The organism is Arthrobacter sp. KBS0703 (assembly GCF_002008315.2).
In the GTDB taxonomy this organism is placed as follows: Bacteria; Actinomycetota; Actinomycetes; order Actinomycetales; family Micrococcaceae; genus Arthrobacter.
Genome location: NZ_MVDG02000001.1, coordinates 3,529,714 through 3,585,938, shown reverse-complemented (window position 1 = coordinate 3,585,938; position 56,225 = coordinate 3,529,714). Strand labels below are relative to the sequence as shown.

General features: G+C 66.8%; 50 protein-coding genes and 3 pseudogenes (1 of these 53 running past the window's edge). 29 read left to right on the top strand and 24 right to left on the bottom strand.

Annotated features, from left to right (window positions below; translation table 11 throughout):
• Positions 1-51: 51 nt before the first annotated feature.
• Together B1A87_RS16680 and malQ are read left to right on the top strand one after the other, a co-directional pair.
• On the top strand, positions 52-390 hold the full coding sequence (locus B1A87_RS16680; protein ID WP_078027346.1) for a hypothetical protein: 339 nt from the start codon (positions 52-54) through the stop codon (positions 388-390).
• 229 nt (positions 391-619) lie between these two features.
• Complete coding sequence (gene malQ / locus B1A87_RS16675; RefSeq protein WP_078027345.1) at positions 620-2,872, top strand: 4-alpha-glucanotransferase; 2,253 nt, start codon at positions 620-622, stop codon at positions 2,870-2,872.
• Positions 2,873-2,885: 13 nt separating this feature from the next.
• Here malQ and B1A87_RS16670 read toward each other — a convergent pair whose 3' ends face one another.
• Both B1A87_RS16670 and B1A87_RS16665 read right to left on the bottom strand, forming a co-directional pair.
• The gene (locus B1A87_RS16670; RefSeq protein ID WP_078027344.1) at positions 2,886-5,705 is read right to left on the bottom strand and encodes an alpha-amylase family glycosyl hydrolase; all 2,820 of its coding nucleotides are present in this window, start codon (positions 5,703-5,705) and stop codon (positions 2,886-2,888) included.
• 163 nt (positions 5,706-5,868) lie between these two features.
• Entirely contained in the window at positions 5,869-6,903 is a 1,035-nt protein-coding gene (locus tag B1A87_RS16665) for a beta-propeller fold lactonase family protein (protein WP_185982350.1), read from the bottom strand.
• A 205-nt stretch (positions 6,904-7,108) separates the two neighbouring features.
• Between B1A87_RS16665 and B1A87_RS16660 the strand changes: the two genes are divergently transcribed.
• Positions 7,109-8,011: a putative protein N(5)-glutamine methyltransferase gene (locus B1A87_RS16660; protein ID WP_078027510.1), complete on the top strand. Its 903-nt coding sequence runs from the start codon at positions 7,109-7,111 to the stop codon at positions 8,009-8,011.
• Positions 8,012-8,151: 140 nt separating this feature from the next.
• Here B1A87_RS16660 and B1A87_RS16655 read toward each other — a convergent pair whose 3' ends face one another.
• From B1A87_RS16655 to B1A87_RS16640, 4 genes are all read right to left on the bottom strand, one after another.
• Positions 8,152-9,561: a DUF222 domain-containing protein gene (locus tag B1A87_RS16655; RefSeq protein WP_313902492.1), complete on the bottom strand. Its 1,410-nt coding sequence runs from the start codon at positions 9,559-9,561 to the stop codon at positions 8,152-8,154.
• Positions 9,562-10,344: 783 nt separating this feature from the next.
• Positions 10,345-10,827 carry a hypothetical protein gene (locus B1A87_RS16650; RefSeq protein ID WP_078029057.1) on the bottom strand — a complete coding sequence of 161 codons (483 nt, stop codon included), beginning with the start codon at positions 10,825-10,827 and terminating at the stop codon, positions 10,345-10,347.
• A gap of 118 nt (positions 10,828-10,945) precedes the next feature.
• Positions 10,946-11,209: a GlsB/YeaQ/YmgE family stress response membrane protein gene (locus B1A87_RS16645; protein WP_078029058.1), complete on the bottom strand. Its 264-nt coding sequence runs from the start codon at positions 11,207-11,209 to the stop codon at positions 10,946-10,948.
• 144 nt (positions 11,210-11,353) lie between these two features.
• Positions 11,354-12,184, bottom strand: a complete 831-nt coding sequence (locus B1A87_RS16640) for an aldo/keto reductase (RefSeq protein WP_078029059.1) — start codon at positions 12,182-12,184, stop codon at positions 11,354-11,356.
• 145 nt (positions 12,185-12,329) lie between these two features.
• Here B1A87_RS16640 and B1A87_RS16635 point away from each other — a divergent pair, with 145 nt between their 5' ends.
• Positions 12,330-13,028 (top strand): CDP-alcohol phosphatidyltransferase family protein, encoded by a 699-nt coding sequence (locus tag B1A87_RS16635; protein ID WP_260680902.1) that lies wholly within the window; start codon positions 12,330-12,332, stop codon positions 13,026-13,028.
• Positions 13,029-13,177: 149 nt separating this feature from the next.
• Complete coding sequence (locus B1A87_RS16630) at positions 13,178-13,402, top strand: hypothetical protein (protein ID WP_078029060.1); 225 nt, start codon at positions 13,178-13,180, stop codon at positions 13,400-13,402.
• A gap of 101 nt (positions 13,403-13,503) precedes the next feature.
• Here the strand turns inward: B1A87_RS16630 and B1A87_RS16625 are convergent, their stop codons facing one another.
• Both B1A87_RS16625 and B1A87_RS16620 read right to left on the bottom strand, forming a co-directional pair.
• On the bottom strand, positions 13,504-14,475 hold the full coding sequence (locus B1A87_RS16625; RefSeq protein WP_078029061.1) for an aldo/keto reductase: 972 nt from the start codon (positions 14,473-14,475) through the stop codon (positions 13,504-13,506).
• A 35-nt stretch (positions 14,476-14,510) separates the two neighbouring features.
• On the bottom strand, positions 14,511-15,356 hold the full coding sequence (locus B1A87_RS16620; RefSeq protein ID WP_078029062.1) for an aldo/keto reductase: 846 nt from the start codon (positions 15,354-15,356) through the stop codon (positions 14,511-14,513).
• Between the two features lie 158 nt (positions 15,357-15,514).
• On the opposite strand from B1A87_RS16620, the gene B1A87_RS16615 reads away from it, so the two are divergent.
• Positions 15,515-16,459 (top strand): helix-turn-helix transcriptional regulator, encoded by a 945-nt coding sequence (locus B1A87_RS16615; protein WP_078029063.1) that lies wholly within the window; start codon positions 15,515-15,517, stop codon positions 16,457-16,459.
• Positions 16,460-16,588: 129 nt separating this feature from the next.
• Positions 16,589-16,780 (top strand): hypothetical protein, encoded by a 192-nt coding sequence (locus tag B1A87_RS16610; RefSeq protein WP_078029064.1) that lies wholly within the window; start codon positions 16,589-16,591, stop codon positions 16,778-16,780.
• Positions 16,781-17,065: 285 nt separating this feature from the next.
• Here the strand turns inward: B1A87_RS16610 and B1A87_RS16600 are convergent, their stop codons facing one another.
• Together B1A87_RS16600 and B1A87_RS16595 are read right to left on the bottom strand one after the other, a co-directional pair.
• Positions 17,066-17,275, bottom strand: coding sequence for a dodecin (locus B1A87_RS16600; protein ID WP_078029066.1), 210 nt, complete (start codon positions 17,273-17,275; stop codon positions 17,066-17,068).
• A gap of 75 nt (positions 17,276-17,350) precedes the next feature.
• The gene (locus tag B1A87_RS16595) at positions 17,351-18,052 is read right to left on the bottom strand and encodes a FadR/GntR family transcriptional regulator (RefSeq protein ID WP_078029067.1); all 702 of its coding nucleotides are present in this window, start codon (positions 18,050-18,052) and stop codon (positions 17,351-17,353) included.
• 148 nt (positions 18,053-18,200) lie between these two features.
• Between B1A87_RS16595 and B1A87_RS16590 the strand changes: the two genes are divergently transcribed.
• The 5 genes from B1A87_RS16590 to B1A87_RS16570 all read left to right on the top strand — a co-directional run bounded on the left by B1A87_RS16590 (position 18,201) and on the right by B1A87_RS16570 (position 23,397).
• Positions 18,201-19,682 (top strand): four-carbon acid sugar kinase family protein, encoded by a 1,482-nt coding sequence (locus tag B1A87_RS16590; RefSeq protein ID WP_078029068.1) that lies wholly within the window; start codon positions 18,201-18,203, stop codon positions 19,680-19,682.
• 131 nt (positions 19,683-19,813) lie between these two features.
• A complete protein-coding gene (locus B1A87_RS16585) occupies positions 19,814-20,722 on the top strand; it encodes an NAD(P)-dependent oxidoreductase (RefSeq protein ID WP_078029069.1) in 909 nt (302 codons plus the stop codon).
• Positions 20,722-21,594 carry a class II fructose-bisphosphate aldolase gene (locus B1A87_RS16580; RefSeq protein ID WP_078029070.1) on the top strand — a complete coding sequence of 291 codons (873 nt, stop codon included), beginning with the start codon at positions 20,722-20,724 and terminating at the stop codon, positions 21,592-21,594. The genes B1A87_RS16585 and B1A87_RS16580 overlap by 1 nt, the downstream gene beginning before the upstream one ends.
• Positions 21,595-21,742: 148 nt before the next feature.
• On the top strand, positions 21,743-23,047 hold the full coding sequence (locus B1A87_RS16575; RefSeq protein WP_260681063.1) for an acyltransferase: 1,305 nt from the start codon (positions 21,743-21,745) through the stop codon (positions 23,045-23,047).
• Positions 23,044-23,397, top strand: coding sequence for a GNAT family N-acetyltransferase (locus tag B1A87_RS16570; protein ID WP_056631607.1), 354 nt, complete (start codon positions 23,044-23,046; stop codon positions 23,395-23,397). Before B1A87_RS16575 ends, B1A87_RS16570 begins: the two co-directional genes overlap by 4 nt.
• A 58-nt stretch (positions 23,398-23,455) precedes the next feature.
• On the opposite strand, the gene B1A87_RS16565 is transcribed toward B1A87_RS16570, so the two are convergent.
• Positions 23,456-23,659: a hypothetical protein gene (locus B1A87_RS16565; protein ID WP_078029072.1), complete on the bottom strand. Its 204-nt coding sequence runs from the start codon at positions 23,657-23,659 to the stop codon at positions 23,456-23,458.
• Between the two features lie 130 nt (positions 23,660-23,789).
• Here B1A87_RS16565 and B1A87_RS16560 point away from each other — a divergent pair, with 130 nt between their 5' ends.
• Entirely contained in the window at positions 23,790-24,554 is a 765-nt protein-coding gene (locus tag B1A87_RS16560; protein ID WP_139362874.1) for a hypothetical protein, read from the top strand.
• 67 nt (positions 24,555-24,621) lie between these two features.
• Here the strand turns inward: B1A87_RS16560 and B1A87_RS16555 are convergent, their stop codons facing one another.
• Entirely contained in the window at positions 24,622-25,116 is a 495-nt protein-coding gene (locus tag B1A87_RS16555) for a hypothetical protein (protein ID WP_078029074.1), read from the bottom strand.
• Positions 25,117-25,437: 321 nt separating this feature from the next.
• Between B1A87_RS16555 and B1A87_RS16550 the strand changes: the two genes are divergently transcribed.
• The 5 genes from B1A87_RS16550 to B1A87_RS16530 all read left to right on the top strand — a co-directional run bounded on the left by B1A87_RS16550 (position 25,438) and on the right by B1A87_RS16530 (position 31,957).
• The gene (locus B1A87_RS16550; protein WP_078029075.1) at positions 25,438-27,111 is read left to right on the top strand and encodes an aspartate aminotransferase family protein; all 1,674 of its coding nucleotides are present in this window, start codon (positions 25,438-25,440) and stop codon (positions 27,109-27,111) included.
• Positions 27,108-28,502 (top strand): lysine N(6)-hydroxylase/L-ornithine N(5)-oxygenase family protein, encoded by a 1,395-nt coding sequence (locus tag B1A87_RS16545; RefSeq protein ID WP_078029076.1) that lies wholly within the window; start codon positions 27,108-27,110, stop codon positions 28,500-28,502. Before B1A87_RS16550 ends, B1A87_RS16545 begins: the two co-directional genes overlap by 4 nt.
• On the top strand, positions 28,499-29,164 hold the full coding sequence (locus B1A87_RS16540) for a GNAT family N-acetyltransferase (protein WP_078029077.1): 666 nt from the start codon (positions 28,499-28,501) through the stop codon (positions 29,162-29,164). Before B1A87_RS16545 ends, B1A87_RS16540 begins: the two co-directional genes overlap by 4 nt.
• A complete protein-coding gene (locus B1A87_RS16535) occupies positions 29,161-31,056 on the top strand; it encodes an IucA/IucC family siderophore biosynthesis protein (protein ID WP_078029078.1) in 1,896 nt (631 codons plus the stop codon). Before B1A87_RS16540 ends, B1A87_RS16535 begins: the two co-directional genes overlap by 4 nt.
• 103 nt (positions 31,057-31,159) lie before the next feature.
• The gene (locus tag B1A87_RS16530) at positions 31,160-31,957 is read left to right on the top strand and encodes an SDR family oxidoreductase (RefSeq protein WP_078029079.1); all 798 of its coding nucleotides are present in this window, start codon (positions 31,160-31,162) and stop codon (positions 31,955-31,957) included.
• Here B1A87_RS16530 and B1A87_RS16525 read toward each other — a convergent pair.
• Positions 31,902-33,008, bottom strand: a complete 1,107-nt coding sequence (locus tag B1A87_RS16525; protein WP_260680901.1) for an FUSC family protein — start codon at positions 33,006-33,008, stop codon at positions 31,902-31,904. The genes B1A87_RS16530 and B1A87_RS16525 overlap by 56 nt on opposite strands.
• 105 nt (positions 33,009-33,113) lie before the next feature.
• Complete coding sequence (locus B1A87_RS16520; protein ID WP_078029080.1) at positions 33,114-34,691, bottom strand: MFS transporter; 1,578 nt, start codon at positions 34,689-34,691, stop codon at positions 33,114-33,116.
• Between the two features lie 395 nt (positions 34,692-35,086).
• On the opposite strand from B1A87_RS16520, the gene B1A87_RS16515 reads away from it, so the two are divergent.
• Entirely contained in the window at positions 35,087-35,626 is a 540-nt protein-coding gene (locus B1A87_RS16515) for a DUF2231 domain-containing protein (protein ID WP_260680900.1), read from the top strand.
• A gap of 334 nt (positions 35,627-35,960) precedes the next feature.
• On the top strand, positions 35,961-36,221 hold the full coding sequence (locus B1A87_RS16510) for a hypothetical protein (protein WP_078029081.1): 261 nt from the start codon (positions 35,961-35,963) through the stop codon (positions 36,219-36,221).
• Positions 36,222-36,337: 116 nt separating this feature from the next.
• Here the strand turns inward: B1A87_RS16510 and B1A87_RS24125 are convergent.
• A pseudogene (locus B1A87_RS24125) lies at positions 36,338-39,155 on the bottom strand (ATP-dependent DNA ligase).
• Between the two features lie 40 nt (positions 39,156-39,195).
• Here B1A87_RS24125 and B1A87_RS16495 point away from each other — a divergent pair.
• The gene (locus B1A87_RS16495; RefSeq protein ID WP_078029082.1) at positions 39,196-40,266 is read left to right on the top strand and encodes a Ku protein; all 1,071 of its coding nucleotides are present in this window, start codon (positions 39,196-39,198) and stop codon (positions 40,264-40,266) included.
• A gap of 40 nt (positions 40,267-40,306) precedes the next feature.
• On the opposite strand, the gene B1A87_RS16490 is transcribed toward B1A87_RS16495, so the two are convergent.
• The 7 genes from B1A87_RS16490 to B1A87_RS16460 form a co-directional block, all read right to left on the bottom strand.
• Entirely contained in the window at positions 40,307-40,573 is a 267-nt protein-coding gene (locus B1A87_RS16490; RefSeq protein WP_078029083.1) for a Rho termination factor N-terminal domain-containing protein, read from the bottom strand.
• 22 nt (positions 40,574-40,595) lie between these two features.
• Positions 40,596-41,075 (bottom strand): SRPBCC family protein, encoded by a 480-nt coding sequence (locus B1A87_RS16485; protein ID WP_078029084.1) that lies wholly within the window; start codon positions 41,073-41,075, stop codon positions 40,596-40,598.
• A gap of 203 nt (positions 41,076-41,278) precedes the next feature.
• The gene (locus B1A87_RS16480; protein WP_056631563.1) at positions 41,279-41,557 is read right to left on the bottom strand and encodes an HPr family phosphocarrier protein; all 279 of its coding nucleotides are present in this window, start codon (positions 41,555-41,557) and stop codon (positions 41,279-41,281) included.
• Positions 41,558-41,613: 56 nt separating this feature from the next.
• The gene (locus B1A87_RS16475) at positions 41,614-43,644 is read right to left on the bottom strand and encodes a fructose-specific PTS transporter subunit EIIC (RefSeq protein WP_078029085.1); all 2,031 of its coding nucleotides are present in this window, start codon (positions 43,642-43,644) and stop codon (positions 41,614-41,616) included.
• Positions 43,645-43,646: 2 nt separating this feature from the next.
• Positions 43,647-44,645: a 1-phosphofructokinase family hexose kinase gene (locus B1A87_RS16470; protein ID WP_144275852.1), complete on the bottom strand. Its 999-nt coding sequence runs from the start codon at positions 44,643-44,645 to the stop codon at positions 43,647-43,649.
• The gene (locus B1A87_RS16465; protein WP_078029086.1) at positions 44,642-45,451 is read right to left on the bottom strand and encodes a DeoR/GlpR family DNA-binding transcription regulator; all 810 of its coding nucleotides are present in this window, start codon (positions 45,449-45,451) and stop codon (positions 44,642-44,644) included. Before B1A87_RS16465 ends, B1A87_RS16470 begins: the two co-directional genes overlap by 4 nt.
• A 313-nt stretch (positions 45,452-45,764) precedes the next feature.
• Positions 45,765-46,022 carry a DUF6458 family protein gene (locus B1A87_RS16460; RefSeq protein ID WP_078029087.1) on the bottom strand — a complete coding sequence of 86 codons (258 nt, stop codon included), beginning with the start codon at positions 46,020-46,022 and terminating at the stop codon, positions 45,765-45,767.
• Between the two features lie 171 nt (positions 46,023-46,193).
• Between B1A87_RS16460 and B1A87_RS16455 the strand changes: the two genes are divergently transcribed.
• The 3 genes and pseudogenes from B1A87_RS16455 to B1A87_RS16445 all read left to right on the top strand — a co-directional run bounded on the left by B1A87_RS16455 (position 46,194) and on the right by B1A87_RS16445 (position 50,457).
• Positions 46,194-46,811 (top strand): alpha/beta hydrolase, encoded by a 618-nt coding sequence (locus B1A87_RS16455; RefSeq protein ID WP_078029088.1) that lies wholly within the window; start codon positions 46,194-46,196, stop codon positions 46,809-46,811.
• Positions 46,812-47,207: 396 nt separating this feature from the next.
• Complete coding sequence (locus B1A87_RS16450) at positions 47,208-47,954, top strand: HAD family phosphatase (protein WP_078029089.1); 747 nt, start codon at positions 47,208-47,210, stop codon at positions 47,952-47,954.
• Positions 47,955-48,040: 86 nt separating this feature from the next.
• Positions 48,041-50,457, top strand: a pseudogene (locus B1A87_RS16445) (glycoside hydrolase family 65 protein).
• A gap of 78 nt (positions 50,458-50,535) precedes the next feature.
• Here the strand turns inward: B1A87_RS16445 and B1A87_RS16440 are convergent.
• Entirely contained in the window at positions 50,536-51,870 is a 1,335-nt protein-coding gene (locus B1A87_RS16440) for an MFS transporter (protein ID WP_078029091.1), read from the bottom strand.
• 61 nt (positions 51,871-51,931) lie between these two features.
• Here B1A87_RS16440 and B1A87_RS16435 point away from each other — a divergent pair, with 61 nt between their 5' ends.
• The 5 genes and pseudogenes from B1A87_RS16435 (at position 51,932) to B1A87_RS16415 (ending at position 55,715) form a co-directional block, all read left to right on the top strand.
• Positions 51,932-52,522 (top strand): hypothetical protein, encoded by a 591-nt coding sequence (locus B1A87_RS16435; protein WP_078029092.1) that lies wholly within the window; start codon positions 51,932-51,934, stop codon positions 52,520-52,522.
• Positions 52,523-52,643: 121 nt separating this feature from the next.
• Positions 52,644-53,480 (top strand): hypothetical protein, encoded by an 837-nt coding sequence (locus tag B1A87_RS16430; RefSeq protein ID WP_078029093.1) that lies wholly within the window; start codon positions 52,644-52,646, stop codon positions 53,478-53,480.
• Positions 53,464-54,213, top strand: a complete 750-nt coding sequence (locus tag B1A87_RS16425; protein WP_078029094.1) for a LamB/YcsF family protein — start codon at positions 53,464-53,466, stop codon at positions 54,211-54,213. The genes B1A87_RS16430 and B1A87_RS16425 overlap by 17 nt, the downstream gene beginning before the upstream one ends.
• Positions 54,125-54,801 (top strand): annotated as a pseudogene (locus B1A87_RS16420) (allophanate hydrolase subunit 1). Before B1A87_RS16425 ends, B1A87_RS16420 begins: the two are co-directional and overlap by 89 nt.
• Entirely contained in the window at positions 54,801-55,715 is a 915-nt protein-coding gene (locus B1A87_RS16415) for a biotin-dependent carboxyltransferase family protein (protein ID WP_078029095.1), read from the top strand. The pseudogene B1A87_RS16420 and the gene B1A87_RS16415 overlap by 1 nt, the downstream one beginning before the upstream one ends.
• Here the strand turns inward: B1A87_RS16415 and B1A87_RS23115 are convergent.
• On the bottom strand, positions 55,702-56,225 hold the 3' end of the coding sequence (locus B1A87_RS23115) for a M1 family metallopeptidase (protein ID WP_185982349.1). Its footprint extends 1,699 nt past the window's final position; the window shows 524 of its 2,223 coding nt (coding positions 1,700-2,223); the start codon falls outside the window, past its right edge — the gene reads right to left on this strand; its stop codon occupies positions 55,702-55,704. The genes B1A87_RS16415 and B1A87_RS23115 overlap by 14 nt on opposite strands.

Genomic DNA, 56,225 nt, shown 5'->3' with positions numbered 1-56,225 from the left:
TCCGGCGTTGGCCTGCACCGGCTGCCATCAGCCGGTTGTTAGGCTGGCAGCATGAAACGTTCCTTCCTCGCACTGTCCATGCTCCCCGCGCTGGTATTTCTGGCGGGCTGCGGCCAGGCCCAGGGAGCGGTTCAGAACGCGGCCAGCTCGGCGGCGTCCGGAGTTGCCAACGCCGCGGCCGAGCAGGTGAAGGGCCAGATCTGCGCTCTGCTGGAGGACGGACTGGTCAGCGCGTCGGACAAGGCTGCACTGACAGGACTCGTGGCCGGCGCCGAAACCGCCGGAGTTCCGTCCGAGATCACGGCCCCCCTCAGGGAGATTGCCCAGGCCGGAGACCAGGTTCCCAGCGACTCTGTCGCCCGGCTCCAGAAGGCCTGTACCGCATCCTGAGCTACGTGTTCCCGAATGCGGGCAGGACCCCTGCGGCCCGCCTCACCCAGCGCCTAGCCCTTTGCCCCGAAGCCTTGGGCAACACGCGTCATGGCCCGTAGCGCTGGACCCGGCCCGGCGTCGCCCTGCAATAATCGGAACCAGCAGTTGCGCCCATGCTGAAAAGCGGCCGGCCGCAACGGGCAGCACTGTAATTTCGGGCCGATCACAGCAGACGAGGCGGACATAAATGAAGGCTCCCAGCCAGCACGAGGCATCGTCCGGAACACCGGCCGATCCGGACGCCAACCAGACGGCTGCGGGCACCGCACGGGAGCAAGCTGATTCCCAGCATAACGAGCCGGGGCTCGCCGGTTCCGTCAGCCCCGAGCTCTTGCATTGGCTCGCAGAGGTCCACGGTGTGGAGACGTCGTATCAGGGCTGGGACGGGCTGCCGCATGAGGTTGCGCCGGCCACACTCGTCCGCGTCCTGGCCGCCCTGGGTGTGCAGGCCAGCACGGACCAGCTCATCGAGGCGGCACTGGCCGACGCGGAGCTGGCGCCCTGGCGGCGGATGCTGCCTCCCGCCGTCGTGGCCCAGGAAGGCGCCCCGGCGCTGGTCCCGGTTCATGTCCGGCACGGCGCCGCGGTCCGCCTGACTGTCTCAACGGAGGACGGACGGGAGCTCGTCGCCCCGCAGCAGGACATCTGGGTGGAGCCGCGCGTCGTAGACGGTGTGAGCATCGGCCGGGCCACCTTCGACGTGCCGGACAATACCGGCCTGGGCTGGCACACGCTGCGGGCTGAGTCCGATGGCAAGGTTGCGGAGGCCGCGCTGGTGGTGGTTCCCGCCCGGCTGTCCACGGCCGCCGCGCTGGAGGAGCGCCGCGGCTGGGGCCTTGCCACACAGTTGTACTCCGTACGTTCCAAGCGGTCCTGGGGCATCGGCGACTTCGCCGACCTTGCGGAACTGGCCGCGCTCGCGGGTGCCCACGGCGCCGACTATGTGCTGGTGAACCCGCTGCATGCTGCGGAGCCCGTGCCGCCGATGGAGCCCTCCCCGTATTCGCCGTCCACGCGGCGTTTCTTCAACCCGCTCTACCTGAGGATCGAGGCGATCCCCGAGCTGGCCTATCTGAAACCGAAAACGCAGGCAGTCATTCACAGCCTCAGGAAACAGGCGCAGAAGCTGAACAAGGACACCACCCGGCTGGACCGGGACACCGTGTACGCCGCGAAGCTGGCCGCGCTGGAACTGCTGCACCAAGCCCGCCGTTCGCCCTCCCGGCAGCAGGCGTTTGAGGACTTTTGCCGCGCGGCAGGTGCCGGCCTGGACGATTTCGCGCTCTGGTGCGCCGTGCGGGAGGACCTTGACGCCGATGACCCGTTTTGGACCGATCCCGCGGCGGCGCTCGGGTCGCCGCTGCTCGAGAGGCTGAGGACTGAACTCTCGGAACGGATCGACTTCCACCGCTGGCTGCAGTGGCTCTGCGACGAACAGCTCGAATCCGCCCAGCGCACCGCCAGGCGTGCCGGGATGCGTCTCGGCGTCGTCCATGACCTGGCCGTCGGGGCGGACCTCCAAAGCTCCGACGCCTGGACGCTGCGCGGCGTCCTCGCCCCCGGCGTCAGCGTGGGGGCGCCGCCGGACATGTACAACCAGCTGGGCCAGGACTGGCACCAGCCGCCCTGGCATCCCACCCGCCTCGCCGAAGCGGGCTACCAGCCGTTCCGGGAGATGCTGGCAACCGTGCTGCAGCATTCCGGCGGGATCCGGGTGGACCACATTCTCGGGTTTTTCCGGCTCTGGTGGGTGCCCGCGGGCAACTCGCCGGCGGACGGCGCCTACGTCCGCCTGGACCACGACGCCATGATCGGGATCCTCGCGCTGGAGGCCCAGCGCGCCGGCGCCGTAGTGATTGGGGAAGATCTGGGCACATTCGAGCCCTGGGTGCGGGATTACCTTGCCGCACGCGGGATTCTGGGCACCTCCATTCTGTGGTTTGAGAACGACGGCGACGCCCCGCTTCCGCCGGAACGGTACCGTGTGCAGGCGCTCTCCAGCGTGAACACGCACGACCTCCCGCCGACCGCGGGTTACCTCGCCGGAGACCACGTGACCCTCCGAAACGGGCTCGGCCTGCTGGAACGGTCCGCGGAGGAAGAACGGCTGGAGCACAACGCCAAGCTGGACAAAATGATGGGCCTGCTCCGGCAGCGCGGTCTCCTGCCCCCCGACGAGCCCGGCACCGAGCAGGAGCGGATCGAGGCACTGCACCGCCTGCTCGCGCAGTCCCCGTCGGTCCTGCTCGGTGTGGCGCTCGTGGATGCCGTGGGCGAACGCCGGGTGCAGAACCAGCCAGGGACAACGTCGGCTCAGTACCCCAACTGGCAGGTCCCGCTCGCTGATTCCGACGGCGAATCCGTCCTGCTCGACAGCCTGGCCGGCAACGAGCGGTTCAACTCGCTGCTGGCCGCGGTGGAGGAGTCGTTGCGCGGCTAGGAGCCCAATTCGTTCATCCGGCAGTAATCACGTGCGTGCTGTGGTCGTACCGGAAGGTGACCGGACCGCCGTCGTGATTCAACTGGACGTTGGACCCGTTCGGGGCGCCGTCCTGGCCGTAGTTCTCGTCCCAGGAACCGTTGATGGCGGCCTTGAATTCATACTGGCCGGCGGGAAGGTCCGCGGTCAGTTTCCAGATGCGGCTGGCCGGGTCCAGCGTCATGAACGCCGACTCGCACGCGGGCTGCCAGTCGTCAGGGCAGCCCATTTCGCTGTTGAGGCTGCCCGCCACGGTGACGCTTTCAGGCTGCGGTGCGGCTCCGACCAGCACGGTCCGCACGCCGCTCACCACGTTGAAACCTGAACCGGCCATCGTTGCCCGGTAGCGCACCTCGGTGCCGTCTGCCAGGTTCAGCGCGGCCAGATCGTCGGTCGCGGTGTAGGCGGGCGAGGATGAATCGGCCTCGCCGACCGCCCTCCACGGACCGCCGGCCACGCTCCGCTCAAAGCCCACCACGTGGCTGGCCTTTTCCGGATCCGCCGTGGCAACCACTTCCACGTTCCCCTGGACCGTGCTGCCTTCCGCCGGCTGCTGGATGGTCAGTGCGGGCGCGGGAACCGTTACGGCCCGCGCGCTGCTGACGGACGTGTGGCCCGCGTTGTCCAGTGCCACGGCACGGTACTCCACCCTGGCACCTGGGTTGAGCCCGGCGACGTCGTGGAACACGCGGTACGGGGCCGTGTCATCCGTGCCGATGGGCTCCCACCGTCCGCCGGGCCTCCTCGCCTGGAAGGTGACCTCGTAGAACGAAGTACCGCCGACGTCGGCCGTCACCTGCATCCTGCCGTTATCACCCTGGGAGGCGCCGGTGGGCGCCGCGGGGGTGGGGGCCCGAAGCGAGACAGCCGGTGCCGCTTTGGCTTTCGGAATCCGGCCGGATGACTCATAGACGACCGCGGACAGCGGCGGAACCGTGACGGTCAGCTTTCCGTCCGCGGACGTCTTGGCGTCGGCGGCCGCCGCCCCGTAGATGAGGCTGTAGTTGCGCTTCGCGATGTACGTGGGGACGGCCGCCGTCTGGGGCTGCTCGCTGTTGTTCAGTGCCACCACGTACTCGCGCTGGTCCTTGGAGTCGGTGCGGGAAAACGCGTAGATGCCGGGGCCGTCCGCCGCGTAACGGTGCTGGTGGGCGCCGTCGCGAAGGGCGGGATGGTCCTTGGCCAGCTTCGCCAGTTTACTGATCTTGCCGTACAGCGGATGCCCGGTGTTGAAGTTGTCGGTCGCATGCGTCACGTCGGTGCCGAGCAGGTCGTCGTCGAGGTATTCAGGCACCTTGCTGGCGAACAGTGTCTGGCGGGCGTCCTGGTCACCGCCGGAGCCGGTGAACCCCTGCTCGTCGCCGTAGTAAACCACCGGGTTGCCGCGGGAGAAGTACATCAGCTCGTGGGCCAGTTCGTCGCGGGCCACGCGTTCGGCATCGCTCGCGTCCGGGTTGTCCGAGCTGATGAAGCTGCCGATCCGGCCCATGTCGTGGTTGCCCAGGAAGGTGGGCAGTTGGTACACGTTGGAGTCGGCATCGGTGTAGCAGTCGTCCCCGTTGAAGAAGGTTGCCAGCTGCCTGGCATCCTGGCTCCGGGACGCGAAATTGCGGGCGGCGTCCTGGAACGGAAAGTCCAGCACGGCCTGCATGCTGTTGCGCGTGGTGAACTGCGATGTGAAGCTCTTGGACGTGTCGAAGACTTCGCCGAACATGAAGAACTCGTTCTTGCCCTGCTCCTTCGCGTAGCTGAGAACGTCGGGGCCGAAATCTTGCCAGAACTCGTCGTTGACGTGCTTCATCGTGTCGATCCGGAAGCCGTCCACGCCAAAATCCCTGATCCAGGTCTTGTAGATGTCCTTCATGCCGTCGACCACCTTGGGGTGCTCCGTGAAGAGGTCATCCAGGCCGAAGAAGTCTCCGTAGAAGGAGTTCTCCCCGGTAAAGGTGGTGTCCCCGCGGTTGTGGTACAGCGTGGGATCGTTGAGCCAGGCGGGAACCTTGAGGTTCTTCTCGGCGGGGTCAAGCACCGGCGTGTAGGGGAAGGACTTTTCTGCGTCGAGCTGTGGGAAGTCGGACTTGCCGGCGTAGTCGCGGTCATCGAAGACCGCCCCGGAGGCTGTGCGGTAGGGCGCCTTGTCCTTGGACACGTAGCCGGAGCGGGCGCCTTCCTTGTACCCGATGACGTCCGCCGTGTGGTTGGTGATGATGTCGAAGTACACCTTCATTCCGCGCGAATGGGCCTGGTCAATGAGCGCCTTCAGCTCCGCGTTGGTGCCCAGATGGGGGTCGATCTGCGTAAAGTCCGTGACCCAGTACCCGTGGTAACCGGCGGAGTTGTCCTCCGGCTGAACGGCCTTGTTCTTGAAGCTGGGCGTCAGCCAGATGGACGTGGTCCCCAGGCCTTGGATGTAATCGATCTTGTCCAGCAGCCCGTTCAGGTCGCCGCCGTTGTAGAAACCTTTGCGTTGGGGATCGAAGCCGGACACCATCGGATCCGGGCCGAGGCCGCCGTCGTCGTTGGCCGCGTTTCCGTTGCTGAACCTGTCCGCCATGACGAAGTAGAAGTTCTCGTCAGTTACCGGCGCCCGCAGGGAATGAGCGCCCGACGGCGGCCGGTCACCTGATGGCGAGCCCGGCCCCGATGTGCCGGGTGCCGTTGTGGCCGGTGCCGTTGTGGCCGGTGCCGTTGTGCCGGGTGCCGCTTGGGCGGGAAGAGCGGCCACTGCCACAAGGAGGAGGGCGGACGCCGCGGCCGCGGCACGGGAGAAAACGTGGACAGAGCTGGTGAACATGGCTGAAACCTTCCGCGAAGCGACTCTGCTTGTCCCGGTCCGTCCGGATGACCTGCCGGGCGACCTGCCCGACCCAAAAGTCATCGTTACAACGACGTAAGTGTCGCTGTAGGTCTTGGTAATAGGAATGACGAATCCTGTATTGGGCTTGTCGATTTGTGGCTTAGCTTGCCACAACCAGGGCCGTAGGGGAACCCGTAACGAGCCGGTGGTGCACGCCTCCGGGCAGGCCGGTTTCGGGGTCAAGGCGGAAAGTCGTCACGTCGTGGGAACGCTCGTGGGCCACGTGAAGCCAGCCATCGCGGACCAGGTGGTGCCGCGGCCAATCGCCTCCGCTGAGAAAGTCCATGACGGGGCGAAGTTGCCCGGTCGTGCTGACCTCCAGCACGCAGATCCGGTTGGAACCCCGGACTCCCACATACACATGTTTACCGGCGGGGGAGAGCGCAATCTCCGCTGCCGAATCGCCTTCCAGGGCTCGGCCGGCCGTTGCCGGACCTTCGCCGACGAGTTCGAATGGTCCCGCACCGGACGCAGCCCGCACGGCAAAAACCTCGATGGAGTACTCGGAGACCACGAACACGGTTCCGTCGGCATGCTGCACCAGATGGCGGGGTCCGCTGTCCTTAGGAAGCAGCACCTCGTGATCGAGTGACAGGCCAGCCTCGGGCAGGTAGTGCCAGATGCGCAGCAGGTCATGGCCTAGGTCAGTTGTCATGATCCTGCCGTCGGCCAGCATCAGGCTCGCGTGGGCGCGGCTTGCCCGGCCGCCGTCGTAAGGATCCGCGGAAGGCGCCGCTGCGAAGCGGGCGGTCATGCCGCCGTCGGCATCCAGCCCGTAGAGCAGCACCTGGCCGTCGCCCCAGCAGGCAACTATCAGGAACCTGCCCCCGGGGTCGACGGCGACGTGGCACGCAGCCTCGCCGGCGGCCCACGGTTCACCAGCCGCTTCGAGCCCAAATTCCCCCCTCCGGCGGTAGGCCTGGACGGTTTTGGCCGTCTCGCCGACGGCGTAGACCATGGGCAGAGACGGGTGAACCGCAATGAAGGACGGCGAATCCGCCTTCGCAGCGGTGCCGCGCCACGTGAGGGTTCCGTCCGGGGCCACCGAGATGGCTCCGATTCCCGCGCCGTGTCCGCCGCTGTCCGAGGTGTAGGAGCCGGTCCAGATGAGCGGCTGGTTTTCGCTGGGCGTCATGGCTCCATCTTGCCAAGAGCTGCCCGGTTCCGGGTCAGATAACATGAAGATTCGCAGGCGCCGAAGTGCGCGCCGCTTTGGAGAGCCGGGGGAGGTGGGAACCATTACTGCAATGCCAGCCTGGGTTCTCCCTGCCGGCTGCCGTCCGGACCAACGGAGCTAGCCGATGCGCGGAGTGCCCATCTTTCAACCGAAGGACGCTCCCATGCCGTTTGCTCATCCATCTCTTTCCCGTTCTGCCGTCATCGCCCAGCTTCGCGCCGCAGGTTGTGTCTTCGCCGAGGACGAAGCCGAACTCCTTCTTGCCGCCCCGTTCTCCCCAAGTGAGTTGGCCGCCGCGGTCGAACGGCGGGTTGGCGGGTTTCCACTCGAACATATCCTTGGCTGGGCCGAGTTCTGCGGCCTGCGGATCGCGGTGGAACCCGGGGTCTTCGTACCACGCCGGCGCACCGAACTCATTGTCCGTGAGGCCGCCGTGCTGCTTGGGGCACCAGCCTCCGGTCCGGATGCTTATGACTCACGACCAGCGGTCGCACCGGCCGGCGCCGGAGGCACGGCGCTGGCAGCGAGGGCCACTGCGGTGATGGAACCATTCGCGACGCGGCCGGAGCGGATTGTCGTGGACCTTTGCTGTGGCTCAGGTGCGGTGGCCACCGCGTTGGCCGCGGCAGTCACAGGCATCGAGTTGCATGCCGCCGACGTCGATCCCACCGCAGTGCGCTGCGCCCGCGGGAACGTTGTCCCGGCAGGCGGCGACGTTCATGAAGGCGACCTTTATGCGGCCCTGCCCGCCCGACTGCGAGGGCGCGTTGACATTCTGGCGGTCAACGCGCCCTACGTGCCCACTGCTTCCATCAGCAGCATGCCCCACGAAGCCCGGGATCACGAGCCGCGGGTCTCCCTTGATGGAGGGCCGGACGGGCTCGACGTCCAGCGAAGGGTAATCGCGGAAGCCCCTGCATGGCTCCAGGCAGGAGGGCACCTGCTCATTGAAACGAGCCGCCGTCAGGCCCACCAGACCGCGCTGGCCATGACCCAAGGAGGCCTGACGCCCCGCATTGCCTATTCGGAGGAACTGGACGCGACGGTGGTCATCGGACGGCGGTAGTTGGCCCCGGCAGCTTGCGGCTTGAAGATCAGCCGTGCACGTGTCCGTCCGCCGTCTGCGTTCTGCTTCGGCCGCTTTCTGCTTCGGCTCGTGGCGCGCCCGTTGCCGATTGCCCCAGCGCTCTTACCACTGGCCCTCAACTACCTGTGACCAGGCGCCCTGTGCGTGCGCCCGCCACCCTCGTGGCTTGCGCGCTGTTGCGTCGGCTGGCTTGCGTTCCCGGGGGTGGGTTTAGTTGTGGTGTTGGTGGTTGCGGCGGGGTGTTTGTTTGGGGTCGATGTGGGGTGGGGGGGGATGAACCAGGGGATGCCGGTTTGCATGTGGATGGTCCATTGTTCTTTGTGGATGAGGTGGTGGTGGTGGGTGCAGAGGAGTGTGCCGTTGTCGGTGTTGGTGGGTCCGCCGTGTGACCAGTAGGTGGTGTGGTGGGCTTCGCACCAGGGGGCGGGGATGGTGCAGTTGGGGAAGGTGCAGCCTTGGTCGCGGGCGGTGATGGCTTTGCGGATGTGGGGCGGGAAGATGCGGGTGGTGCGGCCGATGTCGAGGATGCGGCCTTCGCTGCCGAGGAGGATGGGGATGATGTCGGCGTCGCAGGCGATTTTGCGGATGGTGGCGGGGGTGACGGGGCCGGTGTAGGTGAAAGTGCCGGTGCCGGTCGCGGTGCCGGGTAGCCCGTCGGCGGGGGATCCGGGCTGGTTGCCGCCGGTGGACCGGGGACGGCGATTCGCGGTGGTGTTGTAGCGGGCTCCGTTGGTGGCGGTGGTTTCGAGGCGGTTGAGGAGGTCCTGGTAGCTGATGGTGACCATGACTTGGGGTCGGAGGCCGCCGGTGGCGGGCAGGGTTGCGGTGGCGAGGGCGGTTTTGCAGGCGCCGATGAGGCCGTCGAGGAGTTGTTGGGGCCGGGTGCGGCGTTCCAGGTGGGCGGTGTCGGCGGCGGCCTCGGCTGCGGCGCCGAATCCCGGCCCGGTGTGAGGTCCCGCAGCGGTGCCTTCGTTCGTGTCCGTGGTGGTGCCGTTCTCGCCGTCTGCGTCGCTGTTTCCGGGGCCGGTGGTGAGTGGGGTGCGGGGGTTGGTGGCGGTGTTCATGACGGTGAGGAGGTGTTCGTATTGGTCGGGGGTGGCGAAGATTTCGAGGTGGTGGAGTCCGCGGCGGGGGCGGCGGAGGAAGGTGCCTTGGCGGTGGCGGAGGTCTTCTTCGCTGGGTTCGGTGCCGTCCTGGTCGATGGCGTCGGTCCAGCGCTGGGTGATGCGGGTGAGGAAGTCCTGGTCGTTGGTGGTCGCGGTGCGGGTCAGGACGTGTTCCATCCGGGCGAGGTCCTCGGGTGCGGCGATGTGGCGGACGAGGCCCAGGGCGGTGGTGATGATGGTGCCGGCGCGGGAGGCGATGGTGCCGGTGGCGAGGGCGGCGGCGGTTTCTTCGCAGGCCGGGGGCAGGGGCTGGCCGGTGATGCCGGTGCGGGGGGGACGGCGGAGGCCAGGGCGAGACGGCGGCGGGCTTCCCCGGTGCCGATCCGTAGCCGGACCCTGAGGAACTCGGCGGTGTTCCGGCACCCGTCATCAGCCAGCGACACCGCCGAAACCCGGCCGTTGCTGGCGGCGGCGCCGAAGGGTGAAGTGGGAACGGCAACAGAGTCTGGAGAAGCGGCCGCGGCCGAGCCAGAGGCACCAGCGGCAGCGGTGCCGTCGTCATCCGCGGCTTCGGTGTCGTGGCCCCAGCCGGTGGTCCAGCCGGCGGCTTTGCTTGCGGGTCCGGCGGCGTTGATCGCTTCGGTGCGGGTCCGGCGGCGTTGATCGCTTCGGTGCGGGTCCGGTCCACGGCCACCGCACTGGGGAGTTGCAGGTGCTCGGCCCGGCGGGCGATCTCTTCGGCGAGCCCGGCGAAATCCGCGGCGGCCGGGAAACCGGCCAGGGCCAGCTCACCGGGTGCGGATTCGACGGCGGCTTCCAGCAGCACCAGGCACAGTTGCAGGCGGTCGCTCGCCCCGCCAAAACCGGCGGCACCAAAGCCGGCGGCAGCCCCGCCGTCGGACGCAGAAGTGTCCGCCACGGCGGGTGCGCCGGCCAGGGAGGCCAGGGAGGCAGGGGTAAACGCCCCTGGACCAGGAATGCCGCGCAGCTGCGAAATACGGCGGCCCGGAAGTGTTGCCCGGACCGCCGTGCCGCTTGCGCTTTCCCCTATGGCTTCCATACGAGAACTCTGCCAGAGGGGTCTGACAATAATGCTGAGGACAAATCAGGGCCCTGGGTGTACTTGGCCAGGACCCGAGATTGCACCGGGACCCGACGCGGAGCGCGTCCGCGATCGGATCCCGCAATCAGGGGACTACACCTTAATTACTGCCTCTTGGGGTCCACGTTGGTTGCGGCTCCTGCCGGAGTGGCGCCGCCCTCATCGGACCAGTCCTGGCCCGACGAATCGTTCAGGGCAGGATCGGATTCGACGTCGGACGTGCCGAGGTTGACCGTCTCCGGGTGCGTGCTGTGCGCGGGAACGTGCTCACTGTCTGAGTCGCCACCTGACGCGGCGGCCCCTGCTGACGGGGACGCAGCGCCGCCGCCGGCCGTTGAAGCGTCGCGGTGCATGGCGGAACTGAGCACTGTGCCGGCCCGCCGCGCTGCCTCAGAGAGCTGGTCGCCCACTTCGGGTGCCCTTTCCTTGACGGCCTCAGTGGCGGCGGCAACCTTGTCCTGAACTGGTTTGCTGTCCCAGATGCTGGCGGCGCGGGCTTTGAGTTTGTCGTACGCTGCCCGGCCGGACCTGGATCCGAGCACGTAACCGGCGGCAATTCCTACGCCTAAGAGAAGTTTGGATTTCATGGCGAACTCCTGCTCTTGTGGGGGGCTCAGTACGGTGTGAAGCTTCATCCTGCTAGGCGCTCTAGCTAAGAAGCCGGCCCCGGGAAATGACCCGGGGCCGGCTTCGGCCGCGCTATGTCTAGCGGGCGGTGCGCCTGGTGATCATGCCGTACACCAGCAGCACGATGATCGCGCCGCCGATTGCCAGCAGCCACGTGGACAGCGAGAAGAACTCGTTGATGCCGACGCCGAAGAGTGCGCTGCCAATAAACCCACCCAGGATTGCTCCGACGACGCCGAGCAGCAGCGTGATGAAGATGCCGCCGCCCTGCCGGCCTGGGAGGATGGCCTTAGCAATAGCGCCGGCGATGAGGCCCAGAATCAGAAATGCGAAAAAACCCATTTTATCGTTCCTTCTTCTTTCATTGAGGAGGCACCCGGTGTGCCGGGTACGCTTCGTCCTTCTGCTCAATACTAAACATGCTTACTATTTTTCTGCCAGTCGGTGTTTGCGGAAAACTCGCGGGAGAACGCCTTTTGCCACCCTTCAGTGACCTTGGACGTCCGAGTTCACGCCAGCCTCCGGCCCTTCATCCAGTGTGTTAATGGCCGCCAGGTCCTCGTCGTCCAGGACGAACTCAAAGACGTCGATATTTTCTTTCATTCGCTGTGGATCGGCGGACTTTGGGATGGTGACGAGCCCCTGTTGAACATGCCAGCGCAGCACCACTTGGCTTTCGGTTTTGCCGTGTTTGATGGCAATGCGCTGCAACACCGGCGCGGAGAGCAAGCCCGAACCTGACCCGAGCGGGCTGTACGATTCGGTGACGATTCCGTGGTGCTGGTGGTAGGCGCAGTCGGCCGATCGCGTGACGGAAGGGTTCAGCTGGATCTGGTTGACGGCGGGCACCACGTCACTCGCCCACATGAGCTGTTCCAAGTGGGATGGCTTGAAATTCGACACCCCGATCGAGCGGGCCTTACCTTGACCCTGAAGCCGTTCGAAGGTCTTCCAGGTAGAGATGAACTCCCCGCGCCGGGGCAGTGGCCAGTGGATCAGGAGCAAGTCGACGTAGTCCATATTCAGCCGCTTCAGGGATCCTTCGAGGCCGGCCAGGGCCTTGTCCCCGCCCTGGAATTCTCCGTCGAGTTTGGTGGTGACGAACAACTCCTCACGGTTCAGGCCGGTTGCCCGGATCCCTTCGCCCACACCGGCTTCGTTTCCGTATCTAACGGCAGTATCGATATGCCGGTACCCGGCTTCCACTGCATTTACGACGGCGGTGGCCACCTCGCGGCCGTTCAGTGGCCACGTGCCGAGTCCGATCTGCGGGATCCGGTGGCCGTCGTTTAGGGCGACGAGCGGTGATAGAGCCATGCGAAAAGTCTTTCCTATGGACCGCTGTTTGCACAGGGCCAATCGCAAGTGCCCGTCAGCGTGACCGGAAGTTGCTACGATGAGCGCGAGGTGGCATATGGAGAGCTCGGCGGGACGTAGTGCCCTGACGGATGCGGCTGCTGCGATGGCTGGATTTCTCGCGGTTGGCAGCTGGATTGTGGCAGTCCCGCTTCGGGAGTTCGCGGTTCCGTATTTGGCGCTGGCGGCCGGAGTCGCGGTGGTGGCAAGCGCCGATGCTTCGATCCTCCGCCGCAAGCCCCGTCGCAGCACCCCCGCCGATCGCGTGACGCTTGTCCGCGCCGTTCTCGTGGCATGTTGCGCAACCATGGCCGTTCCCGTCCTGCTGGGTGGGGGCCCGCCGGGCGCCTTTTTTGTTGTGCTGGGCGGCCTGGCGTTCGTGCTCGATGCCGTGGATGGAGCTGTGGCGCGCAGGACAGGCAGTTCGTCGCCGGCGGGGGCGCGCCTGGATGTTCAAACCGACGCGGCCCTGGTGCTGGTCTTGTCGTGTGCCGCGGCGCCCGGCATGGGCCCTTGGGTCCTTGCCATCGGGCTGATGTGGTACGCGTTCGTGGCCGCTGGGCAGCTCCGACCCTCCTTGCGGGGTGTGCTCAGGCCGAACAGGCTGCGGAAGATTATCGGCGCTTACCAGCCGTTTGCCTTCCTGCTGGCGCTCACTCCTGGTGTGCCGGAAGGCCTCGGCGCCGTAGCCGTGGTTTTGGCCTTGCTGACGCTGGTGGGGTCCTTCGGACGGGACGTCATCGAGTTGGAGCGGAGCCACCGGAAGCCGGTTGGATTCGAGGCCGGGACCGAACTGGTCAACTGACGGAATGGCCTGTGCGCCCTGACGGGGCTATGGACTAACCGGGACTGCGCTGATATGGCTTGGGGGTAGTCGGTGCACGAGCGAGATCGGCCGGGAGTCCACCTCGGCCGTACCTGATGCCAGGCACTCCCAACCAGCAAAGGAGCCTGATGATGAGCGAAGAACCCGACGATTCCACCACCAACCCGTCCGGTAAATTTCCCTTCGACCCGGCGGAAAACCCGCCTGCGGAGGACCCCGCGATCCCCCCGCAGTCTCCGCCGGCCTCGCCCGACAAGGCCTCGCCCGAAGGGCAGTCCGGCGAACCCGAGGACCCGGCCTTGGAAGACCCCCAGCATCCGCCCGGACCCAGCGGCTCATCAGTCCAGCCGTAGCCGGCGCCAGCCTGCCGCTACCGACTTGGTGCTATCAATAGACTGCAGCCGCCGTCGCGCCGTTCACGGCCCGACGGCGGCTGCCGTTCTGCCCGGGGCAGTCACCAGGCGTAGTCCTCCGGGGCCGTACGGTGTCCCGGGAAGATGGCATCCAACCGCTTGAGCGCGTCGTCGTTCAGCGAGACGTCCAACGCGCGGACGGCGGCGTCGAGCTGTTCCTGGGTCCGGGGCCCGACGATCGGCGCCGTCACCGCAGGCTGGTGGAGGAGCCAGGCGAGGGCGATGTCGCCGGGCTCGTGGCCGAGATCGTCTGCAAGGTCCTCGTACTCCCTGATCTGGTCGTGGTGCTTTTTCAGCGTTTCGTGCGCGCGCCCCTCCAGGCGCCGGACGCCGTCGCGCTCTTTCTTCAGGACCCCGCCGAGAAGCCCGCCGTGCAGCGGGGACCATGGAATTATTCCGAGCCCGTATTGCTGGGCTGCCGGAATGACTTCAAGCTCCACGTTCCTGGTCAGCAGGTTGTAGATGGACTGCTCGCTGACCAGGCCGTTGTAGTGGCGCCGGGCGGCGGCTTCCTGTGCCTGCGCAATGTGCCAGCCCGCGAAATTGCTGCTGCCGGAGTAGAGGATCTTGCCCTGCTGCACGGCTACCTCGATGGCCTGCCAGATCTCGTCCCACGGAGTGTTCCGGTCCACGTGGTGGAACTGGTAGACGTCGATGTAGTCGGTCTGGAGCCGCTTGAGGCTGGCATCGAGAGCGCGGCGGATGTTCAGCGCCGAGAGCTTGGACCCATTAGGGCGGTCCGTCATGGTGCCGTACAGCTTGGTCGCCAGGACCGTGCGTTCACGGCGTTCGCCGCCCTTGGCGAACCAGCGGCCGATGATTTCCTCGGTCCAGCCGCGGTGCTCGGCGCCCCCGTAAACGTTGGCCGTGTCGAAGAAATTGATGCCCGACTCGTGCGCCGAATCCATGATCGAATGCGCAGCGGACTCCTCCGTCTGCGGGCCGAAGTTCATGGTGCCGAGGCAAAGACGGGAGACTTTCAGGCCGGAGCGGCCAAGGTGGGTGTACTGCATGGGTTTTTCCTCGATCCCGGTTGGCTTGTTTGAAGCTAGAGCTGGCTGTGGGCCGCAGTTGCTGGATCTCCGCCAACGCGGGTGCCGGCGTCCAGCGCGTTGATGGACTCGAGGTCCGCCGCGCTCAGGGAGATGTTCGCGGCAGCCATGTTCTCCCGCATGCGGGCCGGCGTTGAGGACTTCGGGATCACGATGGTGCCGGCCGCCAGGTGCCAGGCCAGGATGATCTGGGCCGGTGTGGCGCCCTTGTCCTCGGCCAGGGCCGTGACAGCCGCGGCGTTCAGGTCTGCACCCTGCCCCAGCGGGCTGTACGCCTCCACGGCGATCCCAAGGGAGCGGCTCTTGCTGGCCAGCGCAGACTGCTGGAACGTCGGGTGGAGTTCGATCTGGTTCACGGCGGGAACGACACCGGCGATCGCCAAGAGGGTATCCAGGTGGTCTTCCAGGAAGTTGGACACGCCGATGGCACGGATATGGCCTTCAACGTAGAGCGCTTCCATGGCCCGCCAGGCTTCGGTGAACAGGCCCTGGGACGGCACCGGCCAATGGATGAGGTAGAGGTCAACGACGTCCAGGCCCAGAGCCTTGCGGCTGTTTTCGAAGGCCTCGGCGGCGGAGCCCTGCTCACCGTTGCGCAGCTTGGTGGTGACGAAGATTTCCTCACGCGGTATGCCGGAGGCCGCGATTGCCGCGCCGACGCCGGCCTCGTTCTGGTATGCGGCCGCGGTGTCGATGTGCCGGTAGCCGGCTTCAAGGGCTTCTTCAACGATCCGCTGGGTCTCTTCCGCCGGGACCTGGAAAACGCCGAAACCGATCTGGGGGATGCGGACGCCGTTGTTGAGGGCGACCTGGCGGACGCCGGTTTCTGATGTCTGGGACATGGGAGTTCTCCTCGATGGGGGGATTTGGCTGGCTCTGCACTGAGCCTATTGGGGTGGACCGCCCGAGTCAGCAGTTATGCCTGTCCCTGTTTTTCCTAGGACTGGCAGTCCTACCTTCGTTGTAGAAACGGTCCCGTGGGCGGTGCAGAATGGTAGGCATGGGTCAGAGCGCCGAGTTCGGCAAATTCCTCAAGGCAATGCGGTCACGGCTGAAACCGGAAGATGCCGGAGTGGCTGGCGGCGGCAGCGCCAGACGCGTTCCGGGGCTGCGTCGGGAGGAAATTGCCCGGCTCGCGGACGTCAGCACGGACTACTACACGCGCCTGGAGCAGGGCAGGAACATCCACCCCTCGCGGGCCGTGCTCGATTCGGTGGCCAGGGCCCTCAAGCTTGATGCCAGCGAGCAGGCCCACATGATGAATCTCCTTGAGCACTGTGCCGAGTCCGCGCGCTCGCCCGTACCGGTCCAGGCCGTGCGTCCTGCCCTGCGCCAGCTGCTCGAAGCCGTGGGCGAAGTCCCTGCCCTTGTCCTGGGGCGGCGCACGGACGTTTTGGCGGGCAACCGGATGGCTTTCCTGCTCTTCGCGGATTTTCCGGAGTTGCCGCCGGGGGAGCGGAACCTCACCCGCTGGCTCATCCTGGATCCGCGGGCCCGCGAACTCTTCCGGGACTGGAAGGCGGTCGCGGCCGAGGCTGCCGGCGCGCTTCGCGTGGATGTCGGGCGCCACCCCAACGACGCGCAGGCCAATCAGCTGGTGGGCGAGCTCGCCGTGCACAGCGAGCAGTTCCGCCAGTGGTGGGCAGGCCATCGGGTGGCAACACGTTCCTCCGGCAGCTTGCGGCTCCATCACCCCGCCGTCGGGGACCTGGAACTGAACTTTGAAAACCTCGTCCTGCCGGACGACCCGGACCAGGTGCTTCGGGTGTTTTCCGCGAAGCCGGGCTCGCCGTCGGCGGATGCGCTGGCCCTGCTGGGCAGCCTCGGCGCGGGCACCGGGCGGGAAATCGCGACGGCGGGGGAGACTTCCGTTCCCGCCGCACCGGAATCACCGGAATCACCGGAAACCCGGGGTGCCGGCGTTCCGGGAGCCCAGCTTCCCTGATCAGGCTGCGCCGTTGTGCTGCTGCCCAGCCCGTAGGCGGGATTCTATCCATTCGCCCATTGGGCGCCGGGGGCCGTTTTCCTAGCCTTGGAGGAGAACTTCTTCGACCACCAAGGATGGCATTCAAAGATGAAACGCATCGCATTGCTCAGGGAACGCCACGTGCGTTCGGCCTCGACGGGAACCCATTGCCCGGCGTCGGGCCTGTGGACCCCGGATCAGTCGCCGGACGAGGCCCACACGTTCTTTGAGGGGCAGGTCTTTCCGACGTACCAGGGCACGCCCACCGTGTGGCGCCGCCGGGCCGCTGGCCAGGAATGACTGGCCAGGAATGACGGGCCCAAAACCTGTGAGCCAAGCCGACAGCCTGCAGCAGCGTCCGCCCTCAGCGGGGACGCGGCTCGCGCCCGCGCGCTGGACAGAGCTGGCTCCCGGCGAAGCGGTATGGGTTGAGAGTGACGGCTCCGGATTCGTTGCCGGACACGTCGATGAAGTCTCCGCGCACCAGGAAATGCTTTGGGTGGATTTTTCAGTCCGTGGCCGCCGCCTCCTGTGCGGCGGCGACCCCGTCCAAGTGTGGACCCGGGACTGACCTGATCCCTGCGGTCAGCGCTCCAGCCGGAAGCCGAGCTTGATGGTCACCTGCCAGTCGGCCACCTGGCCGTTATCGAGGTGGCCGCGGATTTCCTTGACTTCGAACCAGTCCAGGTTTCGTAGGGTCTTTGCTGCCTCGGCGATGCCATTGCGGACGGCCGCGTCCACGCCTTCGGTCGAGGTTCCGACAATTTCAGAAATGCTGTAGGTGTGATTAGACAACTTCGCTCCTCGTGATCGTCATCGATACCCGGCTGCGGGCCGTTCCAGCAGAGTATCGGACGGGGAGCCGCTGGACTAGGCTTCCAGGACGTAGCTTCTGAGGTCGTCCAGGGTTTGCTGCATATGGGCGTCCATTGCGTCGCGGGCTCGGCGGGGGTCGCGGGCGGCCAAGGCATCGTAAATGCCCTGGTGATGGCCGATGGCGTGCTCCTGGATTGCCGGCACCTGAGACGTTTCCGTGCGCCGCTTCTCCAGGACGCGGTGCAGCGGTTCGAACAGGACGGCCACAAAAACATTCTCGGAAGCGTGGAGGATCTCGTCGTGGAAGGCGAGGTCGGCCGCCACGAACCGGGCCAGATCCTGGACGCGGTGCGCTTCCCGCATCTCCTCGACCTGAATGTGCAGGGACTCGAGTTCCGCGTCGGTGATGCGTTGCGCCGCGAGCTCGCATGCGCCCGTTTCCAGCATCCTGCGCAGCTCGATGAGTTGGATTGCGGCGGCGGGCCCGTTCTGCCCCTCTGAGGCGGCCCGTAGCACGGCCTCCAGGGACGACCAGCGGTTCAGCGGATTCACGAAGGTCCCTCGGCCACGCTCCACGCTGAGGATGCGCTGCGCTTCAAGAGTTTTCATAGCTTCACGGACGGTCATTCTGCTGACCTCGTGCCGCGCGCTCAGCTCAAGCTCGCCGGGCACGCTGGCGCCCGGCGGGAATTCGCCTGCGATGATGCGGTCCAGGAGTTCGTCAGCGACGACGCCCACCAGTGATTTGCGTGCCATTTTCCCCGTTCACCTTGTCAGGCCCGTATGTCTGACAAGTCTACTTGCGCACGCGGTGTGCGTTATGCCACACTAGCATCAAACGCCAGATGTCTGACATCTGACAACAATCGTTCCGCAATATAGTTTCGACACAACGGAGTGCACAGTGCCCCTTGAAGCAGACATCCTGGCCGCTTTCCCCGCGGAGCTCCACGTCCCGGCCGAGCGGGTGGCCAGCGCAGTCGCGGCCTCTGCCGCGACGTCTCCCCGAGTACTGGTGGTGCTCGACGACGACCCCACCGGAACCCAGTCGGTTGCCGACTTGCCTGTGCTCACCCGCTGGGAAGTCGAAGACTTCACCTGGGCTCTCCATCAGGGTAAGGCCGCTGTCTACGTGCTGACCAACACCCGCAGCCTGGACCCGGCCGAAGCCGCCGCCCGCAACGAAGAAATCGTGCGCAACGCCCTGGCCGCCGCGCGTGACGGCGAGGGAGAAATCCACCTCAGCTTCGTCAGCCGCAGCGATTCGACCCTCCGCGGGCACTTCCCGCTCGAGCCCGACGTCATCGCCGCCACCGTGGCTGCGGAGAGCGGCGCGGCGACGGACGGCGTCGTAATCGTCCCCGCCTTTCCCGATGCCGGCCGTGTGACCATCGGGGGCGTGCACTACACCCGGGGAACGGGGCCCGACGCCGGGAACCTCACCCCTGTCGCGGAAACGGAATTCGCCAAGGACGCGACCTTCGGATTCGCCAACTCCGAGATGGCCAAGTACGTGGAGGAGAAGTCGCAGGGCAAGTTCCCTGCGGACTCCGTGATCGTGCTGGACCTCAACATCATCCGGGCCGGTGCCGGCACTGGAGATGCGGACGTCTCCGCCAAGGCCATCGCTGACGCGATCGAACCTGCCACTGCCTCCACCCCGATCGTGGCGGACATCGTCACCGAGAACGATCTCCGCGCCCTCGCACTGGGGCTGGAAGAGGCAGAGCGCCGCGGCAAGAAGCTGCTCTACCGCGTTGGGCCGCCGTTCGTCCGCGCCAGAATCGGCCAGGACATCCGGACCGAACTCAGCGGCGAGGAAGCGTACGCCGGCAACATCCCGTCCGAGGCCGGCGGCCTGATCGTAGTGGGCTCGCACGTCGGCGTGACCACGCGGCAGCTGAAGGTCCTCACAGATCAGCACAGCGCTGCCCGCATAGTGGAGATCGACGTCGAAAAGCTGCTGGGCGATGAAGCGGACGCCTACCTCGACCAGACAGTGGACACTGTCGTGGAAGGCCTTCACGGCGGTGACGTCATCGTCCACACGAGCCGCCTGCTCATCAAGACGGACGACCCGGCCGAAAGCCTGCGGATCGCGCGCACGGTGTCCGCCGCCGTCGTCGCGGTGGTAAACCGGACGCTCAAGACTTTCCCGCCGCGGTTCGTCATCGCCAAGGGCGGCATCACGTCCTCGGATGTGGCCGCACACGGACTGGAGATCCGGCATGCGATCGTCCGAGGCCCCATGCTGCCCGGCATCGTCAGCCTGTGGGAGCCGGTTGACGGCCCGGCCAAGGGCATCCCCTACATCGTGTTCGCCGGCAACGTGGGCGACGACGAGTCACTGGCGCAGGTCACCCGCAAGCTCAGCAACACCTTTTAATTCCATCCCCCGGTTGAGCCTGCCGGGCCTCGGTTTCGGCAGGCTCAACCAGCGGACATCACGGCTCGATGAGCGGAAAATTAGCTCAATCAGCGGAAACAAGCTCAAACACGCATTCAACGGAGAACACCATGACCGCGAATTACACAGTCACCGTCCTCGGCCTCGGGGCAATGGGCCTGCCGATGGCCACACGCCTGGCGAGCCAGCTCACCGTTCACGGCTTCGACATTGCCGAACCGCGCCTGCAGCTCGCTGAAGAGGCCGGCGTGCGCACCTTTGACTCCGCCCGCGAAGCCGCGGAAGGCACCGACGCGCTCCTGTTGGCCGTTCGCAACAGCGAACAGCTCAACGACGTCCTCTTCGGCGAGAACGGCGTGGCCTCGGTGCTGAAGCCGGGCGCCGTCGTCATCCTGACCAGCACCGTGGGTACCGAAGCGATTCCGGCCACGGTCAGCCGCCTGGCCGAATTCGGCGTTGGGCTTGTGGACGCACCCCTCTCCGGCGGGCCCAAGCGTGCCGGCGAAGGCGACCTGCTGATCGTGGTGGGCGCCGAGCCGGCGGCACTCGAGGCCGCCCGTCCCGTCCTGGAACTGCTCGCCTCCACCCTGACGGTCGTCGGCGACAAGCCCGGCGACGGGCAGGCGCTGAAGACCGTCAACCAGCTGCTCTGCGGAATCCACATCGCCGCCGCGGCCGAGGCCATGGCCCTGGCCGACGCCCTGGGCCTGGACCAGGCGAAGACGCTCGCCGCCCTCGAAGCCGGTGCGGCCGGATCCTTCATGCTCTCCAACCGCGGCCCGCGCATCCTGGAGGCGTACAGCGAGGACGGCGCCGAGGTGCTCAGCCGCCTGGACATTTTCGTCAAGGACATGGGCATCGTCGGCAAGGCAACCCGTAGCGCCGGGCTGGCCACGCCCGTTGCCGCCGCCGCCGAGCAGCTCTACCTGCTGGGCCAGGCCCATGGCCTGGCCGCCGCTGACGACTCCGCCGTCATCAAGGTCGTGGCCCCCACCAAGCGCACCGCACAGGCGGGCTGATGCGCACGCAACTCGACGAGCTCGTAGGCTCCGCGTTGCAGCAGGGCTCCGCCGTGCCCGCCTTCACGTGCTATGACTTCACCACGGCCCTCGCCGTTGTGGGCGCAGCCGAGGAAGCCGGCCGCGGCGTCATCCTGCTCGTGGCTCCCAAGACCGCAGCCACCACCTACGGACTGCGGCTCATCTCCGCCCTGCGGGGCCTGGCGGACGAGGCCTCCGTGCCGGTTGCCGTGCAGCTGGACCACGCGTCGGACCTCAATGTCATCACCGCGGCCGTTGCTGCCGGGGCGGATTCCGTCCTCGCTGACGGCTCGCCCCTGCCATATGAGGCGAACATCGCGCTGGTTCGCGAAGTCCGGGCGGCCTTGGACGCTCAAGGCGGCACCGACGTCGTGCTGGAGGCCGAGCTGGGCGGGCTCGCCGGCGATGAGGACAAGGCGTTCGGCGCCGATTCCGACGACGCCGCCGGAAACGACGTTGCCGGCCTCACGGATTCCGCGCAGGTGGAGGACTTCGTGGCAAGGACTGGGGCGCAACTGCTGGCCGTGGCCGTGGGCAACGTTCACGGAAAGTACAAGGGCGAGCCGCAGCTTCGGTGGGACGTCCTGCAGGACATTGCCGTGCGCACGCGTATCCCGCTGGTCCTCCACGGTGCGTCCGGAATCCCGGCGGAAGAGCTGGCCAAGGCCCCGGCGATGAACGTGGGCAAGGTCAACTTCAACACCGAGCTACGCACCGGCGTGCTGGCCACGCTCGAGGCGCAGACGGCGGCGCACCGCGCCGATGGCGAGAACCTGCAGGGGCTGCTGGCCCACTGGAATGCCTCGGCCAAGGACTTTGCCGCCGCCACGTTGGGCATGCTCAGCCGCTAGAGGGGACTCCCTTCGCCTCCTCTGGCCCTCGCTGCCCTCCCGGCGGACAATGGACCCTACGAAACAATGGACCCTACAAAACGGTTCGCCAGTTCCGCGTCGGGGAGGGGGCGCCATGGATGGTGCAGTGCGGCGTGCACGATCCGGCGTGGGCGCGGATTCCTCCGGCTTGGGGACGGCCTCCCCGCCCCGCGACCTGGCCATAGACCTTGCCCGGTTCTTCTGCCTTGCCTTGGTGGTGATCAGCCACTGCATGATGACCAGCCCGGTGCTGCATCCCGACGGCACGGTGACCACTGAAAACACCCTGGCCGTGCAGGACTGGTTCGAGCCTGTCATCTGGATTTTCATGGTGATGCCGCTGTTCTTCGTGGCCGGCGGCATCACCGGAATACAGTCCTGGCGCAGGCTGCGGGACCGCGGAGGCAACGGTTACGCGTTCGCCCGGGCCCGGCTGCTGCGCCTCATCCGGCCGGCGGCGGCACTACTGGCGGTCATGTTCGCGGGCCTGTGGGGCGCCCTGCTGCTGGGCGTGGACCCCCAGGTGGTGCAGCTCCTGGCGACCGGGGCCGGCATGCCGCTGTGGTTCCTGGCCGCCTACCTCGCAGCCCAGCTGAACATCCCGCTCCTGGAGCGGCTCCACCGGCGGGCGCCCTGGCTGACACTGGCCGGCCTCGCGGCGCTCGTGGTGGCGGTGGACTGCTTCCGCGGCGCCATGCCGCTGATCGCCTACGTCAACATGGTCTTCCTGTGGTGCGCCGTGCAGCAGCTCGGCTTTTTCATGGCGGACGGCCGCCTTGCCCGGCTTGGTTCGTCGCGGCTCGTGGGCCTGATCGCCGCAAGCAATCTGCTGTTGGGCATCCTCACCGGACTGGGCCTGTACCGGGGCAACATGCTGGTAAACCTGAACCCGCCGAATTTCTGCCTTCTTCTGCTGGGCGTTTCCCAGGCTGCGACGCTGCAGCTCGCAAGGCCGGCGCTGGACAGGATCGGCTCCGTTCGCCGGGTCCGGACCGTGGTGGCGCTGGCGGGCCGGCGATCGATGACGGTTTACCTCTGGCACCTTCCGCTGTTGGGAGCGATGGCGGGGCTGCTGCTGCTCACGGACTTCCCCAAGCCCGCCTCCGGCACTGCCGAATGGTGGTGGTCCCGCCCGCTGGTGCTGCTGGGCGTGGTCCTCCTCCTGCTCCCGGTCATTGCCCTGTTCGGGCGGCTGGAGGAACGGCCGACGGCGTCTGTCCACTCACGCGGAAGGCCCCGCGCCGCCGTGGTGACGGCCGCCGTCGTCGTCTTTGTCCCGGTGGCAGACGCAGCGTTCAACGGACTGACGCTGGCGCTCCTGGGCGGCGGATCTGCCTGCTTTACGCTCGCCGCCCTGCTGCTCGGGCGGGTTACGGCCCCCGCAACGGAACCATTGCCAGCACAGGCATTAAGTGCCAATGTCGAACCATGACGGAGAACACGGTATCCACCGAGGACCAATTCACCCCGGATGTCACTACCTTCCGGAACGATGCGCTCCACCGCTACGAGCTCCACGTGGGCGGGAAGCTGGCGGTGCATATCCGGTTCATGGACAAACCGGGACACGTTGACTTCATTCACACCGAAACGGCCGAGGAGTTTGCGGGGCAAGGCCTCGCCAACGTCCTGGTGCATTTCGCCCTGGACGACGTCGTGGCCGCGGGGAAGCGGATCATTCCGCATTGCCCCTTCACAGCGCGCTACCTGCGCAAGCACGAGATCTACACGCAGTGCATCGACTGGCCCGAGGAGGCTGCGCCCAAGCTCATGGGCACGTGACAAAACCGGTGGCCCTTGCCTGCCAGCCGTTGCAGGCACCTGTTGCGGGCCAATTTGCCTATGCGTCCCTACCCCGGTGCCGGTGGAGCGTCACGGCGCAGACAACCTCCATGCCCATGGTGGACGAGAAGGATTTGGCGGAGAACTCGCACAGCTCGGACAGGAAGCCGCTCACGTCCTTGCTGTCAATCACAAGATCGTGCAACTGTCCCGCCGCCGCGGCAAAGCCGTGGTCGGATGTGTCCAGTGCCGTGTTGTCCATGTCTTTCAGTCTAGGTCCGCGGGGCTGGCGTGGAGCCGCGCCGGGACCGGACTTGTGACCCCCGCGACAATTACATACGATTCAGGCTGGCTATGCAGTTGGCTGACGGACTCTCTCTTTGGGGAATTCTTTGAATCACAAACTGCGTGTGCTGGTACGGGTGGACCTGGATCCCGGGCATGTCACCCTGGAAGTCAGCGGCTGCCTGACGCCGACGAACTTCCCCGTACTCCTTCACCTGCTGCTGCGCGCGCAGAAGCTCGCCACCTGCGCGACGATCACGGTGGATTTCCGCGACGCCTCGCACCTCGACGAGTCAGTGCTGTCCTACCTGCAGCAGGTCGCTTTGCCGGCAGACCATGCCTTCGGAGAGCACGTGGAGGTGCACCACGAACTCGGGGTTGCCGCCGCTTCCGCCCTCGAGGATGCAGACGACTTTCAGCTGACACTCCTGGAGCCGAGCGAGCTTCCGGTCTGCCCCATTCATGGCGGCGAATCCGATCACTACGGCGAAACCGACGCAGAATCAGCGCTGGCCGCCATGCCACTGGCAGGCATCATCAGTCCTCAGTCCCTTCCCTGCGGGAAGCTTGCCGGGCTGGTTGAAGCGGGGGAGCGCCCGATGAATGACGAGGATCTGGCCCGCTTCCTCGCCGAGTCGGGGGACTCGGCTGAAACGGTGGCGGCGCTGCCCGAACCGGCGCTGGAAGATCTCGCAGACGCCCTGTACCGGCACCTGGATACGCCCAGCCCGGCCTTCGGTGCCCATTCCTGGTACGTCCGGGTAGCGGACGAGCTCCGGATGCGCCGGCTGACCGGAATTGCGGACGCGCCGGCGGCCTCTGATGACCTGGGCCCGGGCGAACCTGCGGGGCGCGAAGTCCCGGCCGGATAGCCTCAGCGCGAACGAGCACTTGCGGCCTGGAAAAGGGCGGTTTGGGAGCTACAAGTGTTCGTTCGCGCTAGGGGATGTACGACGGCGGGGGCTGCTTTTCGTGGTTCCTGCGCCACTGTGCTGCGTGCCAGAAAAGCAGGCCGATCAGGCCGAGGAGTCCGGCGAACATCACGTACGGGGCGAAGCTGATCAAGATGTAGCTTATGGGCACGGCCGGACCCGTCGGGCTCGAATTGGCGGGCTCCTGGGCGATCGTGAGTGCCCCGAAGGAGGCGGCGATCAGCACCGAAACGACCACCCACAGGGCCGCGATGAACGGGTTGATCGTGAGGTAGCCCGGCCGGCCTGAATCCGCCGGGTCCAGCGGGGCGGCGCCAAATCCAGCGCCGTCAAAGTTGGCTGCTCCCGCCTGTGCTCCGCCGCCTACGTGCACCCCGCCGCCTGGCCCGGTTCCGGCCGGGCCCTGCATGCCCCCGGGGCCGTGCATTCGCCCGTAGCCGGTGGGCTGCCCCTCGGAATCCACTTCCCTGAAATTGATCGGATCATGCTCAGTGCCGGACACGTCCCCCCGCTTCCTGCCGCCTCCAATGCCGCGTGCTAGGAACTCTACCCCGCGTGACTTCCCGGCGCCCGGGTTGAGGCAGCCCCGTGTTCCCGGGCGCCGAAACCACGCGCGCCTCCACCGCGCGGGGCATTCTCGGATATTCGGCCGCGGGAAGGAAAGTCAATGACCCCGGATATCGGCGAAAGACCGCCATTTTCCGGGGACTCCGGAATTACATCACTGAAGTTTGACTAAAAGGGTGTCCTAAGTAAGGCTTGCCTTGCTTGGGTGCGGTCGCCGCAACTGAGCGGACCCGATCCCGATAAAAGGATGACTGCCATGACCCTGCCGCCCGATGTGGACGAAACACCCCTGGACCAAGAAGCCGACGCCGAATACCCCGCAGGAGGGATAACGGCCGGTTCCAGCCGTCGCAGCCAGATTTCGCCGGACGTGGACTTCGGGGCCGGAGTGGAGCTGGCCCTCGCAGCCAGCAACCATCTCTTCAATACCCGCAATGCCCCCCGGTACGTGGCGCAGGTGCTGCAGGGAGTCAACGCCGTGGCCACCAAACTTGAGCGGACCTCACAGCCGTTCACCGGCGTCGCCCCTGCCGAGATGAAGAGCCGCGTGGACGCCGTCGACCTGGACCGGCCCCTGCCTGACACCGCCGCCGCCCTCGATGAACTGCAGGACATGTACCTGCGCCATGCCGTCTATTTCCATGACGCCAAGTACGCCGCGCACCTGAACTGCCCGGTGGTCATTCCGGCGCTCGTGGGCGAGGCCGTCCTGTCTGCCGTTAACTCGTCCATGGACACCTGGGACCAGAGCGCCGGCGCTACGATGATCGAGCGGCGCCTCATCGACTGGGCCGCGGAGCGCCTGCAGCTCGGAAGCGATGCGGACGGCGTGTTCACCTCCGGCGGCAGCCAATCCAACTTCCAGGCGCTGCTGACCGCGCGGAACCACACCGTGGCGGCGCTGCGGCTCGATCCGGCGAACGCGGGGCTCCGGCTGCCGGCACTGCTGGAGAAGCTGCGGATCTTCACGTCGGCGGACAGCCACTTCAGCATCCGGAAATCGGCGTCCATGCTCGGGCTGGGCTTCGACGCCGTCGTGTCCGTCTGCTGCGCCGCCGATCACCGGATGGATCCTTCCGAACTGGCCGGTGCCATTGCGGCTGCCCGCAACGCCGGCCTGGTGCCGATGGCGGTTGTCGCCACGGCCGGGACCACCGACTTCGGCGCTGTGGACCCGCTAGCCGAGATCGCCGCCCTGGCCCGCGGCTACGGTGCCTGGTTCCATGTGGATGCTGCCTATGGCGGCGGGCTCATGGTGTCCAACCGGTACCGGCACCTCCTGGACGGAATCCGGCTGGCCGACTCCGTCACCGTTGACTTCCACAAGACCTTCTTCCAGCCCGTCAGCTCCAGCGCCCTGGTGGTCCGGGACAGCGCCATGCTCCGGCACGTGGCGTATTACGCCGACTACCTGAACCCGGAAGCCGCCGCGCGCGCCGAGATCCCCAACCAGGTGGACAAGAGCATCCAGACCACGCGCCGGTTCGACGCCCTCAAGCTGTGGCTCACCCTCCGCATCATGGGGGCCGATGCCATCGGTGCGCTCCTCGACGAGGCGATCGACCTCGCCGCCCGCGTGGGAACGGTGCTCTCGGCGGATCCCGACTTTGAACTGGCGGTCGAGCCGCAACTGAGCACCCTGGTGTTCCGCTACCGGCCGGTGTTCGCGGACGGGACGCGGCTGTCCGAGGACCTCGCCGATAGCCTGAATCCGGCCATCCGTGCTGCCGTCTTTGCCTCGGGCGAAGCGGTGGTGGCCGGGACCAAGGTCGCTGGCCGGCACTTCCTGAAGTTCACGCTGCTTAATGCCGAGGCTACGCTGGAGGACATCCGGGAGATCATCGAGCTCGTCCGGCGGACAGGGGAGAGCCTGACCGGCACCGCGCCCGCGGGCGGATCCGCCGCTGCAGCCCGGGAGGCACGCGCATGAGCACGTCGGCATCGGGCACCACCGCACGAAGCACCTCCGGCAGGGGCCGCGTTTACGACTTCGCCGGAATCGGCGTCGGGCCTTTCAACCTGGGCCTGGCCGCCTTGAGCGAACCGGTCGACGGCCTGGACGGTGTGTTCCTGGAACGCCGGGAGTCCTTCGACTGGCATCCCGGCATGATGCTCGAGCCGGCCCACCTGCAGGTCCCGTTCCTGGCTGACCTGGTGACGCTGGCGGATCCGACGTCACCCTATTCCTTCCTCAACTTCCTCAAGCAGACCGGAAGGCTGTACCGCTTCTACATCCGGGAAAATTTCTACCCGCTGCGGGCGGAGTACAACCAGTACTGCCAGTGGGTGGCGGGCCAGCTGGCCTCGGTCCGGTTCGGCACGGACGTCACGGCGGTCAGTTACGACGACGGCGTGTACCGGATTGCGGTAAACGGCCCGGACGGGCAGGAGGTGCTTCGGGCGCGACGGCTGGTGCTCGGCACCGGCACGGCGCCGTACATTCCCGACGCCTGTTCCGGGATAGCCACGGCCGGCGGTCTGGTCCTCCACAACGCCGACTACCTGGCGAGGAAGAGCGAGCTCCAGCAGCGGCGCAGCATCACCATCGTGGGGAGCGGCCAGAGCGCGGCGGAGATCTACTACGAGCTTCTGCAGGACATCGACGTCCACGGGTACCAGCTCAACTGGGTGACCCGGTCCGGCCGCTTCTTCCCGTTGGAGTACACCAAGCTCACGCTGGAGATGACGTCTCCCGACTATGTGGACTACTTCCACGCCCTGCCGCAGGAGCAGCGTGACCGGCTGGTCCGAGGCCAGAAAAATCTCTACAAAGGGATCAATTCCGACCTGATAGACGCCATCTACGATCTCCTCTACACCAAGAGCCTTTCCGGCATGGTGGACACCCGGCTGCTGACCCATTCGACGCTCACCGGAGCTTCATGGAACGCGTCCACGGACTCGCACCGGCTGGAGCTGCGCCACGAGGAACAGGGCGTCGGTTACGGGCTCGACAGCGAGGCGGTGGTACTGGCCACCGGGTACGCCTACCGCGAGCCCGCGTTCCTCGCCGGCGTGCAGGACCGAATTTCACGCGACAGCAGCGGCAGGTTTGCGGTGCAGCGGAACTACAGCACCGGCGTCGAACCCGGCGAAATCTTTGTCCAGAACGCCGAACTCCACACCCACGGCTTCGTCACCCCGGACCTGGGCATGGCGGCCTACCGGAACTCGTGCATCCTGCGGGAAATCACGGGACGGGAGGTGTATCCGGTGGAGCGGAGCATCGCCTTCCAGCAGTTCGGCGCGCCGTCCCCAGCGGCGCGGGACAGTGCTTTGCCGGCACGCGGAATGCAGGGCCACGCCGAGGTGCCGGCATGAGCTTCACGTTCCGCTGCCTCGACGCAACAGGTGACGCCCCGCTCATCCACAGATGGGTGACACGGTCCTATGCCGCCTTCTGGGGAATGCAGTCCACCACGGTGCAGGACGTTGTGGAGGAATACTCCAAGATCCAATCCAGCGGGCATCACCACGCGCTGCTGGGACTCGACGGCGGCGTCCCCGCCTTCCTGATGGAGGAATACCTTCCGGCGCTCTCACCCCTGAACCAGGCCTACGCCGTGCAGCCCGGGGACATCGGCATGCACCTGCTCGTGGCGCCTCCGGAAAGGCCGCGGAACGGCTTCACGGCCGACGTCATGGAGGCGGCCCTGGACCGCCTCTTCCTGAAGACGGGCGTGGACCGCGTGGTGGTGGAGCCCGATGCGCGCAATGCCAAGATCCATGCTCTGAATTCGCGGCTCGGATTCACGCCTGCGGGAGTGGTGACCCTGCCGGACAAGGAAGCGCTGCTCAGCTTCTGCACCCGGGCCGACTTCCAATCCGCCCGGACGGCCCGCCACCGCCCTACCCTCCACGAGCCTGGCCCTGACGTCCCCGCTACGGACCATTCCGCCATAGACCACCTCACCATTGACCAGCCCACCACCGACCAGTTCACCACCGACCAGTTCACCCCCGACCAGGAAGCCTCACTGTGACCATCATCGAAGTCGAATCCGACCTATCGCGTGGGCAGTCCATCGCCCACCTGCAGCCCGAACTGTGGAACCGGGCGAACCGGCACCTGGTCCGCAAGGCGCTCGCCGAGTTTTCCCACGAACGGATCCTGACACCTCAGGCGATCACGGCACCCGAAGTAATCGAGGCACCCGCAGGGAAGCGGGCACCGGCGGACCTTCATGCGGCGCCGAGGCTCACCGCCTACCGGGTCCTGAGCGACGATGGCAGTGTGGAGTACTCCTTCGCCGCGCGGGTACTGGACCTGGACCACTGGTCCATCGACGCCGCCTCCATCCGCTGCATCCGGAACGGGACAGAGTCCGCCGCGGATGCCCTCAGTTTCATCAGCGAGTTCCGGAATGCGCTGGGAATCCGGGAAGAAATGCTTCCCGTGTACCTGGAGGAAATCAGCAGCACGCTGTCCAGTCACGCCTTCAAACAGTGGAAGGGGCAGCCGACTGCCGGGCAACTTGCCGCCGGTGTCACGGGAGGGGCAGATCCCGCGGCCGACTTCCAGGCGATCGAGCGGAGCATGACCGAAGGCCACCCGTGTTTCGTTGCCAACAACGGCCGGCTCGGGTTCGGCATCACCGATTACCAGGCGTTCGCGCCCGAGTCCGGGGCGCCCGTGCAGCTGGAATGGATCGCCGTGCACCGCAGCAGGGCTGTGTTTAGCTCGGCCGAGGGGCTGAACTACCAGCGCCACCTGGAAGCCGAACTGGGGGCGGCCGGACTGGCGTACTTCGAGGCCGCGGTCCGGGCGCAGGGTCTGGATCCGGCGCAGTATTTCCTCATGCCGGTCCACCCCTGGCAGTGGGAAAACAAGATCACCGTGACCTTTGCCGCCGAGATAGCCCGGCAGCACATTGTGCACGTGGGCGCGGGAGCGGACACCTACCAGGCGCAGCAGTCCATCAGGACGTTTTTTAACACAGACGATCCACAAAAGAGCTACGTCAAGACTGCCCTGTCCGTCCTCAACATGGGTTTCATGCGGGGGCTTTCCCCGCAGTACATGAAGGCCACTCCGGCCATCAACAACTGGCTCAGGGAGCTCATCGCACGGGACAGCACGTTGCAGCGCAGCGGCTTCGCCATGATCAGTGAGACGGCGGCCATCGGCTACCACAACGGGCACTACGAGGCCGGATCCGCGAAGGACTCGCCCTACCGGAAAATGCTGTCGGCCCTGTGGCGGGAGAGTCCCTTGCCGCTGCTCAAGGACGGCCAGCAACTGGCCACCATGGCGTCGCTGCTGCATGTGGACGCCGCCGGCAAACCGATAGTCGCTGCCCTCATCGAGCAGTCGGGGCTGGCGCCGGACGAGTGGCTGCGCCGATACTTCGACGCCTACCTCGTTCCCCTGGTGCACTGCGTCTACCGGTATGAGCTCGCGTTCATGCCGCACGGCGAGAACGTGATCCTGGTGCTCGAAGACGGCGTTCCGGTCCGGGCCATCATGAAGGACATCGCCGAGGAAATCGTGGTGATGGGAGACGGGCTGGACCTGCCGGATGCGGTGGCACGGATCCGGGCCGATATCCCCGACGGCGACAAGGTCCTCGCGATCTTCACCGACGTGTTCGATTGCATTTTCCGCTTCATCAGCGCGCTGCTGGTGGAGGACGGGAAGCTCAGTGGAGACGACTTCTGGGGCGTGGCCGCCGGGGCGATCCGGGACTACCAGCTACGGCATCCGGAGCTCGAGGACCAGTTTGCCCGCCACGATCTGTTCGCGCCGGACTTCGAACTGTCCTGCCTCAACCGGCTGCAGCTGCGCAACAACCAGCAGATGCTGGACCTCACGGGCCCGTCGGGCGGCCTGCAGAAGGCCGGACGGCTCAATAATCCGCTGGCCAGGTTCGCATGATCACAGCCTGATCTCCGATCCGGCCGGCGTCGCGCCAACGGCCCGGCATCCGGTCTTGCCAACAGCCCTGCCTCCCGCGCTGCCGCGAAGCTAGGCTGTTGGCATGACGCCGAACACCGCCAACCCCACAGCCCTTGTCACCGGTGCCACCGCCGGCCTCGGGGCCGAATTCGCCCGCCAGCTGGCCGAGCAGGGCCACAACCTCGTGCTGGTGGCACGCGACGAGGCGCGACTGCAGGCAACCGCAGCGGACCTGCAGCGGCGGTACGGGACCACGGCGGAGGTGCTGTCCGCGGACCTGACTGACGACGCCGGCGTGGCCGCCGTCGTCGCGCGCCTGTCGGACCCGTCCCGCCCGGTGGACGTGCTGGTGAACAACGCCGGGATCGGGCTGTTGCTCAACTTTGACGAAAACAGCATCGAGGACGAGAAGAAGCACCTGAAGCTGCACGTGGAAACCGCCATGGTGCTGAGCCACGCTGCCCTGCAGGGAATGCTGAAACGCCGCTCCGGCCGGATCATCAACGTGGCCAGCGTGGCGGCGTTCCTTCCGCGCGGCTCGTACTCTGCGGCGAAGGCGTGGCTGCTGAGCTTCAGCCGGTGGGCCAACCTCGCCTACGCGGACCGGGGCGTCAAGGTGACGGCGGTCTGCCCCGGTTTTGTCCACACGGAGTTCCACGACCGCATGGGGATGGACAAGTCCGCCGTCCCGCGCTGGACGTGGCTGCATCCGGGCCGCGTGGTCGGGGAAGGGCTGGCGGACAACGCGCGGGGGAAGGCGGTTTCGATTCCCACCAAGCGCTACAAGGTGCTTGCCGCGGCCGCCCGGATCCTGCCGGACCGCTTCATGGCAGGCCCGCCGCGGAGGCCAAAGGAACAGGACCCCGGCGCGCCCGGATAAACACCACCACGAGGATGCCGATCACCGCCCCCACGACTGTCTCAACGCCGCGTTCGGCAATGAGCACGTACGGGTCGGCCGGAGCCGCCAGCTGCGTCATCAACAGAATGACGGGCGTGAAGGAGACCATCGCCAGCCCGTAGTGCCGGGTCATGAACAGCTCGGTGGTGAACTGGAAGATGATGACCAGCAATGCCAGCACGGCGGCTTCCGCTCCGGGGAGGAACTGCGACGGGGCCCAAGGGGCCGGAAGAAGCACGACGGCGACCACCACCAGGCCAAGGAACGTTCCCATGATGCGGTGAAGCCCGCGGTGCACACTGCTTGGAAGGTCGGCGCCGGCGAGGGGAACCGCGGCGGCAGCCATGGCCCAGTGCGGGTGACCGCTGCCTGTGATGACGCCAATTGTCCCGGCGGCACCAACCGCCACCACGTACCGCGCGGCATGGATGACGGCCTTCCTCCGCAGCCGACCGCGCAGCCTGGCGGACTCCCGCACCGCCCCGTCGCTCCAGGTGCGGCGCCGAACCCAGCCGCTAAAGCCCACAAGCAGGGAAAACGCCGCAGATCCGGCGCTGATGAGCAGCGCAACGTACCAGGGAACGACCGCGGGGACAGAGGCGCAGGCACCGAGCGCCAGGATGCCGAAGAAGGGGCCGTTGGGCTTGAGCCGCACCTTGTCGGAGTAGACCGAGCCTGCGCCGGCAAGCAGGGCCTCTATGCCCACGAGCCGCCAGGAATGGAGCTGATTGACGGAGAGGAACACACCCACTCCCACGCCGGACAGCAGGACCAGCGCGGCCTGCAACTGGTGCCTTAGCCGCAGCTGGTGGGGCTCGGACCTCCCGTACATGCCGGTGAGTGCGCCGAATACGGCGTAGATGATCAGCTCGGGCCGTCCGAAAACGAGGAGAACCAGAGAGGGGACGGCCACGCTCACGGCCACGCGCAGGGCGGACAGATGATCGTTGTTGGCAGGGCCAAGGCTATGCAGCGCGCGGAGATGCCGCATGAAGACGTGGGCCACCGCTACCTCCAGTCTTCTGTGCATTCAGTCTCCAAAAGTCTGCCAGACGCGTGTGAGGCCTGCCTTGACGCTGTCACAGGGAGCAACGTACAAAGCAGGCCTCACAGGGCGGGGCTCTGAACTACAAGGTCAGACCCGGGCCGGAACCTTTTCGGGTTCCTCTGCCTGCGTATCGAACGGCATGTCGTCCAGGTCGATCAGCGGGTTTTCATCCTGGGTGGCCACAAGTTCGTGGGCCTCGGCCTGCGTGTCCACGCTGGGCATGGAGCCCGGCAGGGGTCGCTGGGCCGATTCCTTCAGGAAGTAGATGGCCACAGCGCCGATCAGCGAGGTTCCCATCAGGTAGTAGGCAGGCATCATGTCGTTGCCCGTGGCGCTGATCAGCGCGGCAACAATGAACGGCGTGGTTCCGCCGAAGATGGCCACGGCGAAGTTGTAGGTGATGCCCATGGCGCCGTAGCGGCTGGCTGTGGGGAACTGCGCCGGCAGTGCTGAGGCAAGATTCGCCACGTAGAACGTCACCGGGAAAGCGACGAGCGAAAGTCCGGCCAGCGTCGACCAGACGTCGCCGATGCCGATCAGCAGGAACGCCGGAGTTGCCAGCACCACGGTGCTGATGGCACCGATCCACAGCACGGGACGTCGCCCGATCCGGTCGGACAGCTTGCCGGTCAGCGGGATGCAGAGGCTCATGATGACCAGCACGGGGATGGTCAGGAGCGTGCCATGAACCGGATCGTAACCCTTGGACTCCGTGAGGTACGTCGGCATGTAGGAGGTCAGGGCATAGCCTGCGGTGTTCGCCGCAGCCACCAGGATCATGGCTACGATGATTGAACGCCAGTAAGCCTTGACGATGCCCACCGGGCCCTTGGCGGCAGCTTCATCACCGGCGGCAGCGTCCTTGTTGAGGTCTTCCTGGGCGTCCAGGGTGGCCTGGAACTGCGGGGATTCCTCAATCTTGCTCCGGAAGTACACGGCGATGAGGCCGAGGGGGCCAGCGAGTAGGAACGGCAGGCGCCAGCCCCATTCCTCCATGGCGGTCTGGCCAAGGGTCAGCTGCAGCACTGAAACCAGCGCTGCGCCCATGGCGAAGCCAAGGTAGCTGCCCATGTCCAGGAAGCTGGCAAAGAAGCCGCGTCGCTTGTCCGGAGCGTACTCGCTCACGAACGTGGTGGCGCCGGCGTATTCACCGCCGGTAGAGAAGCCCTGGACGAGCTTGAGGACAACCAGGAGCGCTGCGGCCCAGATGCCGATCTGGGCGTAGCCGGGCAGGAGACCGACGGCGAAAGTACTGGCAGCCATCAGCATCAGGGTTGCGGCAAGCACCTTCTGCCGGCCGATCTTGTCGCCGAGCCAGCCGAAGATCACGCCGCCCAGGGGGCGGGCGATGAACGTGGCGGCGAAGGTTCCCAACAGGAACAGTGTCTGCACGGACTTGTCGGCCTCGGGCAGGAACACGGGTCCCATGGTGGTGATCAGGTAGCCGAACACGCCGACGTCGTACCATTCCATGGTGTTACCCACGATGGTTCCGCCGAGCGCTTTCTTAAGCATTGGCTGGTCTACCACGTTGACGTCGGACACCTTGAGTCGGCGCCGCGCCAGTAGCTTCGGTTTTTTCGCACCCGGGGGTGCAATGTTGTTGGTTCCGCTGGCGTTCAGAACGCCTGCTGAAGAGTCGGTCGTGCTTCGGTCTGTGGGCATTTGTGCGACTCCTGTGGAGGTCAATTGCTTGCGACTTGTAGCTGCCCCGCTCTGGGCAGGCCTTCAATTTTACGTGATTTCCATGGAAATTGAGAGTTTCGTGCCGTATGATCACGCGTTCAGCGCCGCCACGAGGCAACAAATCATATTTATTTTGGCCGATCTGACCGCGTCATCCTGCGGAAAGCGGGGGTGGAGGGCATCGTTACCAAACCTTTTTCTGGATGGGGCCGTTACAGGCCCGTATTTCGGGGTATTCGTCGTGTTCCCGGCCGGCCGTGAGCCCATTGGAGACGGTGTGGGCGGTCCCCGTGAGCCGTTCAATTGAACCGTTCGACGCCGGCGCTCGTCTGTGTGGGTATGTCCGGTATTCGCGTACCGCGGGACGTGGATTTATGGGTTCGATAATCCAGACAGGGGTGTTCGGCATGGACTACGAGGTTTCCGGCTTGCCAATGCATGTGTTGCTCGTTCACGCCACCGTAGTCATTGTTCCGCTGGCGGCCTTGTGCGTGGTGCTCAGCATCGTCTGGCCCGTTGCCAGGCGACGCCTGGGGATCGTCACGCCGCTGGTGGCGCTCGCGGCGCTGGTCCTCGTGCCGGTGACGGCTGCGGCGGGTGCGTGGCTGCTGGCCCGCGTCGATTCAACGCCCCGGATCAACGCGCACATGCAGCTGGGCGGGACACTCCTGCTCTGGGTCATGGGCGTATTCATTGCGGCACTGGTGCAGTGGCTGTGGTTCCGGTACGGCGCCACGCAGGCGGACGGTCTGCGCAGCAGGCTGGGCACGGCCGGGTCCCGCGTCATGGGTGCGATCGCCGTCGTGCTTGTCCTTATACTGTGCGGCGGAACGGTGTTCACCGTGGTGCAGATCGGGGAGTCGGGATCCAGGGCCGTCTGGGAGGGCTCGTTCCGCAGCAACGCCGAAGATTGAGTGGCCGCCGCGGGGTTCCCGGCCGGCCCGTTTCTGCCTATGGTGGAGCCATGGGAACACTGATCTTTGAGTAACGGGCCGGCATGGCAGCCGTCGGTTCCCGCCGACGTTCGCCGTGCCCCGCCTTCCACATCCGACCACAAATACCGCGCCTGTTGAGGCTGTGCCTCCGCGTTACCCCGAGTTGTTCGTCGTTTTTGCTGGACGCAGCTGCGGGCCAAGTTGAAGCACCCCCGGAACTGGTGCGAGATTGCTTCTGGTTCCGGCAGGCAGGCCGGAATCGCGACCCTAATATGGGTGGACACTTCATTTTCATCGCGGAAAGGAAGAACAAATGGCTGACAAGAACAAGGGAAGCACCATCAAACCGGACGTGGCCGCACACCTGGCGGAATCCATGGACCGGCCGCCGCTGCCAACTCCGGAAACCATGGCGGCCACCGCTGCCATGGGCGGAAGCCGGCAGTGGCCGGACGGCAACGGCAAGCGCCGCCACCCCAAGGACCGCGGCTCAGGCCACGGCCGCATGGACCAGGGAGCCGCCGTGACTGCGGTCCACCGGACCAGCCGCCCGCAGATGCCGCACTCGTCGTAGCGGCCTGAGGATGCTCATATGGCCTGGGGACACCCGAATTCGGGAGTCCCCAGGCCATATGCGTATCCCGGCGCGTTTTGCGCGTCGTCCTCGTGGCCGCGGCTCAGGGACGGGCCTCAGGGAGGGGACTCGGCGACGACGTCTTCCGGTTTCTTGTCCAGCCGCCAGCCGCGCCACACGGGATGCCTGAGCTTTCCGCTGCCGGTCCACTCGCCGAAGGTCACCTCGCCCACCAGCCCGGGACTGACCCAACGGGCATCAGCTGCGTCGGCGGCAGGCACATCATCGAACGGCGAGGTCTTGCGAGCCAGCCCGTCCATCGTTTGCCGCAGCTCCTTGAGCTCGCGCATGCTGAACCCGCTGCCCACGCGGCCCACATAGCGCAGCGTCTTGCCGTCCGGAATGCCCAGCAGCAGCGAGCCCACTGTGTCGGCCCGCTCGCCCTTTCCGGGACGCCAGCCGCCCACCACCACCTCCTGGGTCTGCTCGATCTTGAGCTTGATCCAGGACCGGCTCCGCTGGCCGCCGACGTACCGGCCGTCCGTACGCTTGGCCATCACGCCCTCAAGGCCAAGTTCGCGTGCGCTATCCAGGATGTGTTCCACCCGGTCATCGAGCGTTTCGGACAGCTCCACGGGGCAGTCCGACGGGCTTAAGAACCCTGCGAGGCGTTCCCGCCGTTGCCAGAGGGGGAGCCTGCGAAGGTCACGTCCGTCCTCGGCCAGCAGGTCGAAGAGCATGAGCCTCACCGGGATGGCGGCGCGGGCCCTCTTTACATCGCCCGGCTTGGTCAGTTTCATCCGTCCCTGCAAGACGCCGAAGTCGGGCCTGCCGGCAGGCCCGACGGCGATGATCTCACCGTCGGCGATAAAGTCCTGCGGCGGCCAGCAGCTCCGCTCGGTCAGTTCGGGGTAGCTGGCGGACATGTCGATGCCGTTGCGGCTGAGCAGCCGGATCTTCCCGCTGTCCGCCACCACCAGCGCCCTGATGCCGTCCCACTTGAGTTCGAAGAGCCAGTCGCTGCCGTGGAGATCCGCCGGCGTCCCGGCCGTGGCCAGCATGGGGACCGGGTCCTCGGTGACAGTGCTTCCGCCGCTGCTGCCAGCGGGCCGGGCATGGCCTGGGCCTGTCTCTTATACACATCTAGATGTGTATAAGAGACAGGGACGGCCCGGCCGGGGACGGCCCGGCCAGGGACCGCCCGGCCAGGGACGGCCGGTCCTGAGCCGGGGCGTCCTGAGCCGGACCCCCGTCGGCGGGCGCATCCTGTGGTGCCCCATCCTGGGCCGCCCCGTCCTGAGCCGGCTGGGGCGGGGCGCTGCGGTTGCCTCGGACGCCGTGGGCCTTGTCCATCAGGTGGATGAGCCACTGGGACTGCTCGCCCTGGCCCTGCCCGGTATGGATCAGGGCGAACTTCCTGGTCCCGCCCAGTCCGCCGCCTTCCCGGCCCGTCAGCGTGGCAATGACTTCCCTGCCGTTGACCCACTTTTCCAGTTCGTAAGTGCCGCTATCCCAGATGCTCACACTGCCGGCCCCGTACTGGCCCTTTGGGATGGTGCCCTCGAACGTGGCGTAGTCCATGGGGTGGTCCTCGGTCTGGACCGCCAGGTGGTTCTTGGCTCCCGTTTCCGGTACGCCTTTGGGCAGGGCCCAGGACACCAGGACGCCCTCGTGCTCGAGCCGGAAGTCGAAGTGGAGGCGGCTGGCATGATGCTCCTGGATGACGAAGATTTCCCCCGCAGCCTTCTCCCCGGTGCCGGCCTGCTGCCCGGCCCCGACGGTCGCGTCCCTGTCCTTATGCCCGGACCTGGCACCGTGGTGTTTCTCGGCGGTAAACGGCTCCGGTGTCTCGTCCTGGTCGCGCAGGGACCGGTACTTGTCCAGCCGCGGGTCATCGTGGCCCCCGCTCCGGCGGGTGCCGCCGTCGAGCTCTTCGCCGTGGCTGCCGGCGGCGCGGGTGCCGGCACCGCGTTGGGCGGCGTGGCTTCCGCCGCTGCCTTCCGCGCCGGGCGGGGCGGCACTTGCGAGTCCGCTGCGCTCGTCAACGACGGCGAACGGGTCCTTGCCTGCCCTGACCCGCCGCATGACCTGTCTCTTATACACATCTAGATGTGTATAAGAGACAGACGCAGAACTCAGCTCCCGCCAGGTGCGCGGAGCAGCAACTGTGGGTGTCAGCCGCCCGCGGAGGGAGTAGGGGACGATGGTGGTCTTGGCGGCGTTGTTCTGGCTCCAGTCCACCAGCACCTTGCCCGTTCTCAGCGTCTTCTTCATGTCGCTGACGGCAAGGTCCGGATGGTCCGCCTCAAGGGCGCGGGCCAGTTCGTGGGCGAAATCGGATATCTGGTCCGAGGTCTGCGTGCCCTCCAGGGCGGCGTAGAGGTGGATGCCCTTGCTGCCGCTCGTGACCGGAACGGGATCCAGCCCCACGTCCTTCAGGATGGCCCGCGCCAGCCTGGCCACCTCAGCGCATTCCGGCAGTCCGGCGCCCTCGCCGGGGTCCAGATCCAGCACGATCCGGTCCGGCGGCAGGGCGTTGCCGTGCGAGTCCACGCGCCACTGCGGGACATGGATCTCCAGCGAGGCGATCTGCGCCAGCCAGGTCAGCGTGGCGGGGTCGTTGACCAGCGGGTAGTAGTTGGTGCTCGTCTTGTGGGTGATGGCGACCCGGGGAACCCAGCCCGGGGTGGAGTGGTCCAGGTTCTTCTGGAAGAACATCTGGCCGGGCTCGTCAGCTGTCCCCACACCGTGGACCCACCGCTTGCGCGTGGCCGGCCGGTTGGCCGCCGCCGGAATCAGCACCGGCGCCACGGCGGCGTAGTAGGCCAGGACGTCAGCCTTGGTGGTGCCCGTGGCAGAGTAGAGCACTTTGTCCAGATTGGTCAGGGTCAATTCCCGGCCGCCCACCCGGACGCGCTCCTTACCGCCGGCCACAGGTCTTCACCTCCGGCGCAGTGTGATGTTCACTTGTGTCATGAGAGCCATCTGGAAAGGCGCCATTGCGTTCGGGCTGGTCAACGTCCCGGTAAAGGTCTACAGCGCCACCGAGGACCACGACATCAGCCTCCATCAGGTCCACAACGCCGACGGCGGGCGGATCCGCTATCAGCGCCGCTGCGAGGTGTGCAGCACGATTGTGGACTATGCGGATATCGACAAGGCGTATGAGGACGATGGCCGGACGGTGATCCTTTCGCGCGACGAGCTCAAGTCCATTCCGGCGGAAAACAGCCACGAGATCGAAGTGGTGCAGTTCGTGCCGGCCGAACAGCTCGATCCCATCATGTTTGAGAAGAGCTACTACCTGGAGCCTGATTCGAAGTCTCCGAAGGCCTACATGCTGCTGCGCCGGGCGCTCGAGGACACGGACCGCGTGGCCATCGTGCAGTTTGCGCTGCGGGACAAGACCCGCCTGGGGGCGTTGCGGATCCGCGACGACGTCCTGATGCTGCAGGCCCTGCTGTGGGCGGACGAGGTGCGTGAGGCAGGTTTTCCGGCCCTGGAAACATCGGTCCGCATCTCCGCCCAGGAACGTGAAATGTCGGCAGCGCTGGTGGAGTCCATGGCGTCGGACTTCGAGCCCGAGCAGTTCACGGACGACTACCAGGCCCAGCTCCGCCAGCTCATCGAGGCCAAGCTGGAAAAGGGCGATTCCCTGGACACCGAGGAGACATTCGGGGCGGCGGCCGCCGAGTCCGGCACCGGCGAGGTGATCGACCTCATGGAGGCCCTGAAGCGCAGCCTCGAGAAGAAGCGGGGAGCGGGCGGGGGAGAGGACTCCGGCGGGCCGTCCAAGCCCGCGGCAAAGACGGCGAGCAGGAGTGCAACCGGCAGGAGCGGCGCCGCGAAAACCGGCGCAGCCAAGGAAGGCAGCGCGGCCAAGGCTACTGCCAAGACCGCTACGCGCTCCGCTGCCAAACCCGCCGGTGCAGCCGCCAAGACGAGCACGGCGAAGTCGGGCACGACGGCGAAGTCCGGCAGCGCTACGAAAACTACGGCTGCCAGCAAGACGACGGCCGCTAAGACAGCGCGGAAGGGCGCCTGACGAGGCGGGCACCCTGCCCCGCGGTCTCATGGAACTCCGCTCAGGAGTTTCTGAGCGCTGAGATGAGTTCGCTCTTCTTCTTGTCCGAGTAGCCTTTGAGGCCGATTTCCTTGGCCCGTGCCTTCAGCTGGGCGACGGTCCAGTCGTCGTAGTCACCGGATTTGCCGCCCTTGCGGCCAACTTCGGACCGGCCCTTCTTGGCTGCCGCGTTGGAGATGCGGGCTGCCTTCTGCTTCGAGGCCCCGTCTTCGCGCAGCTCATCGTACAGTTCGGGATCTTTCAAACTGGGGTTCTTTTTCTCAGGCATGCCTACCTCCGGCTTCAGGTGGTTAGTGGGCGTCGGGGGCGTCGACCTCACCGTTGTCGACGGCAGAGCGCCAGGCGCCGGTCTCGATGCCGCGCGACTCGATGAATTCCTTGAAGCGCAGCAGGTCTGCGGAGACCTGTTGTTCGTCCACATGGGCGGCGGCGCCGGTCCTCTCAACCAGCCCTTCCGGCTCCCATTCGAGCGCCACCGAGACACGGCAGAGGTCCCGGCCCAGTTTTTCGAACGTGACCTTGCCTGCGTGGCGGGGCTTGTCCTTGCTTACCCACGCAATGCACTGATCTGGTGATTGCTCCAGGACCTGAGCGTCGAATTCGCGCTTGATGCCCGCCACGCTGGTGCGGAAGTGGAGTGAGGTCTCGTCGATCTGCTCGACGGATTCGACGCCCTTCATGAACTGCGGGAACGATTCGAACTGCGTCCACTGGTTGTAGGCGGTGCTGATGGGAACTTCGACTTCGATGCTTTCCTGCAAGATTGCCACTCTGTCATCCTCCTTCAGCCCGGGGTTTCCGGGGCCGTATCGAACGGCGGGGCCGCAAATGCAACTATCCAAATCCAAGCTAGTAGTGCTCCGGAACAAAAACAAGAAACTACTAAGTTTGCTTACGGAAAGGGCAATGGCCGGTTTCCTCCGCAGTTCCCTGACGGGTGCTGCGGAGGAAACCGGCCGTGAACTTGCTGGGCCTATTCGGCGTCGTGGTCCGTTTCCAGGATCTGGACCAGGCGTTCGAGGGCGGCGTCGGCGCCTTCACCGTCGGCCCGGAGCACCACAACGTCGCCGTGCGATGCGCCGAGGCTCATGAGGGACAGGATGCTTGCGGCGTCCATTGCTTCGTCGGCAGGCTCCCCTTCGCGGGCGATGGTGATGTCGAGGTCAAATTCGCCGGCTGCCTCGGCGAAGATGGCTGCCGGACGGGCGTGCAGGCCTACTCGGCTGGCGACGGTTGCGGTACGTTCGGACATTTCTGCTCCTTGCAATTGCAGTGCGGGGGATCGGGGTGCTGATGGTCAGCGGGCGGTCAGACGGTTACGGGGACGCTCTCCACCGTATCAACGGCCTTCTTGGCAGCCCAGCGTTTGAGCGCAATCACTGCCAGTGCGGTAACCACTGTGCCGACGAGGATGGAGATGATGAACATCACCACGTTGCCGATGGCGAAGAACACGAAGATTCCGCCGTGGGGTGCCTGGGATGTGACGCCGAAGGCCATGGTGAGTGCGCCGGTGACCGCGCCGCCGAGCATGCTGGCGGGGATGACGCGCAGCGGATCGGCTGCGGCGAACGGAATGGCGCCCTCGGAGATGAAGGATGCTCCGAGCAGCCAGGCGGCCTTGCCGTTTTCGCGCTCGGCGAGGCTGAAGAGCTTCTTGTCCAGCACGGTGGCCAGGGCCATCGCCAGCGGCGGGACCATGCCGGCAGCCATGACGGTTGCCATGATCTGCCACGGCGCCTGGTTGGTGGCGCTTCCCGCACCGAGACCGGCGACGGCGAAGGCATAGGCGACCTTGTTGACCGGGCCGCCGAGGTCGAAGCACATCATGAGGCCGAGGATGATGCCCAGTACGACGGCAGAGGCGCCTGACATGCCGGAGAGCCAGGTGTTCAGGCCCACGGTGATGGCTGCGATCGGTCCGCCGAGGAACAGGAACATGGCGCCGGAAGCGATGATGGAGGCGAGCAGCGGAATGATCACGACCGGCATCAGGCCGCGGAGCCAGCGCGGCACCGACCAGGTCCCGATCACATGTGCGATGTAGCCTGCGAGCAGGCCGCCGACGATGCCGCCAAGGAACCCGGCACCCATAAAGCCGGATACGGCACCGGCAACGAAACCTGGCGCAATGCCCGGACGGTCGGCGATCGCGTAGGCGATGTAGCCGGCCAGCGCTGGGACCAGGAAGCCCATGGACAGGGCGCCGATCTTGAAGAATACGGTGCCCAGGTAGAGGGCGAGGTTCCCGTCGGGAAGGTTGAGCAGGGTGTTATTTGCCAGGATGTCGTTGGCTTTGGTGCCCAGGGCGATATCGAAACCGGCCAGCAGGAAGCCCAGGGCGATCAGCAGACCGCCACCGGCAACAAAGGGAATCATGTAGCTGACACCGGTGAGCAGTGCCCTCTTGAGCTTCTGGCCGATGTGTTCGCCCTTTTCGGTGGCTTCCTGCTCGGCCTGCTCTTCGGCGCCGAAGTGCGGAACGCGGCGGGCGTGCGGGTTGTCCGCGGCCTCCAGCGCTTCCCGGACCATCTTGGCGGGTTCGTCGATGCCGCGCTTGACGGGGGCGTTGATGACGGGCTTGCCGGCGAAACGCTCCTTGCCGCGCACATCCACGTCCACCGCGAAGATCACGGCGTCTGCCGCGGCGATGATGGCGGGGTCCAGCGGCTTGGCGCCCGAGGAACCCTGGGTCTCCACCTGCAGGTCCACGCCCATTTCCTGGGCCGCTGCCACAAGGGAGTCGGCTGCCATGTAGGTGTGGGCGATGCCGGTGGGGCAGGCCGTGACGGCGACGAGGCGCTTGGGGCCACCCTTCGCCGGAGCTGCGGCCGCGCCGGATACGGCTGCTGCGGGGGCGGCCGCTGCCGCGGGTGCCGCGGCGGGCTTGTCCGCGAGGGCACCTTCGACGAGTTCCACGATTTCCGCCTGGCTGGACGCGGCGCGCAGGGCCCCGGTGAAGTCCTTCTTGATCAGGGAGCGGGCGAGCTTGGACAGAAGCTTGAGGTGCTCCTGGTCCGCGCCCGACGGCGCTGCGATGAAGAAGATGAGGTCGGCGGGGCCGTCCTTCGCGCCGAAATCGACCGGCTGGGACAGCCGTGCCATGGCGAGGGTCGGTTCGGTCACCGCAGCCGAGCGGCAGTGCGGGATGGCGATGCCGCCGGGCACGCCCGTGGCGGTCTTCTGCTCGCGGGCGAACGCATCGGTGAAGAGGCCTTCGACCTCGCTCGCGCGTCCGGTGGCGGCAACCCTGCCAGCCAGGTGCCGGATCACGTCCTCGGGCGAATTGCCCAGGTTCTGGTCGAGCTCGACCAGGTCGGTGGTGATGAGCTGAGTCACTGTCAATCCTTCCGGAGGGCCGTGATGGTTACGGCGTCGGGGGTGGTTTGGTGGACTGCCGGGACTGTGGAGCCCGGCAGGGAAGCGGCTGCGGCACCATGGGCCACAGCTTGACGAAGACAGTCAGCCGGGGCGGCGCCCTGGCTGGCGGCGAGCAGATAGCCGGCCAGCGACGAATCGCCGGCGCCGACCGTGCTGACCGCGGTGACCGGCGGATGCGTGGCAAGCCACGCGCCGTCGGCCGTCACAAGGACAGCGCCCTTCGAACCGAGCGTTGCCAACACGGCCCCCACACCGGAACGCACGACGGCGGCGGCGGCCGCCGCGGCGGCCGCCGGATCCGCTTCGAGTTCCTCAGCCGTGCTCACCGAGGCGAAACCAGCTGCGGCGGCGAGTTCCGCAAGCTCCTCGGCGTTGGGTTTGAGCAGGTCCGGTTTCCCGGACACTGTTCCTGACGCATCGTCCGCGATGGCCGCGGCGAGCGGCCCTCCGGAGGAATCGACGGCGATTTGCGGAACGCCGGTGCCGGAATCGGCGGAGCGGAGCCTCCGGGTGACGGTGGCATAAAAATCGGTCGGGACTCCGGGCGGCAGGGAACCTGCGAGGACCACCCAGCTGGCGCCCTGCGAGCGTTCCAGGAGGAGGTCGATCAGGGCCTCCTGCGCGTCGGCGCTGAGGACAGGTCCCGGCTCGTTGATCTTGGTGGTGACGCCCCCGGGCTCGGTGAGCGCCACATTGGTGCGTAGTGGTTCATGGATGGGCAGCGCCGCGAAAGGCACCTTGGCATCCCGCAGGCCCGCAAGGACGGGGTCCGAATCGGCGCCCGGAAGCACCGCCAGGGTCTCCAGCCCGGACGCCACGAGGGCGCGGGAGACATTGACGCCCTTGCCGCCGGATTCCTGCCGGACGGAGACTGCGCGCTGCACTTCGCCGCGTTCAAGCGGTCCAGGCAGTGCCACCGTCCGGTCCAGGCTGGGATTTGCAGTGAGGGTGACAATCATGCGATCACCACCTCGACGCCGGCCTCGGCGAGGGCGGCCGCTAGTTCGGAACTGGGTTTGCGGTCTGTGATCACGGTGTCCAGATCTTTCAACGAGGCGAACTGGACGAGCGTTTCCGCGTCCAGCTTGGACGAATCGGCCAGCACCACGATGCGGCGGGCCGAGTGGACGAAGGCAGCCTTGACGGCGGCTTCTTCAGGATCGGGAGTGCTGAGGCCGAAGCTTGCGTGGATGCCGTTGGTTCCCACGAAGGCGATGTCCGGGCGGAGTTTGTGCGCTGCGTCCACGGTGGCCTGCCCGACGGCCGCCTGCGTGAGTCCCCGGACCCGGCCGCCGAGGATCTGCAGGGCTATTCCGGGGGTACTGGCAAGCTTTGCTGCGATGGGAATGGCGTGGGTGATGACCACCAGTTCCCTTTCGCCGTCCGCGCCCGGGGAGCCGGCTACGCCGGCACTGCGACGGCCGAGGAGGTCCGCCAGGACCTCGGTGGTGGAGCCGGCGTCAAGGAGGATGCTGCTGGACGGGCCCTGCGGAAGGAAGTTGAGGGCGGCCTCGGCGATGCGGAGTTTCTGGGCCTGGCGCTGGATGGTCCGTTCGAGGATGCTTTCCTCGGTGGTGCTGAAGCGGTCGGCGGAGACGGCCCCGCCGTGGACGCGGCGCAGCGTGCCTGCGGATTCGAGGGCGGCAAGGTCGCGGCGGACGGTTTCGGTGGTGATGCGGAAACGCTCGGCGAGGTCGGTGACGCTGGCGCGGCCGCTGGCTGCCACGAGCCCGGCGATCTGCTGCTGACGCTCCTCAGCGAACACATACCCTCCATTGCGTAAGTCCTGCACTGCGTGACTGCTGGAAACCGGTCCGCTGCCGGCTGGCCAGTGATTGGGTGATGGGCGACTGCCCGATCTGCGACTGCCCGGTCAGTGACTGTAGTCACATGATCTGCAATTACTTGACTTTATCTTCGTTCATGTGGGTTTGTCAATGAAAAACAACATGAAACCAAAATGCCGGGCCGGACCCGGAGGTCTGGCCCGGCGGTCCGGTGTTGATCTGGGAGTTCACGGCCGGCCGTCCGGCCGCTTCCATGGCGCGCCGCCCATCTGCGCGACCTGCCGTCCGCCGTCAGAGTCCGCCGTCGCGGCTTTCGTTGCGGGTGATCCGCTCGCCGGTGTTGGGGTCCACGACCGAGCGGGTTTCGCTGACGCGGCGGCTCCGTCCGGGAGACGCGAGGACAAGTGAAGCGATCAGCCCGATCACGCCCACGGCCATGAGGATGTAGCCGATCAATGTCTGGTCGACATTGGGGATGAGTCCCGGGGTGATGGCCCAGGCGAGGATGGCGCCGATGGCGATCAGGAAGATGGCGGAACCGATTCTCATGACTTGCTCCTTGCGTTCGCGGACTTCCCGCAACTTGGTAGGTACGGCCGGTCATGCGTCAATTGCTAAGCATGCTGTCAAACGTCAGGCTACATCGCGGTAACCCCCGTTTCAATCATCCGCGCAGGTCAGCCCCGGGATCGATCCGCGGTGAATCGCTAGGCTGTTCGGATGGAGACAGTTGTTTGGTCCAAGCCGGAAAATGAGCGCGCCGGCACGCCGCTGCTGGTGATGATGCACGGCTACGGCACGGACGAGTCCCGGATGGTGAATCTGTTCGGCCACCTCCCGTCCGAATTCACGTGCGCGGCGCTGCGCGCGCCCATGCCGATCGCTGACGGCTACGGGTGGTTCCTGCTGGACTATTTCCTGGCGAATGATTTTGCCGACGTCATTGCGGCCGCCAACTCGGTCTTTTCCTGGATCGACTCGGTCAAGGGCGCCCACAGCAGCGTGACCCTGCTGGGTTATTCGCAGGGCATGGCGATGGCGAGCACGCTGCTGCGGCTGCGGCCGCGGGACTTTCCCGCCGTCGTCGGACTTTCCGGCTTTGTCCTGGACAACGATCTGCTGGCGCTCAGCGAGTCCTTTGACGTTCCGCCGCCGTTTTTCTGGGGAAGGGACAAGGCGGATCTGGTCATCAACGAGGATGCCACCGCCTACACCGCCGAATGGCTGGATACCCGCACCCGGCTGACGGCGCGGACGTATCCCGGCATGGGCCATGCAATGTCCATGGCAGAGATGGTGGACGTCAGCGCGTTCCTCCGCCACTATGTCCTGAACTGAACCGAGGCAACACGCCGGGTCCCCGGGGCCGTCAAAATCCTGCGCGTTGGTAAAAACAGTTGCGGGCCAAATTTGCAAGCGCTTACACTCATCTTCGGCCGAAACCACCGGTCCTCGACTGAAGCGTTGAAAGGGCCGGGCCACGCGATGCATGTGCATGTTCCTGCGGGTGTGAACCCGGGCGGGTTTGCCCTGACCGGACAACGGCCTCATCATGGAAGTAGACGTTTCCCAGAGCGACTGCGCACGTATGCCACCTGAACGCGCCCCCGGGGCGCTCCCCAGTCGAGGCACTGCGCCGTAAGATGCTCCGCCCGCGGTCGCCGACGCCGCACCTCCTCCCCGCATGGTCCCCAACCACTGCTGTCCGCCATCCGAAAGGACACCGCACCAGGCATGACTGATCTTCTGAATACCCGCCCCGGCAGCACCCCGAACAGCTGGACGGACGCCTCCGCCATCCTGTTCGACCTCGACGGCGTGCTCACGCCCACGGCGGTGGTCCATGAACGCGCCTGGCAGGAGCTCTTTGACGGCTACCTCGAGTCCCAGCCCGGCAAGGCCGGCTACCGCGAGAGCGACTACTTCGACCACATTGACGGCAAGCCGAGGTTCGACGGCGTCCGGGACTTCCTGACGTCGCGCGGCATCACGCTTCCCGAGGGTCCCACCGACGACCATCCGGACCACGCCACCGTCCAGGGCCTGGGCAACCGGAAAAACAAAATCTTCAACGACATCGTGAGTGCCGGCGTGGAGCCGTACACGGGATCGGTGCGCTTCCTCGAAGCCGTGCTGGCGCGCGGGCTGAAGGTCGCCGTCGTGTCTTCCTCGCGCAACGCCCCTTCGGTGCTGCACGCAGCGGGACTGGACCACCACTTCGCAGTGGTGGTCGACGGCGTCGTGGCCGCCGCCGAAGGCCTGCCCGGCAAGCCCAGCCCGGCTACCTATGACTACGCCGCCCGGCTCCTGGACCTGCCCAGCGAAGAGTGCGTCGTCGTCGAGGACGCCGTCTCCGGCGTGCAGGCGGGGAACGCCGGCAGCTTCCATTCCGTGATCGGCGTGGACCGGGGCGCAGGACGCCAGACCCTGCTGGAGGCCGGCGCCACACTTGTGGTCAACGACCTTGACGAACTCCTCTAGACCCTCTGCCCTAACCCGACTGCGCAGAACCGACCGCCAGGCCCCCAACCCTGGCCGCACCTCCGACCGCCTAAGGAACGCCACTCATGGCACTCATCACTGCTGACCGCGTCCGCTTCCCCAACGATCCCTGGAAGCTCGTGGAGACTAGCCACGCCCCCGGCCAGACCGGCACGCTCGAAACGCTCTTTGCCCTCGGCAACGGGCACCTCGGCATCAGAGGCTCCCATTGGGCAGCGGCAGATGCTGAGCTTCCGGGCAGCTTCATCAACGGATTCCACGAGATCTGGGACATCAAGCACGCGGAAAATGCCTTCGGCTTCGCCCGCACCGGCCAGCGGATCCTCTACATCCCGGACGCCAACAACTTCACGGTGATCATCGACGGCGAAACGCTCAGCCTCACCGAATCCGCCGTGCTCGATTACCGCCGGACCACGGATTTCGCCACCGGAATCTACGAGTGCCGCATCGTGTGGCAGTGCCGCTCAGGCGCCACGGTCACCACGGTGGAGCGCCGCGCGGTAGGGTTCGAGTCCCGCGGCAGCCTGGGCATTTCGCTGGAGCTGTCCGCGGACCGTGCCGTGTCCGCAGACGTCACCTCGTCCGTGATCAACCGGCAGGACCAGCCGGTGGACGACCATTCCGCGCATGATCCGCGCCGGGCGGGCCGGCACGCCGGCCGTGTCCTGCTTCCCCTCAGGCTCGACGGCGGCGACGGCTCGCTCCGGCTGTCCTGGGAGGCCGCGGAGTCCAAGCAGCGCGTGGGGGTTGCCGTGGACCACTGGACGTCCGCGGGGCACCAGCCCTTCGATACGCTCGTGGACCAGGACGACAGCAGCGTCCGCTACGTGCTGGCCGTGGGCGCGGACGAGCCGTTCCGGCTTGAGAAGAGCGTCAGCTACGCCGTGGCCCGGGGCCCGCTGGCTGGCGTGCCGGGAGCGGCCGACGCCCAGGCTGTCTCTTATACACATCTAGATGTGTATAAGAGACAGACGCTGGCGCGATGTCTCTTATACACATCTAGATGTGTATAAGAGACAGGCCGGTGGGTGAGGTCTTCGCCGAAAGCGAGGCCCACTACCGCGAGTACTGGTCCACCGCGGACATCCGGGTGGGCGGCCAGCCGGAGCTGCAGCAGGCCATCCGCTGGAACCTCTTCCAGCTGGCTCAGGCCACGGCCCGCGCCGGGGTTGCCGGCATCCCCGCCAAGGGCGTGAGCGGCTCCGGCTACGAGGGGCACTACTTCTGGGACCAGGAGGTCTACCTCCTGCCGTACCTGACGTACACCAACCCCGACGGCGCCCGCCAGGTCCTGGAGTTCCGCCACGAGATGCTGCCGGACGCCAAGATTCGGGCCAAGGAGCTCAGCGTGGACGGCGCGCTGTTCCCCTGGCGCACCATCAACGGGCTGGAGGCCAGCGCCTACTACGCCGCCGGCACGGCGCAGTTCCACATCGCCGCGGCCATCGCCTTTGCCGCCAACCGCTACGTCTGGGCGAGCGGCGACTCCGAGTTCCGCGGCGGCATGGGCGCGGACCTGCTCATCGAGACCGCCCGCATGTGGGTGTCCCTGGGCTTCTTCGGCAAGGACGGCCTGTTCCACATCCACGGCGTGACCGGACCGGATGAGTACACGGCCGTGGTTAACGACAACCTCTACACCAACGTCATGGCCCGGTTTAACCTGCGCGCTGCGGCGGCGCTGGACCACCCGGAAATCGACGACGCCGAGCGGCAGCTCTGGGAAGCCGCCGCGGCCCGGATGCAGCTGCCGTTCGACGAACGCTTCAAGGTGTACTCGCAGGACAACGACTTCATGACCTTGGAGCCGTGGGACTGGACGACGCCGCGGTCCAAGTACCCGCTGCTGCTGAACTTCCACCCGCTGGTGATCTACCGGCACCAGGTGCTCAAGCAGGCCGACACGGTGCTGGCCATGTTCCTGCAGTGGCAGGAATTCACCGCCGAGGAGAAGCGCCGCGCCTTCGATTTTTACGATCCCATCACCACCGGCGATTCCACGCTGTCCGCGTGCGTCCAGGGGATCATGGCCGCCGAGGTGGGGTACCGCAAGGCGGCCCTGGAGCACTTCACGAACGCCGTGTTCATCGACCTGGACGACTCCCACGGAAACACGATCGACGGCGTGCACATCGCCTCGACCGGCGGCGTGTGGAGCTCGCTGGTGTGCGGCTTCGCCGGGCTCCGGGACCAGGGCGCCGTGCCCTACTTCGACCCGCGGCTTCCGGAGGAATGGGACAGCCTGTCCTTCCACCTGAAGCTCCAGGGGCGGCTGCTCCTCGTGGAGCTTGATCCGGCCGCCATCACGCTCAGCGTCCTCGACGGCGAACAGCTGGACGTCGACGTTCGGGGTCAGGTCTGGTCCGTCGGGGCCGAGCCCGTACGGGTGGCATTGGAGCCCGTTGAGGTGCCTGAGCCGTCCGTCTTCCCGAGCGGACCGCCGACGGCGAGCCTCCCCGTGGTGCGCGCCCGCGCCTAGCAGTGAACGTACCGTGGCTGATGGCCGGTTACCCGTCCGGGTAGCCGGCCATCAGTTATTTGGCGGTTGGGCTGCTGCCTACCGGCTGGCCTCGGCGTCCGCGGAGAGGGTGGGACGCCGTTCCAGCGGATGGGCGATTTCGTCCGCGGGCATCCTGGCCACGGCCATCGCCAGGACCGCCATGACGGGGCAGACTCCTCCGGCCAGCAGGAAGATGAGCCAGATGGGGAGCGCCGCCGCCGCGGGGCCGGCCAGTGCCATCGACACCGGCATGAGGGCCAGCGACACAAAGAAATCCAGGCTGGAGACGCGTCCCAGCAGGTGCGCGGGAACCCGCCGCTGCAGCAGCGTCCCCCAGATGACCATGCCCACGCTGCCCGTGGCGCCGAAAATGAGCAGCGCCAGGGCCAGCATCCAGAAACTGTCCATCATCCCGACGGCGGCCAGCGGCAGGCTGCCGGCGCCCCAGGACACCATCATCACGGTCAGGTACCGCCGCGGGAGCCTGAAGGCGGCGGTCACGAGCGAGGCCGCGGCGCTGCCGACGCCCATCACGGCGAGCAGGAAACCGAACATGCTGGAGTCGCCACCGAGCTGATCGCGGACCACGAAGGGCAGCAGAACCTCGATGGGGCCGATCAGGAAAAGCACGGAGATGCAGGCCCACAGCAGCGTCCAGAGCAGCCACGGCGTGCGCAGCGTGTAGCTGACTCCCTCCCGGAGGTCGTGGAAGAACGATTTCCTGGCCGGTGGTTCCGCGGTGTGGCCGTCCGCGGGCGCGGCCGATGATCCATGGTCGGCCCCGTTGGCGGGGGCGTCCAGTGCGTGCTGGCCGAGGAAATTCAGGATGACGAAGGCGAGCAAGTGGCACACGGCCACGCCCGTCACGGCGTGGGACGGCGACAACGCGGCCACAACGATGCCTGCCACCGCCGGTCCCGCCGCCTGCTGCAGGATGGGCCGCATGGTTCCCTCCATGCCGTTGGCCGCCAGCAGATCCTCCGGGGGCAGAATCCGGGGCAGGATCGCGGAGTACGCCGGGAAGAAGAATGCCGCGCCAACGCCCAGCACAAACGCGCCGGCCGCCAGATGCCACAGTTGCAGCCAGCCCGCCATCGCCAGCCCGCTGATGCCGGCGATCACGGCGAGGTTGGTGCCCTCCACCGCGATGATCAGCAGCCGCTGCGGAACACGGTCCGCCGCAATGCCGCCGGCCAGCACGAACGCCACCAGCCCGACGCTTCCCGCCGTCGCCACGAGGGAGAGTTCAAGTGGCCCGCCGCCGATGTGGATGACCTGGTAGACCATGGCCACGGCCCACATGCCCGAACCGAAGATGGACACGGCAAGTGCACCGATCAGCACCCGGTACTCGCGGTGGGCAAACGGACGCAGGGCTTGGGGGAGTGGCACAGGGCAATCTTAAGCCGAGCCCGTGCCCGGGGGAACGTGCGGGCCGGGATAGGCTCGTGGCATGGGGAACATACCCGCCGGACCGCGGCGGCGCAGCGTCGCGCTTATCGGTGCCAATTGCGGCCTTGCCCTGCACCCCGTGGACCGGACAGGCACCCACGTTCCCGGTGAGCCCGCCAGCTGCTTCGCGTCCTTCTGGATGGCCGACTGGTCCAAATGGGGCACCGGGACTGCGCTGCTCGTGGCCACACTCCAGGGCTGGCGCAGCTACGGCTCCAGCGAGTTCTTCGCCGCAACCCTTGCCTCCGAGCTGACCCGCTTCTTCCCGGAGGCCGCGCGTTTCCCGCTGGGTGCCATCAGCCACACCGACGACGCGTTCGACGTCAAACTGGACCTTGAGCGCGGATTCAGCGCCACCGGGCGCCGCGCGTCGCTCGAGATCTCCGGCGTGCTGGACCGGCGGCAGTTTTCCGCGCCCGACTTCCAGCTGGGGCCGGTGAGTGCAGTGCTGAGCAATGTCTACCTGCCATGCGGCAGCGGCAGGCTGACCGAATTCGGAGTGGAATGGCCGGGCGCTCCCACGGTGTATCCGGGGCCGCGCGGGCCGTCCTCCTCCGCGTACCTGGCCGTGGCCGAGTCCTGGGCGATCTAGGCTCTGCCACCCGCAGCCTGCTCCCGGGGCCACCGCATCAAGGGCGTGGCCTAGTGTTAAGGCTGGACGGCAGCAACCCGCTGTCGGCCGAACCGAGAAGCTGTATCGAGGTAGAGGTGACATGGCCAGGCGACGCAATCCGGCGGTGAGAATCGCGCAGGAAACAGCACACAACGCGGTGTTCGATGCCCACGGCAATCCCAAGCCGGGGGTCCACAATCTGCTGCTGCGCGCGGTGGACATCCAGCGGCCGCTCGTATTGTCGTACATCCGCCGCCTCCAGCGGCGCTCCCCGCACGCTTCGGCGACCCAGCTGGCGGCGAGAATGGAACGCGACTACCTCGCGGCGGTTACCGGCGGAGGCGCCCTGGTGGGCGCCACGGCCGTCGTGCCGGGCGTCGGAACCATCGCCTCGCTCGGCCTCTCTGCCGCAGCCACCGTGGCGTTCCTGGAAGCAACGGCGCTCTATGCGACGTCGCTGGCCGAACTGCACGGCATCCGGATGACGGATCCGGACAAGGCCAGCACCATGGTCATGGCGGTGATGCTGGGTGAGGAAGGGACCGCGCTCCTCGGGTCGCTAAGCGGCCAGGCCCTGGGGAAGGGGAAGGGCGCCACCCAGGCCTGGGGAAATGTCCTGGCCCGCAAGATGCCGGCATCCGGATTCGGATCCATCCGCGAGCACGTCCAGAAGGTCTTCCTGCGGAGCCTGCTGAAGCGGCAGGGCACGGCACTGTTGGGGCGGGCGCTGCCGTTCGGCATCGGCGCCGTCGTGGGCGGCGCCGGCAACCTCATGATGGGCCGTGCGGTGGTGGCCAATGCCAAGGAGGCGTTCGGCCCGCTGCCGGACACCATCCCGGGGGAACTGAAGGCAACGGCGGGGACATTAGCACAATCAACAGCAGGCGCGCCGCTGAACCGGGCGCCGGAAGGCGGCAACGGTGGATCTGAACGCTGATTTGGGCGAGTCTTTCGGCTCGTGGACCATGGGCGACGACGCCGCGATGTTCGAGCTCGTCACCAGCGCCAACGTGGCGTGCGGTTTCCATGCGGGGGATCCGGTCACCATGCTGGACAGCTGCCGTGCCGCCTTCGAGCTGGATGTCACGGTCGGCGCGCACGTGGGCTACCGTGACCTGGCGGGATTCGGACGGCGCTCCCTGGACATGTCCTTCGACGAACTGTTCGGTGACGTCCTGTACCAGCTCGGCGCGCTCGACGGGGTGGCACATGCCGTGGGCGCGTCCGTGGACTACGTCAAGCCGCACGGAGCCCTGTACAACCGGGCGTTCCACGACGCCGAACAGGCCTCGGCAATCGTGGCGGCCATCCACGCGTACGATCCGGGCCTTCCGGTCCTTGGCCTGCCGGGCTCGGAGCTGCTCAAGCACGCCGAGGAAGCGGGCCACCCTGTGTTCCGCGAGGCGTTCGTGGACCGCGCCTACCTGCCGGACGGCACCCTGGTGCCGCGCTCGCGGGAGGGGGCCGTGCTGCACGACGTCGGCCCCATCGTGGAGCGGGCCGTGCGCCTCGCGCTGAAAGGCGAGGTGGTGGCCGTGGACGGTTCGGTGGTGCGCGTGGACCCGGATTCGTTGTGCATCCATGGCGATACGCCCGGGGCCGTGGGCATGGCGGCCGCCGTCAGGGCGGGCCTTCACGAAGCTGGTGTGGAGCTTGAACCCTTCGCCTGAGGTGCCGGCAGTGGTGCCCTACGGCGACGGCGCCTTCCTCGTGGAGCTGCCGGACCTGGCGGCCGTCATCGCTTATTACCGCGGCCTCGTCGGCGCCGGGGTGACGGGCCGTCCGGAGGGCGTCGTGGACGTCGTCCCGGCCGCGCGGACGGTGCTGGTGACCTTCGACCCCGACGTGCTGGCGCCGTCGGACGTCCTGGCCTGGCTGTCCGCCGCAGAGCCGGACCACAGCGCTGCTGAGTCCGGGCGGACCGTGGAAATCCCTGTGGAGTATGGCGGCCCGGACCTGGCCGAGGTGGCGGGACTTCTCCGGACCACCGAGGCCGACGTCGTGCGGCGCCACACCGGGGCGCACTGGACGGCGGCGTTTGCGGGATTTGCGCCCGGCTTCGTCTACCTCGTCACCGAGGGCGGGCAGCTGACCGTGCCCCGCCGCAGCACGCCGGCGAGTTCAGCGGCGTGTATCCGCGCTCCTCTCCTGGCGGCTGGCAGCTGATCGGAACCACGACGGCGGTGCTGTGGGACTCGGCCCGGCCGGAACCGGCGCTGATCCGGCCGGGCGACACCGTGCGGTTCAAGGAGGCCTGATGGGCATCGTGGTGATGGACCCCGGGCTGCTGACGCTCATCGAGGACCTGGGCCGGCGGGGATCGGCTGATCTGGGACTGAGCCCCTCCGGTGCGCTGGACAGAAAATCTTTGATGCTGGCCAACGCGCTGCTGGGCAACGCGCCCGGGGCGCCCGGGCTCGAGGTGCTGCTGGGCGGACTCCGCCTGCGGTTCGTCACCGGAGCCAGCGTGGCCGTGACGGGGGCCGAGGGCAGGGTCACCGTCAACGGCGCTGACATAGACCTTAACCAGGCCGTCCGGGTTCCGCCGGGAGCGGTCATGGCATTCGCTCCGCCGGCGTACGGAGTCCGCTACTACGTGGCGGTGTCCGGCGGCATCGCCGCCCCGTCGCTTCTGGGGTCGTGCAGCGCCGACCTGCTCTCCGGCGAAGGACCGCCGCCCTTGAAAGCGGGGGACACCATCGCCCTGACCCGCGGTAACGGCACTTCGGGCAGTCCGGGCGCCGCGGCTACTGCAACGGCGCAGTTCCCGGCGCCCGATGATCTCCGCCGGGTATTCCGCCGCGCGCCGGACCCGGCCAGCCCCATCACCCTCCGTGTGGTCCGGGGCCCCAGGGCTGACTGGTTCGACGACGCGTCCCTCCGCCTGCTCACCGGCCAGTTCTGGACCGTGTCGCCGGAGTCCAACCGCATCGGGGCCCGCCTGCTGGGCCGGCCGCTCCGTCAGAACCGGACGGAGGAACTGCCCAGCGAAGGCGCCGTGCTCGGCGCACTGCAGGTGCCGCCGTCGGGCCTTCCGACCGTGTTCCTGGCAGACCACCCAGTGACGGGCGGCTACCCCGTGATCGCCGTCGTGCGGTGGGCTGACCTGGATCTCCTCGGCCAGGCACGGCCCGGCCAGCGGATCCGTTTCCTCGGCGCTATCGGGAGCTGACGGCGGCCTGGAGCCGCTGCTGCAGGAACTGTGCGGTCTCCGGCATGCTCCTGGCCGGGGACGGGGAATTGAGTGCAACTGCGTTCAACCCAGCCGGCTTGGACGGCGTGTAGAGCCACGTGTTGAAGAAGGCGGTCAGGTCCTGGCCGGAACGCTCCCCGGCCAGTTCGATGAAGTCCGCGCCGGCCACGTTGCCGCCGGCGTGGGATTCCGTCCACTCCTTGAGGATGCCGAAGAACACCTCGTCGCCCACGCGGGTGCGAAGCGCGTGCAGCGTCATGGCGCCGCGTGCGTAGACCGCAAAGTCGAGCAGGGCCGCCGTTCCGGGATCGCCGATCCGGACCGACCAGAACGGTGCTTCCGCGGGAATGGCGGTGGCATAGAAGTTGAACAGCTGCTGCGGGGTTTCCCGCCCTTCCCGCTCGCTCCACAGCCACTCTGCGTAGGTGGCGAATCCTTCATTGAGCCAGATGTCCCGCCACTTCTTCACCGAGAGGTCATCGCCCACCC

Excerpts from the sequence above, each read along its gene's own strand:
- B1A87_RS16680 (WP_078027346.1), top strand. The coding sequence starts at position 52 with ATGAAACGTTCCTTCCTCGCACTGTCCATGCTCCCCGCGCTGGTATTT.
- malQ (WP_078027345.1), top strand. The coding sequence starts at position 620 with ATGAAGGCTCCCAGCCAGCACGAGGCATCGTCCGGAACACCGGCCGAT.
- B1A87_RS16670 (WP_078027344.1), bottom strand. The coding sequence starts at position 5,705 with ATGTTCACCAGCTCTGTCCACGTTTTCTCCCGTGCCGCGGCCGCGGCG.
- B1A87_RS16665 (WP_185982350.1), bottom strand. The coding sequence starts at position 6,903 with ATGACGCCCAGCGAAAACCAGCCGCTCATCTGGACCGGCTCCTACACC.
- B1A87_RS16660 (WP_078027510.1), top strand. The coding sequence starts at position 7,109 with ATGCCGTTTGCTCATCCATCTCTTTCCCGTTCTGCCGTCATCGCCCAG.
- B1A87_RS16650 (WP_078029057.1), bottom strand. The coding sequence starts at position 10,827 with ATGAAATCCAAACTTCTCTTAGGCGTAGGAATTGCCGCCGGTTACGTG.
- B1A87_RS16645 (WP_078029058.1), bottom strand. The coding sequence starts at position 11,209 with ATGGGTTTTTTCGCATTTCTGATTCTGGGCCTCATCGCCGGCGCTATT.
- B1A87_RS16640 (WP_078029059.1), bottom strand. The coding sequence starts at position 12,184 with ATGGCTCTATCACCGCTCGTCGCCCTAAACGACGGCCACCGGATCCCG.
- B1A87_RS16635 (WP_260680902.1), top strand. The coding sequence starts at position 12,330 with ATGGCTGGATTTCTCGCGGTTGGCAGCTGGATTGTGGCAGTCCCGCTT.
- B1A87_RS16630 (WP_078029060.1), top strand. The coding sequence starts at position 13,178 with ATGATGAGCGAAGAACCCGACGATTCCACCACCAACCCGTCCGGTAAA.
- B1A87_RS16625 (WP_078029061.1), bottom strand. The coding sequence starts at position 14,475 with ATGCAGTACACCCACCTTGGCCGCTCCGGCCTGAAAGTCTCCCGTCTT.
- B1A87_RS16620 (WP_078029062.1), bottom strand. The coding sequence starts at position 15,356 with ATGTCCCAGACATCAGAAACCGGCGTCCGCCAGGTCGCCCTCAACAAC.
- B1A87_RS16615 (WP_078029063.1), top strand. The coding sequence starts at position 15,515 with ATGGGTCAGAGCGCCGAGTTCGGCAAATTCCTCAAGGCAATGCGGTCA.
- B1A87_RS16610 (WP_078029064.1), top strand. The coding sequence starts at position 16,589 with ATGAAACGCATCGCATTGCTCAGGGAACGCCACGTGCGTTCGGCCTCG.
- B1A87_RS16595 (WP_078029067.1), bottom strand. The coding sequence starts at position 18,052 with ATGGCACGCAAATCACTGGTGGGCGTCGTCGCTGACGAACTCCTGGAC.
- B1A87_RS16585 (WP_078029069.1), top strand. The coding sequence starts at position 19,814 with ATGACCGCGAATTACACAGTCACCGTCCTCGGCCTCGGGGCAATGGGC.
- B1A87_RS16580 (WP_078029070.1), top strand. The coding sequence starts at position 20,722 with ATGCGCACGCAACTCGACGAGCTCGTAGGCTCCGCGTTGCAGCAGGGC.
- B1A87_RS16570 (WP_056631607.1), top strand. The coding sequence starts at position 23,044 with ATGACGGAGAACACGGTATCCACCGAGGACCAATTCACCCCGGATGTC.
- B1A87_RS16565 (WP_078029072.1), bottom strand. The coding sequence starts at position 23,659 with ATGGACAACACGGCACTGGACACATCCGACCACGGCTTTGCCGCGGCG.
- B1A87_RS16550 (WP_078029075.1), top strand. The coding sequence starts at position 25,438 with ATGACCCTGCCGCCCGATGTGGACGAAACACCCCTGGACCAAGAAGCC.
- B1A87_RS16545 (WP_078029076.1), top strand. The coding sequence starts at position 27,108 with ATGAGCACGTCGGCATCGGGCACCACCGCACGAAGCACCTCCGGCAGG.
- B1A87_RS16540 (WP_078029077.1), top strand. The coding sequence starts at position 28,499 with ATGAGCTTCACGTTCCGCTGCCTCGACGCAACAGGTGACGCCCCGCTC.
- B1A87_RS16530 (WP_078029079.1), top strand. The coding sequence starts at position 31,160 with ATGACGCCGAACACCGCCAACCCCACAGCCCTTGTCACCGGTGCCACC.
- B1A87_RS16525 (WP_260680901.1), bottom strand. The coding sequence starts at position 33,008 with ATGCACAGAAGACTGGAGGTAGCGGTGGCCCACGTCTTCATGCGGCAT.
- B1A87_RS16520 (WP_078029080.1), bottom strand. The coding sequence starts at position 34,691 with ATGCCCACAGACCGAAGCACGACCGACTCTTCAGCAGGCGTTCTGAAC.
- B1A87_RS16515 (WP_260680900.1), top strand. The coding sequence starts at position 35,087 with ATGGGTTCGATAATCCAGACAGGGGTGTTCGGCATGGACTACGAGGTT.
- B1A87_RS16510 (WP_078029081.1), top strand. The coding sequence starts at position 35,961 with ATGGCTGACAAGAACAAGGGAAGCACCATCAAACCGGACGTGGCCGCA.
- B1A87_RS16495 (WP_078029082.1), top strand. The coding sequence starts at position 39,196 with ATGAGAGCCATCTGGAAAGGCGCCATTGCGTTCGGGCTGGTCAACGTC.
- B1A87_RS16490 (WP_078029083.1), bottom strand. The coding sequence starts at position 40,573 with ATGCCTGAGAAAAAGAACCCCAGTTTGAAAGATCCCGAACTGTACGAT.
- B1A87_RS16480 (WP_056631563.1), bottom strand. The coding sequence starts at position 41,557 with ATGTCCGAACGTACCGCAACCGTCGCCAGCCGAGTAGGCCTGCACGCC.
- B1A87_RS16470 (WP_144275852.1), bottom strand. The coding sequence starts at position 44,645 with ATGATTGTCACCCTCACTGCAAATCCCAGCCTGGACCGGACGGTGGCA.
- B1A87_RS16460 (WP_078029087.1), bottom strand. The coding sequence starts at position 46,022 with ATGAGAATCGGTTCCGCCATCTTCCTGATCGCCATCGGCGCCATCCTC.
- B1A87_RS16455 (WP_078029088.1), top strand. The coding sequence starts at position 46,194 with ATGGAGACAGTTGTTTGGTCCAAGCCGGAAAATGAGCGCGCCGGCACG.
- B1A87_RS16450 (WP_078029089.1), top strand. The coding sequence starts at position 47,208 with ATGACTGATCTTCTGAATACCCGCCCCGGCAGCACCCCGAACAGCTGG.
- B1A87_RS16435 (WP_078029092.1), top strand. The coding sequence starts at position 51,932 with ATGGGGAACATACCCGCCGGACCGCGGCGGCGCAGCGTCGCGCTTATC.
- B1A87_RS16430 (WP_078029093.1), top strand. The coding sequence starts at position 52,644 with ATGGCCAGGCGACGCAATCCGGCGGTGAGAATCGCGCAGGAAACAGCA.
- B1A87_RS16415 (WP_078029095.1), top strand. The coding sequence starts at position 54,801 with ATGGGCATCGTGGTGATGGACCCCGGGCTGCTGACGCTCATCGAGGAC.